Source organism: Pseudomonas sp. LRF_L74, from assembly GCF_965644255.1.
In the GTDB taxonomy this organism is placed as follows: Bacteria; Pseudomonadota; Gammaproteobacteria; order Pseudomonadales; family Pseudomonadaceae; genus Aquipseudomonas.
The window spans coordinates 1-53,363 of the sequence record NZ_CBFFRH010000003.1 but is presented as its reverse complement, the minus strand read 5'-3'; the positions used below and the strand labels follow the sequence as shown (position 1 = coordinate 53,363).

The following is a 53,363-nucleotide window of genomic DNA, read 5'->3' as shown; positions in this document are numbered from 1 at the left end:
CACGACCTGGACGAGATCGCCCGGCTGTGGCGTCGCCAGCAACGCTTCGAGCCGCTGATCGCCGCCACTCATCGGCAATCTTTGTATCGCGGCTGGCAAGACGCCGTGCGCAGGGTACGTACTGGCGAGTGAACTGCTACACCTGTCAGGGGCTGTTGCGATGAACGGATGGCGAGACAAGCCTCTTTCGCTTTCACGGAATAGAGAGTGGTCGTATGGGACGTCACGGGTGTGCTGTGCTGCTGGCGATGGCGCTGCTGGCAATGAATGCTGCACGGGGGGAGACGCTGGTCATCGCGGGCGATACCTGGTGCCCGATCAATTGCGCCTCCGATTCCTCGCGGCCGGGCATCTTCGTCGAGTTGGCCCGGCAGATCTTCGGCGAGTCGGGCATCGACGTACGCTACGACGTGATGAACTGGGCGCGGACCCTGCAGCAGGTGCGAGCGGGGACGCTCAATGCGGCAATCGGTGCGGGCGTCGCCGATGCGCCGGATTTCCTGTTCACCTCTACGCCGGTCGCCCAGTCGCGTTTCTGCTTCTACACCCTCAAGGATTCGACCTGGCGCTTCAAAGGCCTGGGGTCCCTGGCTGGCAAGCGGATTGGGGTGATCAACGACTACAGCTATGGCGACGTGCTCAACGGCTATATCGACCAGAACAAAGGCAACGATGCGCTGGTGCAGAAAGCCGCAGGGTTGATGGCGACCGACCTGAACCTGCTCAAACTGCAGCGTCGTCGGATCGACGCGGCACTGGAGAATGTCTGGGTGATGCGCTGGGCGCTGGCTGAGCACGGCATCAAGCCGTTGATTCGCGAGGCGGGATGCCGCGAGCAGGATCAGCCGATCTACCTGGCATTCTCGCCCGCGCTGGAGTCGAGCAAACGCTACGCCGAACTGTTCGAGAGCGGCCTGCGCCGTTACCGCAAGGATGGCCGACTGCAGCAACTGTTACGCAACTACGGCGTGGCTGACTGAATCTGTTGCGCTGCGATCCGCATCGACTGTGCATGGCGTCGCGCATGGCATTGCCGCATCCTGCGGTTTTTCCGGCAGGAGCCAGCGATGCAACTTGAATTTCATCAGATCGATGCCTTTACCGAGCACGCTTTTCGGGGCAATCCGGCGATGGTCTATCGACTCGACGCGTGGCTGCCCGATGAACTGATGCAGCGCATCGCTGCCGAGCACAACCTGGCGGAAACCGCCTTCGTCGTGCGCGAAGGGGCTGCCTGGCACATTCGCTGGTTCACTCCCGCCGCTGAAGTGCCATTGTGCGGCCATGCCACGCTGGCAAGCGCGTACGTGCTGTTCGAATGCTACGGCGAAACCGCGTCACGACTGGACTTCACCTGCACGTCCGGCGCGTTGGGCGTGACCCGTGAAGGCGAACGACTGGTCCTGGATTTTCCGGCGATCCAGGCCGAGCGGGTCGCGGTGAGCGCATCACTGGAGCAGGCGCTGGGTTGCAAGGTGCTGGAAGCCTGGCAAAGCAAGGAACTGATGGCCGTGCTGGCTTCGGAGCAAGCCGTGCGTGACTGTGCCCCCGACCTCAAGGCCCTGGCCGAGCAGCCCGGGCTGGGCGTGATCGTGACCGCGAGGGGCGAGCGGCATGATTTCGTCTCGCGCTACTTCGCCCCCTTCATCGGCATCGATGAGGACCCGGTGACCGGTTCGACCCATTGCGTGATGGTGCCGTACTGGGCCGAGCGTCTGGGCCGCCAGCAACTGGATGCCGCGCAGCTATCGGCGCGTGGTGGCGAGTTGTTTTGCCGCCTGGAAGGCGAGCGGGTGAAGATCGCTGGCCACGCAGTGAAGGTGGCGCAAGGAACGATCTATCTGTAGAGCATGAGCCTCAAGCCAGTAACTTGCCGCTTGAGGCTGTTTTTCAGAGCGCGCCGCTGTGGCGGCGTACACCCGGTTCGCCCAGGTGCGTCTGGGTCGGTACGCTGCCCTGGGCGGGGAATACCACCAGGTGATCGGCGGCGATGCGGATGCCGACGTTCTGCCCAGGCTGATGGTCGGCATGGCTGGGGAAGATCGCTTCGAGCTGGGCGCCGGTCGGCAGTTGCAGGCGATAGAGGGTTGCCGCGCCGAGGAAGGTCTTGCCGGTGATACGCGCCTGCAGGGTGCTGTCCGGTGCATAGACGATGTCGTCTGGGCGCAGCAGCACGTCGACCGCGCTGCCGTTGGTCAGGCTGTAGGCGCGGTTGCCGCGGATCAGGCCCAGTTCGGTTTGTACCGTGTCCGGGCTCTGCAACTGGCCGCGAATCAGGTAGCCCTGGCCGACGAAGCAGGCGACGAAAGGCGTCTGCGGCTCGTGGTAGAGGTTGTAGGGCGTATCCCATTGCTCCAGTCGACCATCCTTGAACACGCCGACATGGTCGCTGACGGCGAAGGCTTCTTCCTGGTCATGGGTGACCAGGATCGCGCTGGTGCCACGGCTCTTGAGGATGTCCCGCACTTCGTGGCTGAGGCGGCGGCGCAACTCGCCATCGAGGTTGGAGAACGGCTCGTCGAGCAGCAGCAGCTTGGGTTCCGGGGCCAGGGCGCGGGCCAGCGACACGCGTTGCTGCTGGCCGCCCGACAGTTCGTGTGGGTAGCGCTTGCCCAGTTTGTCCAGCTTGACCAGTTCCAGCAGTTCGGCGACGACCTTGGCCTGTTGCGGATGCTTGCGGATGCCGAAGGCGACGTTATCCGCCACGCTCAGGTGAGGGAACAGCGCGTAGTCCTGAAACACCATGCCGATGCGGCGCTTCTCCGGGGCCAGGGTGAATCCCGCCTTGGAGATGACTTCGCCCGCCAGGCTGATCTCGCCCTGGCGCACCGGTTCGAAACCGGCGATGGCACGCAGTGTGGTGGTCTTGCCGCAGCCAGACGGACCGAGCAGGCAACCGATGTCACCGGCATTGAGGTGCAGGTTGATGTGTTGCACCACCAGGTTGTCCTGATAGCCGCAGGCGATGTCGTTGAGGCTCAGGAGCAGGTCGTGGCTCATGGCGTTTCCGTTGGCAGAATGAGGAATTCGAGCAGCGCCTTCTGCGCGTGCAGGCGGTTTTCCGCCTGGTCCCAGGCGAAGGAACGCGGATCGTCGAGCAGGTCTTCGCTGATTTCCTCGCCACGGTGGGCAGGCAGGCAGTGCAGGAAGATCACCGACGGATCGGCGGCATCGAGCAGCGCCCGGTTGACCTGGTAAGGGGCGAACAGCTTCAGGCGCTCGGCGTTTTCCTCTTCCCAGCCCATGGAGGTCCACACGTCGGTGCTGACCAGGTGGGCGCCGGCCACGGCCTCGCGCGGATCGCGAACCACTTCCACGCGCTCGCCGGCCAGGGCGAGCAGGGCGGCGTTCGGCTCATAACCGTGAGGGCAAGCCACGCGCAGATTGAAGTCGAACTGTTGCGCCGCTTCTATATAGGAATTGCACATGTTGTTGCCGTCGCCGATCCAGGCCACGGTCTTGCCCTGGATCGAACCGCGCTGTTCGAGGAAGGTCTGCATGTCGGCCAGCAACTGGCATGGATGCAGGTCGTCGGACAGGCCGTTGATCACCGGCACCCTGGAGTTGGCGGCGAACTCGGTGAGGGTGCTGTGGGCGAAGGTACGGATCATCACCGCGTCGAGCATGCGCGACATCACCCGGGCACTGTCGGCGATGGGTTCGCCACGGCCAAGCTGGGTGTCGCGTGGCGACAGGAAGATGGCCTGGCCGCCAAGCTGGATCATGCCGGCTTCGAACGACAGGCGGGTACGGGTCGAGGCTTTCTCGAAGATCATGCCCAGCACGCGCTGCTTCAGTTGCTCCTGCAGCACACCATGCGCGCGCAGGCCTTTCAGCTCGATGGCTCGACGGAGCAGCGCGCCCAGTTCCTGGGGAGTGCAATCCATCAACGAGAGAAAATGCCTGACGCTCATCTTTAACTACCTGTGTTCGACCGATGCTTGTGTTTCTTGGGAAAAAACGGAGCCCCGTGGGCATGAAGCCACGAGGGGGCGACAAAAGGGAAAGGCGGATCTTATAAGCAAATGTCGCATTCTGCCAACTTGGCCTGGAGAGGCCGTTGGCTGCGCTGTTGTCACACCCTGTTTGCGCGGGTCTCTGTAGGATGGCGGGAACGTGCTTGCCATGGCGGCGGTATTGGGCATGAGCGCAGCGAGGCTGTTGGAGAGTGAGATGAGAGGTGTGCGGCGGTTCGAGCGCAACGTCGAAGGCAGGGATTTTGCCGTGGGCGATGTGCATGGGCATTTTTCCCTGTTGCAGCGGGCTCTCGACCAGGTGGGTTTCGATCCCGTCGTGGACCGCTTGTTCGCCGTCGGCGATTTGCTCGATCGTGGCGCCGAGAGCGCCCGGGTCGTGGAATGGCTGGCGCGGCCATGGTTCTTTTCCGTGCAGGGCAATCACGAGCACATGGTTGTCGCGGGCGATCGCACGCGACATGCGCTGAATGGCGGGCGCTGGTTCTATGCCTTGGCCGAGGATGAGCAGGCGCGGATCGTCGATGCCGTCGCTTCGTTGCCGCTGGCCATCGAAGTGGAAACCGCGGCCGGGCTGATCGGTCTGGTGCATGCCGACGTGCCGCATCCGGCCTGGGCTGCTTTCGTCCGGGCGTTGTCTGATGCAAGCCTGGTCGATGGGCAGGCGGCGGTCTGCCAGTGGTCGCGCCGGCGCCTGAAAAACAGCGACGAACGTGGCGTCGAGGGCGTACGTGCGGTTGTCGCCGGGCATACTCCGCTGCGCCGTCCAGCGCTGCTGGGCAACGTCTATCACATCGATACCGGCGGCTGGCTGCCCGAAGAGCAGGGCTATTTCACGCTGCTCGACCTGGATACCCTGCAGGCTTGGCCGGTGGCGATGGAACGGTTGTATTGGGAAGTGCTTTGAACGCGGTCTGTGGTTGCAAAAAAAACCCTCCGTTCCAGGGAAACGGAGGGCTGACAAGCGCACCCGGAGCATCGGAGGGTGCGAGGGAAGGAGCAGAGCGGTTGGCGCGGGGCTGACTCAGGCGATCCGGGCGACGGCGGCGCGGGCGCTACTCAGGCCTTTTTCCTGGAACTCGGCGCCCATGTTCAGGCCTTCGGCGTGGATGAAGGTCACGTCATGGATGCCGATGAAGGCCAGGGCCTGGCGCAGGTAGGGTTCCTGATGGTCGAGGGCGCTGCCGCTGTAGATACCGCCGCGGGCCGTCAGGACGAAGGCGCGTTTGCCGGTCAACAGCCCCTGCGGGCCGGTTTCGGTGTACTTGAAGGTCACGCCGGCGCGTAGCACATGATCCAGCCAGGCTTTCAGGGTGCTGGGGATGGCGAAGTTGTACATCGGCGCGGCCAGCACCAGCACGTCGGCGGCCAGTAGCTCGCCGGTCAGCTCGTTGGAGCGTGCAGCGGCGGCTTTCTCCGCTTCGCTCTGCTGGTCGGCCGGCTTCATCCAGCCTGCGAGCAGGGCGCCATCCAGATGGGGCACCTGTTCGACAGCGAGGTCGCGGACCTTCACGTTGTCCTGGGGATGAGCCTTCTGCCAGTTGCCGATGAAGTCGGCGGTCAGTTGGCGAGAAACCGAGCCTTCGCTGCGAGCGCTGCTTTCGATAACCAGAACCTGTGACATGGGCATTCTCTCCATCGGCGATGTCGTCATTCGATGGAGGCAGGTTAGTGATAGATGTATCGATAAAAAAGCGCAAAAACATGCTTCTAACTATCGATGGATTTGATTTATCGGTATGGGCAAATTAGAGTCTGCCGACCGATCAGCGGGGGCCTCGAAGCCACCTTCATTGTGTACCAGGCGGATGGCAGGTCACCGACAGGTCACCTGGACGCGCAGGCGGATGACGGCACGGGAGAACTTGGCCGTCAGGTTGACGGTCTGACCGGGCTGCACTTCGGACTTGCGTGTGCGTGGTGCCTCCGGGCCATTGCGAAACGAAGCGGTGCAATGGGCAGCCTTGTTTCCGTAGTTGTAGAGCGTGACCGCGGCGATATCGCGGTCGATGTCCTGGGCGGTCACCGCCAGGTCGGCGCCGTTCAGTTGCTTGTCCACCTCGATGGGATAGGCCGTGGCGGCCAGGGGCAGGGCGGCCAACAGGGCCAGGCAGGTTTTTTTCATGGGGCGGTCTCCTTCGCAGCGCCCAGAGTAGAGAAGAGGAAGCGGCGATGAAAGCGCCCCGCGTGACCCTGGATCAATGGCGTACCTTGCAGGCGGTGGTCGACAGCGGCGGTTTCGCCCAGGCCGCCGAGGCGCTGCATCGCTCGCAGTCTTCGGTGAGTTACACGGTGGCGCGCATGCAGGAGCAACTGGGCGTGCCGCTGCTGCGCATCGACGGGCGCAAGGCGGTACTGACCGAGGCTGGCGACGTGCTGCTGCGGCGTTCGCGGCACCTGGTCAAGCAGGCCAGCCAACTGGAAGACCTGGCCCATCACATGGAGCAGGGCTGGGAGGCCGAGGTGCGCCTGGTGGTGGACGCGGCCTATCCCACGGCGCATATCGTGCGCGTGCTGTCGGCGTTCATGCCGCAGAGCCGGGGGTGCCGGGTGCGCTTGCGCGAGGAAGTCCTGTCGGGGGTCGAGGAAGTGCTGCAGGAAGGCACCGCGGACCTGGCCATCAGCAGCTTCACCATCACCGGCTACCTCGGCATTCAACTGGCGCCGGTGGAGTTCGTCGCCGTGGCCCATCCAGAGCATGCGCTGCATCGTTTGCAGCGTACGGTGACGTTCCAGGATCTCGAAGGCCAGATGCAGGTGGTCATCCGCGACTCGGGACGCCTGCAACCGCGTGATGTCGGCTGGCTCGGCGCCGAGCAGCGCTGGACGGTCGGCAGCCTGCCCACCGCGCGAACCTTCGTCAGCAGCGGCCTGGGCTTCGCCTGGCTGCCGCGCCACCTGATCGCCCGTGAACTCAAGGAAGGCATACTCAAGCCGCTGCCGATGGACCAGGGTGGGGTGCGTATGCCGCCGTTCTACCTGCATACGGACAAGGACAAGGTAATCGGCCCGGCGACCCGGATTCTCATCGAACTGATCAAGAGCTTCGACACCGCGCCGCTGGATGCGCCTTTCGCAGCCCCTGTCTCGGTCTCTTGAAGGATTGCACCCATGGCTTTCTTCACCCACGCTGGCTGCCGCATCCATTATCGGGAGCAAGGTCATGGCGAGCCCCTGTTGCTGGTCCACGGCCTCGGTTCGAGCCTGCGTGACTGGGAGTTTCAGGCGCCTGTCCTGGCCGAGAAATACCGTGTGGTCAGCCTGGACCTGCGTGGTCATGGCGAGTCGGATAAACCTCGCGGGAAATACAGCATCGCTGGTTTCGCCCGTGACGTGGCCGCGTTGATCGAGCACCTGCAACTGCCACCGGTGCATCTGGTGGGGATTTCCATGGGCGGCATGGTCGGCTTTCAACTGGCGGCGGATCGTGCGGAACTGCTCAAAAGCCTGGTCATCGTCAACAGCGGGCCGGAGGTGGTGGCGCATACACCGGGCGAGCACTGGCAGGTCGCCAAGCGCTGGCTGCTGGCGCGCCTGTTGAGCCTGGAGACCATCGCCAAGGGCCTGGGCCGCAACATGTTCCCGCGTCCAGAGCAAGCCGAGCTGCGCGCCCGCATCGAGCAGCGCTGGCCGCAGAACGACAAGCGCGCCTATCTGGCCAGCCTTGATGCGATCATCGGCTGGAGCGTGCGTGAGCGCTTGCCAGGCATTACCTGTCCAGTGCTGGTGATCAGTGCCGACCGCGACTACACCCCGGTAGCCGTGAAGGCGCGTTATGTGAAGGAGATGCCCAATGCCCGCTTGCTGGTGATCGAGCATTCGCGGCATGCAACGCCGATGGACCAGCCAGAGATTTTCAATCAGGCTCTGCTCGAATTCCTCGCCAGTGCCGAAACACCCTGAGAACCACGACCCAAGGACTCAAACCATGTTGAAGAAACTCGCATTTGCTGCCTGTGGCCTGATGTTCAGCAGTGCACTGCTCGCCGCGCCGGTGGCCAGGCCCCACGTTGTGCTGACCACCAGCCTGGGCGAGATCGAGGTCGAGCTGGAGGCCGAGCGCGCGCCTGCCAGCACTCGCAATTTTCTCGGCTACGTCCAGGAAGGCTTCTATAAAGGCACTCAGTTTCATCGGGTGATTCCAGGCTTCATGGTCCAGGGTGGCGGCTTCACCGCTGACCTGGAGGAGAAGGAAACCGCCAAGCCGATTCGCAACGAGTCCGACAACGGCCTGCACAACGTGCGTGGCACCATAGCCATGGCGCGTACCAGCCAGCCCGATTCGGCGACCAGCCAGTTCTACATCAACCTGGCGGACAACCCGAACCTGGACGGCGGTAGCCGGGGCGGTGGCTACGCGGTGTTCGGCACCGTGGTGCGCGGCATGGATGTGATCGACAAGATCGCCCGGGTGCAGACCGGCAGCCGGGGCATGTACCAGAATGTACCGCTGCAGCCGATCCTTATCCTCGACGCGAAAAAGCTCTAAAGCCCACCTGGGGGGCGCTCGTTGGTTTGGTTGAACGACGCGTCCCCGACTGCCCACCGCCTCCAGCGGACGCCCCATCTCCCCGCAAGATCCTTCTCGCCGTTAGCGGGTGGATTCCCATAGCCGCAGGACCTGCCATGTTGTTCCGTTTCTTCGAAGGCCTCATCGATCCGTTCAAACCTCATACCGAAGCACCGCCACCCGATACCATCGGCCGCTTCTACGTCCATTACCTGCGACAGATCTGGCCGATATTCATTGGCGTGCTGGCGACCGGTTTGTGCACGGCGCTGATCGATGTGGCGCTGTTCAACTTCCTCGGGCGCCTGGTCGACCTGGCCCAGGCGAGCACGGCCGGGGCGTTCTTCGTTCAGCATCGCAGCGAGCTGATCTGGATGTTGGTGGTGGTGCTGTTGCTGCGCCCGATTGCGATCTGCCTGCACCATCTGTTGGTGGATCAGGCGATCAACCCCAGTGCCAGCAACCTCATCCGCTGGCAGAACCACCGCCAGGTGCTCAAGCAGAGCCTGAGCTTTTTCCAGAATGATTTCGCCGGGCGCATCGCCAGCCGGGTGATGCAGACCGGTCCTGCCTTGCAAGGCTCGACCATGCAGGTGGTGGACGCGCTGTGGCACGTCTCGGTCTATTCGATCAGTGCCATCTACCTGTTCGCCGAGGCCGACTGGCGCCTGACCTTGCCGCTGCTGATCTGGATCACTGGCTACGTCGCCTGTATCTGCCTGTTCGTACCGCGCATCAAACTGCGTTCGGCCGCTACCGCCGCAGCCCGTGCCAAGCTGACCGGGCGGGTGGTCGATGGCTACACCAATATCCTCACGCTCAAGCTGTTCGCCCACACCCGCGATGAGGAAGAGTACGCCCGCGAGGCGATCACCGAGGTGGTACAACGCAACCGCGAACAGAACCGCCTGGTGACCCTGATGGACGTCACCGTCACCAGCCTGTCGAGCATTCTTATCGTCGGCACCTGCGGCCTGGCGGTCTGGCTGTGGAGCAATGACATGGTCAGCGTCGGCGCCATCGCGCTTTCCACCGGCCTGGTGATCCGCATCAACAGCATGGCCGGTTGGATCATGTGGGTGGTCAGCGGCATCTTCGAAAACGTCGGCCTGGTGCAGGACGGCATGCGTACCATCGTCCAGCCGCGCAGTGTGTCCGACCGGGATGATGCCGAGCCGCTGCGTATCGAGCAGGGCGATGTACGCTTCGAGCACGTGGATTTCCATTACGGCAAGGGCAAGGGGATCATCAGCGGCTTCGACCTGCACGTACGGCCGGGCGAGAAGATCGGCCTGGTCGGTCCGTCCGGGGCCGGCAAGTCGACCCTGGTCAACCTGCTGCTGCGCCTGTATGACCTCGAAGGTGGGCGCATCTTGATCGATGGCCAGGATATCGCCGCTGTAACCCAGGACAGCCTGCGGGCACAGATCGGCATGGTCACCCAGGATACCTCGCTGCTGCATCGCTCGATTCGTGACAACCTGCGCTACGGTCGTCCCGCCGCGAGTGATGCACAGATCCAGGACGCCGTGCACAAGGCGCGTGCCGATGGCTTCATTGCCGGCCTGGCCGACGCCGAAGGCAATACCGGCCTGGATGCCACGGTCGGCGAGCGCGGTGTGAAACTGTCCGGCGGCCAGCGCCAGCGCATCGCCATTGCCCGGGTGCTGCTCAAGGATGCACCGATCCTGATTCTCGACGAAGCGACGTCGGCGCTGGACTCGGAGGTCGAGGCGGCGATTCAGGAAAGCCTTGAGTTCTTGATGCAAGGCAAGACGGTTATCGCCATTGCCCACCGCCTGTCGACCATCGCCCGGATGGACCGCCTGGTGGTGATCGACGAGGGCAGGGTGATCGAGACCGGCACCCATGCCGAGTTGGTAGCCAGGGGCGGCCTTTATGCACGCCTGTGGCAGCACCAGACGGGCGGGTTCGTGGGCGTGGACTGATCACGATAGGCCGAAAACGAAAAAGGCCACTCGATTGAGTGGCCTTTCTGCGTGAATCTGGTTGCGGGAGCAGGATTTGAACCTACGACCTTCGGGTTATGAGCCCGACGAGCTACCAGACTGCTCCATCCCGCGCCGTCAATTCTACTCGTGGAAGGAAGCTTGTCAATCGATTTCTGCTTTTTAATCAATTGCTTAAATCGAACAGGGGAGAAACGAAAAAGGCCACTCGATTGAGTGGCCTTTCTACGTGAATCTGGTTGCGGGAGCAGGATTTGAACCTACGACCTTCGGGTTATGAGCCCGACGAGCTACCAGACTGCTCCATCCCGCGCCGGCAATTCTACTCGTGGAAGAAAGCTTGTCAATAAATTTCTGCTTTTTAATCAAATACTTAAATCGAGCAGAGGAGAAACGAAAAAGGCCACTCGATTGAGTGGCCTTTCTGCGTGAATCTGGTTGCGGGAGCAGGATTTGAACCTACGACCTTCGGGTTATGAGCCCGACGAGCTACCAGACTGCTCCATCCCGCGGCGGCAATTCTACTGCAGAAAGCCTCGCTGTCAACCGGTGGTTTTTAAAAAACTACTGAACGGTCAAACGGTTAGCGCTTGGGCAGTGCTAGACTTCGTGCCTCGGGCCCATGCCATACGGGCCTTTCAGCCTCTTCATCCACATACGCAACGGTGAGCCTTGGGCCAGAGGAAAATCATCCACATTGATCGTGACTAAGGTTTTTTTAGGTTTTTTTGCGTTCGTATGACTCAGGAAAGCCGCTGGCTGCGCGGCTTTTGCGTTCGTGACGGTTCGCCGTCGTGCTGTTCCAGCCATCTAAAAAGCGGGTATTTAAGCGGGGAATTTTTTACCCGCACGGTGATACCCGCTCATGCCCCTAACAGATATCCAGATCCGCCAGGCTAAGCCTGGTGACAAGCCACGCAAGCTCAGCGACGAGCGCGGACTCTTTATCGAGATTCGTCCGACCGGTAATAAGTACTGGAGGTACCGGTACAAGATCGAAGGTAAAGAGAACGTGTTCGCCATCGGTGAATATCCGGAGATCGGTTTGGCTGATGCTCGTGCTGAGAGGGACAAGGCTCGAGCGCTGGTGAAACTGGGCCGGCATCCGGCGCAGGCTCGGCGGACTGAGCGGGACAAGCAATTGGTTGCGAACAAGTCCTCGTTTCGGCTGGTGGCCATGGAGTGGATCGAGAGCAAGAGTGGCATAACGGATGGTTACCGCGCCCAACTGACCAGGGCGTTCACTCAGAACCTATTTCCGTATATCGGTAAGCTCCCCATCCGCGACGTCAAGCCTGCGCTGCTCCTCGAGTGTCTGAGACGTATGGAGAAGCGGGGCGCGACTTACTACGCCATCGCGCTTTGCAACTGGCTATCACAGATGTTTCGTTATGCAATCAGAACACTGAGAGTCGATGCGGATCCGGCAGCGGCTCTGTACGGAGCATTCGTGCGGGAGCCTGTAGAGCACAGCCGGGCCATGACGGTCGATGAGATTGCCAGCTTTCGGCAGAAGCTTGAGGGATATGGGGGCTTTAGGGTGAACACGATAGCCCTGGAGCTGATGCTGCTTTTGTTCCTGCGGACAGTGGAGTTCCGGCGGGGCAGGTGGTGCGATGTTGATCTGGACGCGGCGGTTTGGGATATACCCGCAGAGTTTATGAAGAGGCGTCGGCGGCACCTAGTACCTCTCCCGAAACGTGCAGTTGAGCTTCTGCGGGAGCTTCATAGCATCACAGGAGGGCGAGAGTTGATGTTCCCAGGCCTCAAAAATCCAAGCTTGCCGGTCAATGGTTCAACCTTCAACAAGGCTCTGGAGCGCCTTGGCATGAAGGGCTTTACCTGTCATGACTTTCGCGCCACGGCTTCTACTCATCTCTATGAGTCTGGGCTGTTCCGTGGCGAGGTGATAGAGATGCAATTGGCTCATTCGGAAGATAACAAGACCAAGGCGGCTTACAACCACGCAGTGTACTGGAAGGAGCGGGTTGAGTTGATGGCTTGGTGGGAGCGCTTTTGCTTACTATCTGGCGATCACGGAGTGGGAGGTTAACGCGATGAAGTCTCTGAGGCGTCACCCAGAGCGGCTGCCGGTACTGGGGTGTTGGCCCCAGCAGTCGGGTATGAATGAGAATGTCTGGCACATGTTCGAATTGCAGCTGAAGACAGATGGCAAGCTTGGCTGGTATCTCCGAAGGGATGATGAGGGGCGAGGAGGATTTGGGCCGATCACATATCGTGACTATGAGCCCGCAGTTGCGGAGGCAAGGGCGACAAACATCCAGCTCGCGAACGCGGTAGATGGTTTGGGGCTGCCAGCCCTCCAGCGAGAGTCGTTGCGTTTAAAGGTTCAGAAGGCGCTCTCCGCCGAGGAACGGCGGCTAAGCGAGGAGAGGCTCATGCTGGCCGAGGCAATCAAGCGGCATGCTGGCGATACTCGCCCTCGGCTTGAGGATTTAACCATCATCGGTTACACCGTCGCGGATGTGCGGCCTGAGCTACAGGCCTATCTGCAGCGCTACCCTTATGTGCAGTTTGCGCTTGCGGGTCATTGGGTGTTTCAGCGTGAGGGTGAGCATACTTGGAAAGCGTACACCTCATATACCGGAAAGGCAGGGCTCTACTGTGGCCGCGAGAGGATCGCTCGTGGGTTCGGATTTAGCGGCACGGATCACTGGGGGAAGACCAAGGCTGCAATTAGGGATGAGCTTCTCCCTCGTGCAAACAAGCTACTGCACCTTGCCAGTGTGAAGCGTCTGCTGGCGGATGCTCTTCACCGTGGGCAGCGAGTACTGATAGTTGGAGGGTTCGTCTTTTGGTATGAGGACGGCAAGGTGCCGCAGTGGGTGGTTAAGCAGGTTGGAGCGGCTGGCTCGGCTGCTGATGGCGAAGCGCTCTGGTGGGAAGGGACGATCCTGTCCAAGAACCATGGGCGCATCGTTGTGCTGCCGTACATCAAAGAGAGTGGCGAGAAGGTCCAAGGCCATACGAAGAACGCGCCGCACGATGGAAAGGCGCTACCGCGTCACCCTGACGACTACGTTGAGCTTCCGTTCGAAGTGCTTGATGGCGACCTGATGTATGGGCTGTTTGGAGAGCTGAACTATGAGTGAAAGCCGGCCGGGTCATGCGGCCCGGCTCTGCTTTTGCTGCTCGATCCAGTCCTGCACTTCGATCAGCGACCAGCGTGAGTAGCGGCCTAGCTTGATTGGGGCTGGGAATTCCTCAAGCTGGATCATGTCGTAGACCTTCGTTTTACCAACTCCGATCTGCTGCATGACCTCATCCAGCTTGATGAGGCGATCTAGTGGCTTGCTGGTCATGCTGCCTCCTTGGTCGGCCATGCGCCGAATGCTTCGAATATCCGGCTGGCCTGGGCTTCTTCCAGGGGCGTGCCGTATGGGATTGCGAGCCAGGCTAATTGCACCTGGTGCTGTGGGTTGCAGCCGGCGCGTAGTTCGGTGCAGTAGTCCTCGAGGAGGGGCGCTAGGTGTTCGGCCAGTAGATGCCGTTCAACTGGACCTCCACGCTCTTCATGTAGGTATTGCCTTGCTGCGTTAGGCAGAGGGCTGCGACGTAAATGCACCACGGGTGCGCGATGTCGCATGCTGCGTTGACGATTGCGGTCCGCTTATTGCTGGTGATGGTTGTGGCGTTCTTCCAGTTGATCAGGGTCTGCAACTCGGCCGCCTCGGAGTCGATCACCGCCACATGGTTGCTGCGCAGCATTGCGCGGTAGTAGCGCTCGAGGCGGGCAGAGTGGTTGTAAGGCTTGCGGCGGCTCATGCTTTCGCCGCCGGTTCGTTGATCGAGTAGGCGCGCGCGTTCTCGTCACCCGTGTCCTTGTGTGCGAGATTGCCGCGCTCATTGCAGACAAACATCCCCTTGGGCAGGAACACCCTAGGGAACTGGTCGTGCCATTTGGCTATGTCAGGGTCGCACGCGGAACAAAGCATCCAGGGCTGAGACTGAACGCCACGCCACTGCCCGGTGCTGCGCGACCAGAAATTGCAGGTCGCGGTATTCTCCCGGCAGCCGCATTCGTAGCACTGGAAGAGGCTCATGATTGGTCTCTCTTCTGGCGCATGAAGAAGCTGGTCACGACTTCGGCGAGGAAGCGACAACCTTGCTCGCTGAGTCCATCCGCAAAGGCGGCGGCCGCCCCGGCGCGCCCGGCGTATTCCTGATCAAGCCGTTCCGCCACTGCTGAACAGAACGACCCAATGTCTTCGGCGTCCATTTCTTTCACGACCTTTGCCGCCGAGATGAATACGGTGGTTTCCGTGGTGATGCCCAATGCGTCACTCATGGCTCTGACCTCCCACCTTGTAGGCTGCCAGGGCGTGCTCTGCGTGCCTGCAGGCGTGTACGCGATAATCGACGTGCGATATGTCGGGGTTCGGGTACTGCTTGACGATCATCTCCAGCGCGTCGACCAGCGAGTCAGTGTCAGAGGTGGGTGGGGCGGTGAACAAGGGCGTGACCGGCTTACCTTCCTCGGCCATGACTTTCAGGCCGACAGCCTCGGAATTGGCTGACCAGATACGAATCGATCCGGTATCAGTGAAAACGCAATACGCCACCGGCTTCTGCTCGGCCTGCTGCGGCTTGAATGCTGTCAGGGCTGCGCGGATCAGGCGTTCGCATTCGCCGCGGCGAAGTGGTGGGTGGATGTTTCGCATTTCAACCATTGCCGCGTCTACGGCAGCAGTAAATGAGCTGCCCTTGACCAGGGCGGTGTTGGAAGATGCGTGCGGTGTTGCGTCTGAAGCAGGCGAGTCAGATAGCTCAACAGGCACTTGGACAAAACTGCCGAACTTCTTCGCTACAAGTGCGCGGAGGGTGGCGGTGAGCATGTCGTTGGCGGTGTAGCCGGCACGAATGCCGGCTTCCAGATACGAAGCGCCGTTGCATTGGAAATCCAGGTGCAGGCGTATCCTTCGGCCGTATTTGATCAGCAGGGGCCAGGCTTGAGCAGGGTCTTCCTGCGGATTCCAGCGCACGTCACGCCCGCCGATGGTGGCGAACAGTCGGTGGCCAGTGCCGTATTCGGGCGGCAGAATGAACATGGCCAGCCCCTCGGCCAGCCCGGTGGCGTAGGCCAGCGCGGAGCCTGCGAGGCTCGACGTCTGCATTTCTATGTGCTGGGTCATGCGGCCTCCTGACGGATGCTCATCCACTCGATGGTGTTCTGGTCCATCACTAATGCTGAGTGCTGATAGGTTTCTGCCAGAAGAGTGCTGGCGAGGCTTATAGCTCTGCTGCGTATACGCTCGGGGGAACTGGGGAAGCGCGGGTAGTTGATCAAGCCGACGACATAGCCTGTTTCCTCGCCGCCGGTGTAGATGTAGGTCGTAGGCTCGACAGTCACACAGAGCCCTTCGGCCAGGCACTCGCGGCGTAGAACCTGCTTTGCTTGCTCGATGGGGCCGCTCAGGTAAATCTTGACCCAGTAGGTGGGCGTCAATTCGATACGCATCAGGCAGCCTCCACCAGTTTCACTGGTTCCCAATTGCTTTCGCAGAGTCCGTATGCGCTTGAGCAAGCGCTGGGTTCGTCTTCGATCAGCAGGTCATATTGCAGGCCGCCTCGGGTGGTGCGAGACCACTCAACCGCCTGGCGAATGCTGGCGATTTCCATGACCTCGATGGCTGTCATATCGGCGATGCTTCCTTTCGGGTGTTTCGCGTTCGAGCCAGCAAAGAACGTGGCCGCACCTCGCTTGCTCGCTTGCTGCACCAGCTTTTCCCAGCGATCTATGCGGTCAATTACTTCGGGGAATCGATTTGCGATCTCGCGCAGTTCGTCCTTGCGGCAGTTGATGCATGGCATGCAGCCAACACGGCCCATGCCTTGGCTGTAGAGAGGGTTGGGCTTGATTCCCATGTAGCGGTGGGCTTCGAATACTGCTGGAATGTCCCATTTGAGGATGGGGCGATAGTTGAAAAGCCCTCCACCCACTTCGTCGCACTCAGGCAGGTAGCGGCGATTCAGGGACTCGTCGCGGCGTACGCCTTGCCACGACATGATCATCTCGCTTGATTCCAGGAGTGGCAGGACGACTTGCTCGAGCATTGGGTCGCGCTTCAGTTCCATCGTGCAGAACTGTGCTTTGCGGCTTGGGAATCGCCCCTTCCAGATGCATAGATCAAGGAATGGATTGCCCGTTGGCTGCAGCACCTCAAGGGCTGTTGCAATTACCTCCTGGGCTTCCTCTCTGCTCAAGCCAGGAACGGCCGGCTTTGTTGGTTCCCATACCCAATCGCCGATGGATGTTTTCGAGTAGAGGTCGGCTGGCTTGTTCGGCTGTTCTGCGACCTGTTCGTCGACAGATTCGCTGCAAACCCAATAGCCAGGGCGCTCCGGTTGCTCGGCGGTTAGCTTGCGTTCCCAGTGATTGAGGATGTATGCGCGCTTCCCGGCGATGCGATGAGTGAAATCTGCACGCACGCGCTGGATTTGTATGCCGGTTTTCTGCTCGAGGTAATCGAGGTAGGCGTAGGTCTGTTCGTGCTCATTGCCGGTATCGGCAAACACTGCCTGTAGGTTCTCGGTCTCTAATGCGATGGCGAGCAGTAGGGTGGCGGTTGAGTCTTTGCCACCCGACACGCTGACGATGTTGTGAACAGTCATGCCGCACCCCCAACTACTTTCGTCATCGCCCGATCAACAGCGCGTCCGCGCAACAGCAGGGCCTTGGTCAGCTGGCGGCGGTCTTTCTGGCTGTGGCTTGCTTGGCGTAGCAGCCCGAAGTGGCTGTTCGCTGTTTCGCGCAAACCCTCGGCCGGGGTGTTCGCCGCTGCGCGCAGGGCGTTGTCGACAGTGCGGCGGCGGGTGATACGGCGGTGCGGCAGGATCACCTGGCCTACGAAATCGATACCGCGATCCACGGGCTGGCGGATGGTCTTGCTGGGGTTGAGCCGGGCGTGCAGCCGGGCGGCAAGGAAGGCCTCGATCTGGTCATGCCACTCGTTCAGCTGCTCGGGACTTTCGTGCAGCAACACGATGTCGTCGACGTAGCGAATGTAGTGGCGTGCGCGCAGCTGGTGCTTCACGAACTGGTCAAGGGCGTTGAGGTAGATGTTGGCGTAGAACTGACTGCTCAGGTTGCCGATGGGCAGGCCCAGGTATGCCGGCTGCGAAGTCAGGCGCTTGTGTTGCGGCACGCGGTTGAGCAGGCGCGCGGGGCTGCGCAACTGGTAGTTCTCGCGAGGGTCGTGCCAGAGGATTTGCAGGGCGAGCGCCTGCCAAGGTTGCTCCGGGATCGCCTGGCGCAGTTGTTCGGCCAGCACGCGCTTGTCGATAGTGACGAAAAAATTAGCCAGGTCGCACTTGATATAAGCTGCTGGGCGGCGCCAGTTTTGAGTGATGCTGCGCACCTTTTTTTCCAGCCGCTGTGCGGCGTAGAGCGTGCCTCGGCCCGGGATGCAGGCGCACGAGTCGGCGATGAATGTGCGCTCGATGCGCGGCCCAACGTGGTTGTACAGCAGATGGTGGGCGATGCGGTCGGGGAAGTCGGCGGCCCAGACCTCCCTGTGTTTTGGATGGGTGACGACGAAACAACTAGATGCGCCTGGTCGGTAGGCGCCGGTGTTCAGGTCGTGATGGAGTTGCATGATGTTGCGCTCCAAGTTGAACTCGAATGCAAGCGCCGATGCCCGGGTGCGCTTGTTGCGCCGGCAGTCGTGGTAAGCCTGCATGATTGCCTCTATAGAAAATCCAGCATGGCCGGGTGCAGTACCGTTCGATGCTGCGGACGGCGAAGGCCGGCCTCGCGTTGTCCTTGTGATCGTTGTTCTGGTTGCCATCGTCGAAGTTCTGGATCCACGCGTTGTTCGGGCCGTTCTGCGCCGAGTCGTGCTATCTACGTCGCGCTGCCGAAGGCCGAAGCCGATCAGCTGCGAAACTGCGCAGGGCCTGCCCGGACGTTGCCGGGTGGTTCCCAGGGTGCGCATGGCGGTGGCCTTGTGAGCCAGCGGCACGACCAGAATCAAAATCGCACTGTCTTGAGGGCCGTGACCCTCAAGCCTCTGGCGATGCGTCGGCATTTCGTTTCCATCCCGTAGCCTGCCGGCCTATGTCATCGGTGAGCACAACGGTGCGGCCGTGCTGGCGGGGGCTTAGCAGTCGAAGATCGACCGCCAGGCGCAGCGCCAACTCGATGACTTGAATCCCTTCCAGCGCTTGCTGGATGAAGTCAACCCGCGCGGTGCCGCTGGCGGTGTTCGCGCGGAAAACTAGGAGACTCATGTCGAAGCATTCGTTTAGCACTCGCTCGCCGAGGGTTCGCCCGAATGGGCGGCGCCACCCAGCGCTGAGCTCTGCGACGAGCAGCGCCAGTTCGGCGAGGCGTTTATAGATGGGCAGGTGTTGGGCGATGGCCATGCTGAAAAACTCGCTACCGCGCGCTACGCGCGCGGTTGTTCAAGAGCGTTAAGGGGTGAAGGGACAAGGATTCTGCGGACGGCGAAGGCCGGCCTCGCGTAGTCCTTGTGACCGCCGTGCTGGCTGCCACCGTCGAAGTCCTGGATCCACGCGACGTCCGGGCCGTTCTGCGTGCTGGTGAGCCACCAGCCCTTGTTTTCGAACTGCTCGGGGATGTTGGCCCAGCAGAGGAATGCCTCGGCCTGCGAAGGCAGGTAAAGATCGGCATGGCCCTCGGCGGTCTGCTCCCGCGACCACTGCGCGGCCGGGTGATCGATGTCGGATGCAACCAACGCCAAGGTGTTGGCCAGGCCGTCACGGCGGTGGCCAGCGCCTTCAATACGATGACCGTGGCCGCCGTATGCGATAGATGCGATCTGCGCAGTGCGGGGCGCGACGAGGTAGTAATCGGGCTGGTCGTTCTCGCCGCGCATGACGCCGACATAGGTGCCGCCCTGGCCGTGCCAGTGTTCGCCGATGGCGGGCGGGGCCAGGTACTCGCCGAGGGTGATCAGTTCGCCGGGGATGATGCCGGTTTCGTGTTCAAGCACACTGCGAGCGAGCAGAGCGTCGCGGGTGGTGAGCGTGGTGCTGCGCACGGTCAGGGTGATTTCTGGGTGCATGTTCAGGACCTCAAAAAATTGGAGCCGTCCGCGCGCTGCGCGCGCGGCTGGAGAGCGAAGTGGTTAAGGGGTGACTTTGATTCGGCGGACGGCGAAGGCCGGCCTCGCGCTGCCCTTGTGACCGTCGGTCTGGGGGCCACCGCCGAAGGACTGGATCCACGCGTAGCGCGGGCCGTCCTGCGTACTGGTGTGGTAGTAGGTCGCCTCTAAGGCTTCCTCCCCGCCCTCCTGGAAGGCGGCGAGCGGAGTCTGTGCGGGGTGTTCGGCGGTGTACGGGTAACCTGGCGGCAGGCTGCTGGGGTTGTCGCCGTCGCGGAAGCTGCACCAGTTTTCCTGGGCTGTTGGCTTGAAGGCGCGGTAGATCAGTTCGTTCTCGTCGCGACTGCCGAGATACCAGTCTTCGTAGCCATCAATCGACAGGCTGAGTGCCCAGGTGCCCAGCTCGGAACCTGCCTCGGCCAGGGCTCGGGTATTAGCCAGGCCGTCGACGACGCTGTCGGCGCCGGGGATCAGGATGCCGGCTTCGCCCCAGCGCACGGGGGCATGAAAGCCCTGGGCTTTCGGGGCGCGAATCAAGGCGAAGCGTTCGCCGGCGATCTGGAACTGGCCGGCGAAGAAGCCGACGCCGAGTGCGGCTCCGATGGTCGGGAGTTGGGCGGCGGCGATGGTGGTGATAAGGGTCATGTGCTGTGTCCTATAGTTGGGGTTGAGCCCGGTGGTATCGGGCGGTGGTGCTCTGTGTGCTGGCGGTCAGGCTGCCAGTCGTGAACGGTGCGTGGTGGCCAGCAGTTGCAGCAGGCGGTCGTGGAACTGTTGGCGCACAACATCCATTGGCAGCTTGGATATGTAGCGCTCAAGCGGGGGATGGCCCTGCAAGCATTCCCATTCCGCTGGGTGTGCCGGCAGTAGATCGCGGCGCTCGGTTGCCAGGGCGATCATGTCGGCCCGCTTCACGCTTGCCGGCAGGGTAGGGTCGAGGTCGAAGCGCTCGCAGATGACGCGCCAGATTCGCTGCTCGAGCTGCTGGTAGACGTCCAGCAGCAAGCTCACGCCTTCGGCCTCGGCTGTGTTGAGAATGCGAAGGGCGGCGGCGCGAATGCTCACCACGTTGCGAATGCCGGAATCGCTGGCGTACTGCTCGACTAGGCCAAGCCACACGGACTCGCGCTGTCGGGCGGCTTCGAGGAGCAACAGCTTGAGCGGGCGAGTAAGGTCGCTGATGTACGCCTCGGTGCCGTCGTGCAGCAGGCCGGCCAGCTGTTCCTCGGCAGTGCCGCCTTGCAGGGCGATGATGTCCGCTACAAGAATGCTGTGCTGCGCGACGGAGTAGTGTCGGGCGCAGTGGCCGTTGAAACGGCAGACGTTGCTCAGGGCATGGGCCAGGTCGGTGGTGATGACCTTGCTAGCTTGGGGATTGAGCAGGTCGAAGGCTTGAGCGCTGTTGGTAAGTATCCAACTCATGGCTGCTCTCCTGCTTGGTCGGCAGGGCGATGGGCATGCTGCTGCAGCGCGGCGATCAGTATCCGGGCCTCGTGCCGGGCATCATCCAAGGCGTGGTGCTGAATGCCCTCGAAAACGATGCTGCGTTTGGCTTCCGGATAGAGCGCCGAGATGGTGCGCAGGTCGCGGTCGTTCCAGAATTTCCATGGAGCATCGTCATCGACTGCCTTGAAGGCTTCGCGCAGGATCACGTTGTCGAACGAGCTGCCGTTGCCCCATACAAGGGCTCGGTCGAGGTTGTCGCTGCATCTGCGCATGAACTCGACAACGGCGTCGCGTGCCCAGTGAATACCGGCCGAGGGCTGGCTACCATCGATCTCAGCGCGAGCTTCGGCCGATTGTTTAAGCCACCACTGGACGGTGCTGGCGTCGATTTGGCCGCCGAGGAGGGCCGAGCTTTTCGGGTCGACGCGGATGTAGAGTTCGTCGGCGATGGCCAGGTCGCGAACGCAGACGATGCCTATCGAGGCAATAGCGGCGCGTGGATCAGTGCTCAGTGTTTCGAGGTCGACCACGAAGTGGGTGGCGTTGATCATGCTGCTGCCTCCTGCTTGGCCTTGGCTGCCACCAGGCTCATGGCCTGGTCGAAGGTGAGCACGCGGCGGGTGAAGGGCTGGTGTGGGCCGTCGTGGTTGGTCAGCACCAGCGCTTTGGTGATTGGCACTGGCTCGCCGGGCTGCCAGTCGTCGACGATTTCCGCCAGGCCGAGGGCGGCGGCGATGGCCGGTGCGTTGCGGGTTTTGCCGCAGGCCTGCGGGCCGTAGACCAGCCAGCTTTTACCGTTGGTGATGTGTTCAGCTATCGCGGCGGCAGCCATGACGGCGTCGGCATTGGCGGTCGGTTCTGGCAGATCGCCGGCGAGTTGCTGCTCAATGCGAAGCACTAGCTGCTCAACCTGGCCGGCCACTTCCAGGGCGAAGCGCGCCTGGTCGCTCAGGTTGGCCAGGGTGAATTCGCTGTAGGTGCGGGCGGCTACCAATAGCTGCTTGGCGGTGCGACGTAGCAGAGTGAGATCGTTAGCGTTCCAACTGCGGCTGGCGTAGGTGGCGACACGGCGGTCGGCGTCTTGCATGATCGCGTCGCGATCCAGGCGGTGCGCGGCGCTCTGGTTGACTGCGGCGCGGCGCAGGCGCCCGATCTCTTCCTCCAGCACGGCCACGCGAAGGTCGTGGCCGCGCTTGGCGTCGTCATAGCCAAGGTCGTAGCCCTTGACGTGGGCGCGTTGTGCCGAGCGGTATGCCAGAACACCGAACGCTAGGATGATGCAGAGCACCAGGGCGGTGGCGAGCTGGATGATATGGGTAGTGGTCATGTGCTGTGTCCTCGAAAATGGCGTCTACCGCGCGCTACGCGCGCGGTGGAAAGCGAAGTGGTCAAGGGGTGACTTTGATCCTGCGGACGGCGAAGGCCGGCCTCGCGTTGTCCTTGTGATCGAGGCCCTGGTTGCCATCGTCGAAGTACTGGATCCACGCGGTGTCCGGGCCGTGCTGCGTGCTGCTCCAGTACACGGCGGGGGCAAAGGCTTCGGCGCCACCGGCCTGGAAAGCCTCGATGGGCGTCCGTGCCGGGTTGGTGGCGGTGTACTTTTGGGTGATGGGCACGGCACTGCTGTTCTCACCGTGGCGCCCATAACGCCAGTTCTCATCGGCGGTCGGCTTGAGGTTGCGGTAGCAGATTTCGAGTTCGTCGCGTGCGGGTAGATACCAGTCTGTGAGGCCGGCAATCTTCAGCCCGAGCGCCCATTGGGCGGCGGGGTAGCCGGCAGCGGCCATGGCTTGGGTGTTGGCCAGGCCGTCGTACACGCTGTTGGCGCCTTCGATCTCAATGCCGTACTCGCCCCAGGCGGTATCGGGATAGAAGCCTTCGGCCTTGGGCGCTCTGCTGATGGCGTAGAGTTCGCCATCGGCCTGGATCAGTCCGGCGTAGAAGCCGCCTTGCAGGGGGCTGCCGATGGCAGGCAATTCGTTCTTGCTGATGGTTTGCATGTGCTGTGCCTCTTGGTTGATGGAGCCCGTGGTGGGGCGGGTTATGCCGCGTCTGCGGCGGTCTGGCGGTCTAGCCACTCCGCCAGGTGGTTCAGGTAGATGACCCAGCGGCTGCGCTTGGACGTGGGGTCGATCCGGTTGAGCTTGATGTCGATCTGCCCGAGGCGAATCTTCCGGCGCAGGTAGGGCACGCTGGTGATATGTGGCAGGTGCTCGGCCAGGAACTCTTCGGCGGTGATGTAGCCGGCCGGGTGTTCTTGGCGCAGTCGCTCAAGGAGGCTCATGCGTGGCGCTCCGGCAGTTGCTCGAAGCGTGTGCGGATGAGTTGCACCAGGCCGTCGATGCTTTTGGCCAGTTGGCGCGTGATCACGCTGCCGGCCGCGTCGGTGATCACGGCGCCGTAGGGCACGGTGGTGTCCTGGGTGAGCGTGACGTACGGGATGTGGCCTCGCGGGGTGACGCGTACCAGTTCGGCATACAAGCGGCCCAGGTCATCGCGGTGCGGGTTGGCCGCGTTGAGGCGTTCGATGGCCTCGTCGGCGGCGGCCTGCAGGGTGCGTGCGCTGACGACGCTTGGGTGGTCGACGTGCAGGCGTACCAGCTTGAGCACGCCGAGGGCGTGGGTAAGGGCGCTGGGTGTGCTCATGCTGCGGTGTCCTTGGTCAGAATGCGGGCCAGCCATTCCATGCCTGCCTCGGTGACCATCACGACACCGTATTCGGTGTAAGCGTTGATGCTCGGGTTCCAGCGCGAGCGGCGGGCGGTGTAGAGCCGGCCTTCGGTCTGTGGCGAGGCGATCAGTTCGGCGCCGTGGCTGAGCAGGTTCATGCTGCGCAGCTTGCGGCGCAGAATGCGTGGGCCTATGCCGAGCGCCGATGCAGCGGTATCGAGGTCGCGGTTCATGGCGGTGACCTCAGGCTGCTGGCAGCTGCTGGATATGCTCAGCGAGCGACAGGTAAACGTCCTGCGCGCTGCCGCTGGCCAGGTGCGTGCCTGCGCCGTGCACGGCAATGCCGGTGCGCTTGCCCTGGTGCTCGTTGGCGTGAACGGTGATGGCAATGCCGGTGCTCAGCAGGGTGTGCCCGCCAGCGCGGCAGACTGTGCGCAGGGTGCGTTCGTCGCAGGTGCTGAGCCGGATGGTTTCGCCCGTAGAACCTGGCTCTGCCGTGATGCCGGTTTCGATACGCCCGTTGGCGACATCCTCAATGAGCTGCACCGCCGATTTGAAATAGCCAACGTGACCGGGCGAGAGTTTGATTTCTCCCGTGGTTTCGTCGATGGAGAGGCGCAGCACCACCTGGTGCTCTACGCGCTCGACACGGATATCGGCGATCAGGAACTGGCTGGCATCGCCAGGGCGGGCCAGCTTGATCAGGGCTTCGCCGCCCTGATTCAGCATGTGGCGCAGCAGCTCGAGCGAGGCCATGGTTATGAAGAGGGCGCTCATGCTGCACCCCCTTCGTACCCGCTGAAATCTTCGAAGGCGGGCAGGGTGGTGTTACCCAGTTGTGGGCGGCCACGCACGATCATCACCAGTTGGCCGGTGGCTTTCTGGATGTCGCGGATGGTTGAGGGGTTGGTGGCCGCTGCCGGGTGGATGATCACCGGGCAGCGGTTGGAGGTGTGGTGTGCTGTGTCCATGTCGCGTTCCCTTGGTAAGTGGGTACGCGAGTAAATTAGCAATAGCTAATTCATACTTCAATAGCAATTGCTAAATATTTTCTGCGTTCGCAAAAAGCCCGCATCAAGCAGGAGCGGCTTAAAGCGGCCTACATCTCATATCCCCGTGCCGTTGCGATTAGCGTTTCGCTATGAGAGAAGATGTCATCAAGCCCGCTGATGGGGTGTCGCGTCTCGTTTTTGTCCCGGTCGAACGTGCCAAGATATTTTTGCGGCCTGTTAAAGTGCAGGCGTGCGATGGGCTTGCGGTTGTTGTCGTCAAGCAACACGCCGAAATAGCTAATAGTGTCTCGGCCGATAATGCGCTTCACGTCCACGGCGGTGCGGACAATGGCCTTGATGATGTTGTAGCCCTCAATTTCCTCGGCAGTGGTAACGATCCGATCCTTTTCGTTGGCGGACTCCGTGGGGGAGGCGGACATTTGCGGGGGTGCTTCGGCAGGCGCTTGGCTGATGATTACTGGCTGTGCGCTGCTGGTGATTGCCGATTTGAGTCGGTCGTTTACTTGGTCACTGAGAAATTGCGTCGTGGCCTTGCTTGTAAGCTGGGCGAACTGCTCGCGAACCTTCTGTGTAATTGCTCCGTCGTAGACCCGCGTTGCGATGAACCTTACAAAGTCCTCATCAGGCTGGTGAAAAAGATCAACCAGCACGCGTTTGATCTCTCCGACATATTTCAATTCGCCTGCGGCACTGATGATCGAGTCAACGTCAAACGCCGACTTCGTGAGCTTTTGCAGCTCGGGTACCAGATGGTCATCAATGTCGAGCAGGTCGAACTGCAAGAACGGTTTCTCGTCCATCTTGTTTGGTGCTTCCAGGTCGGTGTAGAACCGATATTCCTGGCCGTTGGTGAGAATGGAGATGCGCGCGGTAGTTACGTGAAAATAGCGGAACAATTGGCTGGCGTGGTTTATGTGCAACGGCTCGCCGATTTTTTTGCTTTCGATGAGTATTTGTATCTCGCCATCTTTCATGATGGCGTAATCTATTTTTTCACCCTTTTTTGTTCCAATGTCGCAGACCAACTCCGGTATTACTTCCAGCGGGTTGAATACGTCATACCCTAGAACATTTTGGATGAAGGGCATTATGAAGGCATTCTTCGTGGCTTCTTCAGTCTGAATGGCTGATTTCTGTTGGCGAACTTTTGCAGCCAGGCTTGCCAATCTCTCTTCGAACTCCATCTCTTCCCTCCATGGGATTCCTGTTGAATCGGGTTGTCTGTGGTTCTATCAGTCGGCTGGTACGAAGCGGTTGGGCTGTAGAATGGCGCTGACCGGATGTATTTTCAGGATGCGAGTACACTCGATACTCATTGGGGAGTGAGTGTCGTTGATGCTAAGAAGTCGTACGAATCCATCGCGCTCATACATGAAGACTTTGATGATCGACTGGACTAGCAGTCCGTCTTGGAACTGCACCAGAACATCGTCGCCGGAGACGTATTGCCGATTGGGCTCGATCATCACGAACTCGCCATTACGGATTCGGGGCTCCATGCTGTCGCCTACAACGCGCAGGGCATAGGCATTGGGATCACTGCTACTGATGAGAACCCATCCTTCACCGAAGCCGGGTGGGTAGTCCGTTGCCTCGAAATATCCACCGGCACCTAGTTTCGCTTTGCCCACCACCGCGACTCTCCCATCCTTGAGTGCAATCGGTTCTCCCTCGACGTTGCTGGTGATTCTGCGCCTATTGTCTAGGTTCTCGAATTGGCCTTCGATAATGCGGAGGTCGGGCCTGGAGAGGGTGCCGGCTGGCACGCCGATCTTGCCCTCCATGTTTCGCGCAGCCTTTTCTCCGAAGCTTCTGGAGCCCGTCAGTATTTGCGAGATGTAAGAGGCGTTCAGGTCGTGCTTTTCGGCGAAGTCAGCCTGGGTGGTATTGCCCATTATCTGGCGCAATGCCTCAACCCGTAATCGATTCATGTCCATAGCCTGATCGTTGCAGGGCGTTAGCATTCTGTAAATTACCATTTGCTATTGATAACATGATTAGCAGTTGCTAATCTGCCGGCGCATGGGGGAGAAAAATGACACTGATCGAGTACATGAAGGCTCTCGATAAAGAAGCGCTGGAGGATTTTGCCAAGCGCTGCGGGACGTCTGTCGGTCAATTCAAGCAAGTGGGCTACGGTCATCGCCGTTGCTCGGCTGGGCTTGCGATAAATATTGAGCGCGAGTCTCTGGGGGCTGTGCCATGCGAATCGTTACGGTCAGACATTGACTGGAATTATCTAAGAGGCCGGCCGGCCAGCAAGCCGGAGGCAGCATGACCGGGTGCGGCAAACCCGTATATGGGCGGGCGTTTCGCTCCAATTCAACCCCGTCGCGGACACAGCACGCGGATTCGTAGCGGCGGGAGCCGGCCCGAGAGCCTCACCAGCGCCATCGGGCCGGCGCCGGGCAGTAGCCCATGAGCAACAAGCCTGCCGCCACGGCGCCAGGCGCAATAGAGGCAGGGAACAGGGCGCCACTCACCAAAAGTATTGCCCTGACCCTGCGGTCCGGTGGATGTGCGGTTACCAGCCGCACAGCACCTCAACAGAGCTCTTCCCCGGGGACACAGCACGTATCAGGGGTCGAGCGGCTGCTGTGGCCATAGAATAGGTCAATGCCTGTCTCTATGGCTATGGTAGTTGCCGGGAGTTACTACCAGTGAGCACAGTCAACCCATTGGCCTGTGGGCCATCTATGCCCCTCGAGGAGGCAATCGACAGTGATTGCCGGGCATTCCGGGGCGGCCATGTGGCCGTTTGCGCGATCCTCGGCGAGGCTTACGGGCCATTTCAGAAGCGCCTTTCCACGGCTTATCCCGACCATCACTTGCACGCCGATGACGCGGCGCGGGTGGTCGAGCTGGTGCGCGGCCCGGCCGTGCTGCGCTGGTTCGAGCAGGTATACGGCGTGGCGAGTTATGGGGTGCAGCCGGTCGAGGCCACCCGCGACACGCTGCTGGCCCTGGGGCGCTACCTGCAGGTTGAGGCTGGGTTTGTCTCCAGCGTTGCCGAGGGGGCCGCTGATGGCGTATGGACGGACGCGGAGTGCGCGGACCTGGAGGCGCACGTCTGGCCGATGATCAGGAAGCTGCTCGGCATCCTGGCGGGCGTGAAGCTGTCGAGGGAGGGCTGCGCCAATGGCTGACCTGCTCGATCTCGCCAGCGAACGCGAGGAAAACCTGCGCCAGGGCGCGCTGCGCCTGCGGCAGACCACGCCGGCCTATACCCTCAGTGCCGAGTTCTGCGAGGACTGTGGCGGACCCATTCCGGGCGCTCGACGCGTCGCGGTGCCGGGGTGCCAGACCTGTATCGACTGCCAGCAGTTGCGGGAGGCGCGGGGATGAGTACGAAACCCGAAATCACTGAGCGCGAGGCGTTCGAAACTTGGTGGAAAGACGACTCGGATGATCGTCGCATCGTAATGCGTAGCTATACGGCGGAACACTGGGCGTGGGAAATATGGCAAGCCCGCTCCGCTCAGCCCGCTAGCGTGGCGGTGCCGGATGACCTTGGCCGAACGCCACAGGACTATGCCATTGAGCACGCTGAGTACATGGCTGTCGCCGCAGAATCCGCCATCTCGAAATATCAGGAGTACTCGAAAGCCTGCATTGATTTCGAGGAGCGTGATGATGGCGACGCATCCGAGGAGGCGTTTGAGGTGGTCAACAACGCCGAGAGCGATCTGACCGATGGGCTTATAAATCTCCAATCCATGATTTACGAGTTCCGCAAGCGTCGCGACCGAGCTGCCGCCGCGCCTGGGCCTGGGCAGCATGAGAGTGTGGCCATCGCCGAGGCGAAAGCCTGGTGCGCGGAGAACGAATCCACGCCCGCCGAATTCCTGAGCTACCAGCTGCTGGTGAAGCGTTCTGATGTGCTGGGGCGCCCACTCACTTGGCGCGAAGCCATTGAGCTGACTGCGCTCACCACAAACATGCCGGACGATGAGCGGGACAGGCTCCTGGCCCTGGACGATGAGTCGGTGCAGCAGACCGAGCAGACAGACGGCTCGTCGCTGGTAGTTTGGCGTGCAATTGCGAGCACCGGAGACGTATGTCACTTCGGGGAAGCAAGCTGCGCACGCGCCTGGGCTGGCAAGAAAGGCAGCATCGAGCGAGTTGAGTTGACGCCAGTGCCTGACCTGCAACTGGTGCCGCCCGTATCCCCCGACATTGGGCTCGTGAGTGTCACTCGGGAGGACGCCAACAACTACTGCCTGATTCTTACTGTGCTGCAAATGGAAGAAGAAGGCGATCCGGTAGCCGAGGTGAAGCGCCTGGTAGGCCAGTCTCAAAACGACACTAGCGCGCTGGTCGAGGCGCTGGACCGCATAGCGCAAATGGCTGAGGGGCAGTTGGAGCTGATCAGCAAACGCGCCCCCGGCAAGTATCTCGACAAAGCACCTATTGTCCGCGTCCTTCGTCGCTATCAGCAGTTGGCCGCTGAAGCCATGACGGCCCACAAGGCGGGAGGTAAGTAATGGACAACGTACCCGCAGCATTCATCCTCTGCTGCCAACTTGCTTCGCTGACCGGTGTGTCGTCAATTCGCGACCTTCCTGGATGCTGGGAGCATCAGGTTGAAGACTGGAATCTGTCGTTTAACGGCCATGACAACGCGGTAGCGAACAGCAACGGCGATCCAGTGCCAGCGCTCTCAGTATGGGTAAGTCACCGGACGCTGATCGTTTGTGGCTGCATTTCACCATTTGACGGAATGATCATCGGCTCCAGCGAAAACGACCTGATCACCGCGCTAGAGAAGGCAATCACCGAGCTTGGTGGAGTCCCGGCCACTCTTGAACAGCAGGAGCCATCAGCATGAGCATCGCCTATCAAGCTGACGTGTTCTGTGATGGGCAGGAAGTGCTCGGCGCCGACGAGAATCCCAGTGGATGCGTGTGGTTCATCGAGCAAGGCGAAGTCCAGCACTACGACGCTAAGGGCTTAGCTGATGGTGCGTGGGGGGGTGGCCAAGGCGAACGGCTGGCAGCGTGTTCTGACGCCCCTGTCGAGAGGCTACAAGCACCTATGTCCAGAGTGCTATGCGGCGTACCTGCAACGATACAAGGCCGGAGGTGCTGCATGAAGCCAGCAGAGTTCCGCGCCGAGTTGAACAAGATCATGCCGGGGTACAAGTGGACGATCCACAAAACCCGTAACCCTGCGCATACGCTGCTCGCCACCGGCATTCAATCCAGCGGATTTAACCGGCTGTCAACGCTTCGCGTCGAGCGTCGTGAGAATTATGCCGGAAGCGGCGTGCCACGGTACGAGGCCGAAAGCGCAGGTTATGGAACCAAGGCACCGTGGGTGCACGCCTGCACCGGGCGGACGCTCGCCCAGGCGCTGCGCAATTTGCAGGACCACTACCAGGCGATGGCCAATAAATATTGCGGGCTGGTGGGCGATCTGAAGGTTGGGCGCGGCAGTGCCGCCCAGGCGCTTGAGGTTCGTCCATGACGGCGTCTGATCAAGTACCTATTTCTCTTTCCGATCTGCCTCTCCTGCTGCGCTTTATCCCGGCCAATGACCGAGAGACTTGGATCACTGTGGGCATGGGCGTCAAGGCCGAGTTCGGGGCCAATGGCTGGGATGCCTGGGATGTGTGGAGCCAGAGCGGCACGGGCTATAACTTGCGCGATGCGAAGTCGGTCTGGAAGTCGTTCCGCAAGAGCGGCACTGGCCTCGGCAGCGTGGTCAAGATGGCTATGGATAATGGCTGGACGCCCGAAAAGAAGGAGTTGACCGCTGAAGAGAAGCGGCGCTTCGCCCGCGAGCATGAGGCGCGGCGGCGTGCGCGTGAGGCTGAGACCCTGGCCGACGAGGCAAAGGCTGCGAAGATGGCTGGCGAGGTGGCTGCGGCGTGCTCGGTGATTCTCGCGCAGCATTGCGCGCCGGCCGAGGGCGGCGGGTATCTGGCGAAGAAGGGGGTGGAGGCGTTTGGTGTCAGTCAGATGCGCCACGCCGTGGTGCTGGAGATCGATGACCAGGCCGAACGCTGCCAGTTGTGGGTCGGCGAGGACGCCCAGCAGTACCTGGCTGGAGTGCCTAACCCGAGGCCTGCGCATCTGTCGATGCTGGTTCTCAGGCGCGGTGACCTGATTGTCCCGCTGCGCGCGGCCGATGGCCAGGTGCAGACGCTGCAGCAGGTCAGCAGTACCGGAAAGAAGCTGTTCCCGAGGTATGGCCGCAAGAGTGGTTGCAGTCATGCGTTAGGTGAGTTGACCGGCGCCGAGGTGATCGGCCTGGCCGAGGGGTACGCGACAGCAGCGAGTTGCCAGATGGCGGTTGGCTGGCCGATGGTGATGGCGGTGGATTCGGGCAACTTGCCGAAGGTGGCCGAGTTGCTGCGGGCCACGTATCCAGCGGCGCGGATCGTGGTGTGCGGGGACGATGATCCGGCCAAGCCGGGCAACCCTGGCCGAACCAAGGCCGAGGCGGCGGCGCGTGCTGTCGGTGGTGTTGCGGTATTCCCGGCCGGCGCCGATGGTAAGGATTGGAATGATCTGCACGCCGCCCAGGGGCTGGATTCGGTACGCGAGCAGTTGCAAGCTGCGTTGCAGATGCTCCCTGCGGTGTATGCGGCGGATGATCTTCCCCCCGCCCCATCTGGCGATGCCACCGAGGCGGCGGCTCCTGCATCCGAGGGGGCGGGGGAGCGGGTGGTCGATCCGGGCACAAGGGTTTTCCAGCGGTTTGCGTTGGTCGAGGGTAAGACCAGCGTCTACGACCAGTACAAACGCTGCATCATCAAGAAGACTGCGTTCGAGGCGCTGGTCACCAAGGCGGTGGCCAAGGCGTGGTATGAGCGAGAGGACAAGAAGTGCATCGCCGAGGATCAGGCAAAGCTGCTTGAGGAAAAGGCGAGGCTGGCGGGCAAGGTCAAGAAGGGCGATCAGGGCGGCATGCTGCCGACAGATCGCTACGTGTACATAGACGGCACGAAAGAGTGCTGGGATGTGCAGAAGCGCCGGCGCATTCACGATGGTGCGCTGAAGATGGCCCTGGGCGATGCCTATGGGCTGTGGGTGAACAGCCCGGATCGGCGCGTCGTCGATGTTGAGCATCTGGTGTTCGACCCGCGCATGGAGAAGGACCCTTCGGTGTATATCAACACTTTCGAAGGGTTGCCGATGACGCCTACTGAGGATTTCAGTAAGTGCAGGGCCATCCTCGAGGTCATTGATTTCCTCTGCAACGGTGATGAGGCTTCGCGCCATTGGCTGCTCTGTTGGCTGGCTCTGCCGTTGCAGCGTGTGGGCTCGAAGATGGCTACTGCGGTGCTTGCTCACTCGACGATGGAGGGTTCGGGAAAGAGCCTGTTGTTTTCCGATGTGATGCGGGAGATATACGGAGCCAACGGCGCGACCGTGGGCCAGGTGCAGCTCGAATCATCCTGGTCGGCCTGGCAGTCGAACATGCTGTGGGGTGTGTTCGAAGAGGTTGTGAGCCGCGATCAGCGCTACAACCAGACCGGCAAGATTAAGCACATGATCACCGGGAAAACGCATCGCATCGAGTCGAAGTTCATGACGGGTTGGGAGGAGTCCAACTACATGAACGCGGCGTTCCTCAGTAATGAGATTCTGCCCTGGCCGATCAGCGCGAACGACCGCCGATTGTTGGTGCTTTGGCCGGAGGGAACCTTGCAGGGCGATCTGCAAACGCGGGTGATCAACGAGATTAACTCGGACGGTATTCCGGCGTTCTATGGTTATTTGCTGCAATACGACGTGGGCGATTTCCACGCTCACACTCGTCCGCCGAGAACACCGGCGAGGCAGCGCTTGGTCGAGTTGTCGATGGCGAGTTGGCAAACATTCATGGCGCAATGGCGGGCTGGGCATCTGGGGCGCTTATGGCGGCCTTGTGCGAGCAGTGACCTGTATGCGCTGTTTCTGGAGTGGTGCTCGCGCAACAAGGAGCACACGTTGAGCCACACGAAGTTCAGTGGCTTCATTTCGACTGAGGTGCCGAAAGCTCAAGGTGTGCCTTGGCGCGATCCCAAGGGCAAGAGGTTGTTTGGCTCTTTCTTTTTCCCGCCTCCACCGCCCACGGCTACCGGGGAGCCATCTTCCCCCGCCCCATCTCTGAAAGCCGACGAACTCGGCAAGGCCATAGCCGTGTGGCGGCAGGCGGCAAAGGATGCTGGGTGGTCTGTTTATAGCTGGGAGCATTTGAAGGATGCGGACAAATGACGCCCGCCTCTGTGTCAGGTGTGTTAGCGGTGTGTCGGGTTGGTTTTGCAAACCTGACACAGGCAGAGGCCCCGGAATCCGTGGCTTTCGCGGGGTCTGTGTCGGGTGTGTCAGGTTCTTGCGGGCGCGCATGTGTGTATGTGCGTGTTGATTGTCATGGCTTGATGCCGGGCTTTTCTTTTTTTCACGCGTGAGAGTAGACCTAACACACCTGACACACCTAACACATAGAGATTAAGATTTTGATTTATATGGTTTTTTTGTGTGTCAGGTGTGTGTCAGGTAGGTCGAAATCTGTGTCAGGTTGTTTTCCAGGGGTGTGGCATGAATGAGATCGTTGAGGCATTGCTGGTTGCATGGGGGGATGAGGTGGCCGATCCGGCGCTGGACGTGAGTATTCGTTCACCGCTGGGCGCCCTGGGCGATGAAGGCGGCTCGGCGCGGGCCGGCTCGCGTTGCCTGATGACCGGTGTGGAGTTCGGCGTGGTGATGTCTGCGGCATCCTGCCTGGTGCAGCAGGCGCTCGATGGTCTGGCCGAGGATGAACCAGCGGGGCTGGCGGCGCTGGGCCGGGTGCTGCGCCGGCTGGCGTGCGTGCGGTATGCCCAGCGGCAGAAGCTGGCAGTACGCGAGCAGTGCCGACTGCTGGCAATTTCCGAACGTACTTACCGTGAGCGGGTGCGTGATCTGCACATCAGCCTGGAGGGGGCGTTGCAGGGGCTGCTGCGAGGCGGTGCTCTGGCTGCCGCGCTTGGTCCCGTCGAGTTGAGTGCGCGCAAGCGCTTGGAGCGCGGTAGGCAGGCTGAGCGGCGGCAGGCGCAGAAGAAGCGGAGGATGATGGTGCAGCGCCGGGTTGCTTCGAGGGCGCTGGCTATTGCTGCTCTGGCGGCGGATGAGTGACCGTTCGTCGGGCAAGGATGACGCGAACCGGGTGTGGTTCGTGTGTGGTTCGCGAATGAATCGGAAATCAATAAATCGGCGGTTGAGCACTTGCATGTTTAGGGGGTACAAGATTGTCAGGTTTGATTGCTGCGCCAGTAACAAACACCCTGCACGTGCTGTGCTCCCAGGCTAGCCCTGCCTAGCCACCGCCCCATACGGGGCACTTATTCAAAAGCCTCGCAATGCGGGGCTTTGTCGTTTCTGGCCCTTGGCCGCCTGGAGGATGTATGAGCGAGCCGAGTGGAGTGGTAGTTGCCGGCGCTGTGGGGTTTTCTCTGACGGGCCTGCTTGCAGGCCTGAACGGTGAAGCCATCACCGGCGCGCTGTTCGGGTCGCTGATCTACTTCACGACGACGCGTGAGCTGCCGGTGTGGCAGCGCATGTTGTTCTTCGTCACGTCGTTTGTGATGGGCTACTTGTTCAGCCCAGCGATTATCGAATTCGAACTGTGGGGCATGCACCCGTTCGCGTACCCAGGCCCGGCAGGGTTCGCCGCTGCGGCGGTGGTAGTGTCCATCACGCTCGCGGCAATCAAGCGCCGAGGCCCGCCCACCGCGAGCCCATCAGGAGGCACCGATGGTTAGTCTCGTGTTGACCCAGGCTACGTTCTGGCTCTGCGGCGCGGCATTCGTGTCGCTGTTCATCTATCGCCGTGGCGAGGCGCAGTTCAAGCGTGGCGTGTCCATCCTGGCAGTGCTGGTCATGGGCTGCTGTGGTACGGCGATGCTGCACATCGTAAAGGGTGATCTGTTGCTGCCCACCGGGGCCTGGCCTCTGGTTGTGCTGTTGGCCGTGTTCGCCTGGTCGCTGATCAGGTCGGGCGGCAATCTCGCCGGGGTTCTCCGGCCCGAAGGGTGGAATGGGCTGGACCGCCGGCGTCGCAATGGTGCGCAGGGTGTGCGGCGGCCATGAGGGGGCGCATCACCGCCGAGGGTTTGGATGATGCGCTGGCGGCGCTCAGCGCGCTTGGCTCTGGCCTTGGTGCGCGAGCACTGGCGGATGCCCTGAATCATACGGCTAATCAGGCGCGGCAAGCGCTGCGCGCTGAGATGAACGATGTGTTCGATAACCCCACGCCGTGGGTGCTGAACTCGATCTACATGCAGAACGCCACGGCTAAGCGGCCGGAAGCGGCGTTGTGGGTGAAGGACGGCAAGCTGGGCGGCAAGGGGCGTGGCTTCGATGAGTGGTTCCAGCCTCAGGTCGATGGTGGTAAGCGGCTGACCAAGGGCTCGGAGAAGATGCTGCGGCAAAAGGGCATCCTGCCTGCCGGGTACTTCATCGTCCCGGCGAGTGGTGCGCGGCTTGACGCCAGTGGCGGGATCAGTCGTGGGCACATGATGCAGATATTGTCAGGGCTAAAGGCTTTCAACAAAGCGGGCTCTGATCACAACGCAACGGACAGTAAACGATCAAGGATGAAGGGGCATGAAGGGGCGTTCTTCGTGATGAAGCGAGGCAAGCGCCCCATCGGCATCGCAGAGCGTCGAGGCAAAGAGCTGTCGATGGTTCTGGTATTCGTTCGCCAGCCTGCGTACCGCACGCGCTTCAAGTTCTATGACGTGGTCCGCAAGATCGCTGAGAACGACATGATCGTCGAGACCAACATCGACAAGGCCATTGCCGATGCACTGAGCGGCAAGCTGCCGCCAGCGCGCCGTCGCAGGTGAGAGTTAGTCCCACGCCCGCCAATTGCCGCCATCTCAGGCGGGGGCCCCTGAGGGAGTCAAGCTCGCAAGGGTAATTCGAACCACGGTTTCGCGTTAGCGGCTGGCTCTGAGAGTTAGTTAACAGGGGTTAATCCGGTTAACCCGCAGGGTTTTCAGGTTAACAGGGTGATTCGATGACCTTCATGAGCAAGTCCGAGTTCGCGGATAGCCGCGGCTGGTCTCGCCCGTACGTGTCGAAGCTGGCCAAGCAAGGCCGACTGGTGCTGACCGACGACGGCAAGATCGATGTCGTAGCCACTGATGCGCTGCTTAACGAGACGGCCGACCCCTCGAAAGCCGGTGTCGCCGACCGCCATCAGCGCGACCGCGTGGAGAAAGGCGTGCATTCCCTTGTCACGCCGACCGCCGCATCGCCCGCGCCCATCCAGGCTGGTGACGGCTATCAGAAAGCCCGGGCGCATCGCGAGCACTACCTGTCGCTGTTGGCCGAAGATGAGTTTCTCAAGGGGCGCGGGGCTCTGGTCCAGCGCGAAGCCGTCGACAACGCTGCGTTCGTCACTGCGCGAACTGTGCGTGACCTGGTGCTGGGGCTGCCGCCGAAGGTCGCCGGCGAGCTGATCGGCATCACCGATGCGTGGGAGATGGAGCAGAAGCTGAACAAGCTGCTGCGCGAAGTGCTGGCCGATGTCGCCAGCCTGATCCAGCTCGACGCTGAGCTGAGCACCGAGGCCAAGGAGCCGAACTGATGGAACACCCGTATGCCGACGGTGCCGCAACGTACCGTGCGGCATACCTGCGAGGCCTTGAGCCTGACCCAGAGCTCTGGATTGACGAATGGGCCGACGAGTACCAGCGCATCCCGCGTGACAGCGGTGCGGCCGAACCTGGCAAGTACCACACCGACCGCACACCGTATGCCCGCGAGCCGCAGCGCTGCTTGTCGCCGACTCACCCGAGCAAGCGCGTGGTGACGATGGTCGCCTCGCAACTGATGAAAACCCAGATCGCGCTTAACTGGCTCGGCGGCTGCATCCACATGGCGCCGGCGAACATCCTCGCGCTGCTGCCAAGCCTGGGCCTGGCCAAGCGGGTCAGCAGCCGGATCAGCAAGAATATCGATGCGGTACCGGAGTTGAAGGCGCGTGTCGCCAAGGCGCGCAGCCGCGATGCCCGCAACACGATGGACACCAAGGAATTCGAGGGCGGCACGCTGTACTGCACCACGGCCGGCTCTGCGGCGAACCTTGCGGAACTGGCCGCCCGCTACATCTACGGCGACGAGATCGACCGCTGGGATGTCGACGTGGGCAGCGAGGGTGACCCCGTCGAGTTGGCCGAAGCGCGTGGCTCAACATTCGGCCGCAAGGCCAAGTTCTACTTCTCCAGCTCGCCGACCATCAAGGGCGCGAGCCGTATTGCTGACCTCTACGAAGCCAGCGATCAACGCCAGTATTTCGTGCCGTGCCCGCACTGTGGCGAGCACCAGGTGCTGGTATGGGAAAGCCTCCAGTGGTTAGCTGACTACACCGGCGTAGGCTACCTCTGCTGCAACTGCGGAGTGCTGATTGAGGAGCACCACAAAACCGAGATGCTCGCCGCCGGCGAGTGGCGGAGTACTGCCTCCGGCGATGGTGAGACAGTCGGCTTCCACCTCAACGCGCTGTATGCGCCGCTGGGCTGGCACAGCTGGACCAGCCTGGCCAAGCAGTACGACAAAGCCAAGCGCGCGTTGGATCGCGGCGATGCTGAGCCGATGCAGGTGTTCTATAACACCCGCCTGGCGCTGGTCTGGGATGCAGCGCAGGAGGCAACCAAGGCGTCCGAGCTCAAGGCTCGCGCCGAGGATTACCGCCTGGGCGACGTGCCCGCCGGCGCGCTGATCCTCGTTGCCTCGGTCGACGTGCAGCACAACCGACTTGAACTGCTGGTGATCGGCTATGGCGAAGGCCTGGAACGCTGGATAGTGGACTTCCAGGTTATCCCCGGCGATCCAGCGGACGAGCGCACCTGGGCACTGCTCGATGAGCAACTCAAACGGCGCTACCGGCACGTCAGCGGAGTTGAGTTGGCTATCTGCGCGACGGCTGTCGACTCCGGAGGCCACCACACCGACGAGGTCTACCAGTTCACTCGCCTGCGCCGTTGGCGCAACGTGATCGCTGTCAAGGGGGCGAGCAAGCCTGGCCGGCCCGTGCTGGCCCAACGGCCATCGAAAGTGGACGTAACCCGGCTGGGTAAGACGGAGAAGCACGGCGCCGAGCTCTGGATCGTCGGAACCGACACCGCGAAAGACTGGATCTACAACCGCTATCCGTTCAACGAAGGCCCGGGCGCGCTGCACTTCTCGCAGGACCTGCCCGACGACTTCTACGACCAGGCCGTCGTTGAGCGCAAGCTCACGCGGTACGTGAAAGGGCACAAGCGGGTCGAGTGGGTGAAAGGCAAGGCTGAACGCAACGAAGCGCTCGACCTGCTTGTGTACAGCCTTGCTGCTGCGCAGTTCCTTGGCCTGCACCGCTACCGCGAAGCGGAGTGGAGCAAGCTACGCGCCCAAGTCAGCCAGGCCAGCCTGTTCGCGGAAAAGCCACCGCATCCAGAGCGGCCCAGTCCGGCCCAGCCTGTAGCCAAGCCAGCCACATCAGCGCCGCAGCCAAAAACAGCACAACCGGCACCGCGCCGCGTATCCCGTAGCGGCTACCTCAGCCGCCGATAGAGAGGTTCCACATGGCCACTGCACAGCAGCGCCTGGACGATGTCCGGACGGCGATCAGCGACATCCTGAAAAAAGGGCAGAGCATCAGCAAGGATGGTCGTCGGCTCGACAGGGCCCAGCTGGGAAGCCTGCAACAACTCGAAGCCCAGTATGTGCTCGACGCAGAACGAGAAGCGCGAGGCGCCCGCCCCCGGCAAGTCCGACTCTACAGCTCCGGCAAGGGGGCGTGATGGCTAAGCGCATTCGCGGCAAGTCGCCGCGCATCAGTGCCAGTTACGAAGGCGCTGGCCAGGGTAGGCGTGCAAAGGGCTGGGATGCCCCCGACGTGGCGTTGAACGCTGTCGCCATTCCCGCACTGCCCACGCTGCGCAAGCGTAGCCGGGCGGCGGTCCGCAACGACCCCTACGCGTTCAGTGCCATCGACCGCCGTGTCAGCAGCCTGATCGGCACAGGGATCACGCCGCGAGCGAGGATCAAAGACGAGGCGATCCGCTCAGCGCTCAATCAGCTCTGGGAGGATTGGGTCGACGAATCCGATGCGGACAATTTGACCGACTTCTACGGTCAGCAAGCAATGATTGCCCGAATGGTGGAGGAGAGCGGCGAGTGCTTTGTCCGGTTGCGGCAGCGCCGCACCGAAGATGGCCTGGCCGTTCCCCTGCAGCTACAGGTTCTCGCCCCGGAGTTCGTGCCGATTGATCGCAACTTCACGACCCGACGCGGCAATCCGGTTCGGGCTGGTATTGAGTTCGGGCCGACTGGACAGCGCGTGGCGTACTGGATGTACAAGACGCACCCCGGAGACTTCCGGGCAGCGGGTGCGGTTTACAACGAACTGCGCCGCATCGATGCCGACCAGGTGCTACACATCTTCGAGCCACTGGAAGGTGGCCAACTGCGCGGTGTTCCACGCTTGGCGCCGGTCCTGCTCCGGCTCAAGTCGCTCGACAGCTACGATGACGCGGTGCTGTTCCGGCAGGAGGTCTCCAACCTCTTTGCCGGCTTCATCACCAAGCCACGCGGCGAAGGACCTCCAGCGCTGGACCCCGTCACCGGCCAGCCCATTGTTGCCGACAGCGATGGGATTCCGTTGGTTGCCCTGGAGCCCGGCACGCTGCAAGAGCTGATGGAGGGCGAAGAGATTGCGTTCTCCGACCCTCCTGACGCCGGCAACACCTACGTCGACTTTATGCGACAGCAACTGCAAGCCGTTGCGGCAGGCGTAGGGCTTCCCTACGAACTGTTGACCGGAGACATGGCCGACATCAGCGACCGCGTTCTGCGCGTGCTGCTGAATGAGTTCCGGCGCCGCATCGAGCAGCTTCAGTTCTCTGTCTACGTGTTCCAGTTGTGCCGCCCGGTTCGATCGGCCTGGCTCGACGCCGCCTGGATGTCTGGAGCCATCAGCCTGCCGGATTACGAAACACGCCGTCGCGATTACCTGCGCACGCGCTGGGTGCCCCAAGGCTGGGCCTACATCCACCCCGTCCAAGACGTGCAAGGCAAGCTGCTGGAAATCGGCGGCGGGTTGGCGAGCCGCAGCGAGCACGTGCTGCGCACCGGCTACGACGCCGAACAGATCGACGAAGAAAACGCCGACGACAACGAGCGGGCCAAGCGCCTTGGCCTCGACTACACCACCGACACCGCCGTCAACACGAGCGGTAAAGAGGAAGAGCAATGATCAAGTACAAACACCTCGCGCTCGCCGTGGCGGTCGCTCTCGGCGCCCAAGGCTTCTGCACAGCCGACCAGCCGCGCATTCTGAACAGGGCAGGCGGTCCAGACCTGCAGGCCGAACACTGGTACAGCATCCGCAGCCTGGGAGAAGGTGAGGGGCGCACCATTGAGGTCTTCGTCTATGGGGAGATCGGCTTCTGGGGCGTCACCAGCGGTGACTTCATCCGAGACCTGGCGGAGCAGGACGACGGCGTGTCGAAAGTGCTCGTGCACTTCGACACCATCGGTGGTGATCTCTTCGACGGCATCGCCATCCACAACACCCTGCGCGCCCTTGGCGAGCGCTGCACGGGCCGCATCGACGGTGCCTGTTTCAGCGCCGGCAGCGTGGCCGTCTGCGGCGCGCATCGCGTGGAAATGGCCGACAACGCATTGCTGATGATCCACAACCCGTGGACCTGGGCGGCGGGCGACAGCGAAGAACTGCGCCGCATGGCCGACATGATGGACAAGGCCTTCGAGGGAATCGTCGCCAGCTACCAGCATCGGGCCCTCGCGGTCGATGACGCAGAACTGCGCCGCATGATCAACGACGAAACCTGGCTCACCCCCGCCGAGGCAAAAGCCAAGGGCTTCGTCGACGAAGTGCTTGGCACTGCCGAGTCCCCCGCGAGCAACGCCGCGCTGGGCAAGGTGCTCAACCGCTACCGGAACACCCCGGAGTCGGCGCGCAAACTGCTCGCCCAGGGTGATCCTGAGCCGACTCCCGATCCTGAGCCAGCCCCCCAGCCAGACCCGGCTCCAGCCCCTCAAGCCCCTGACACCACTGCCCTGGCCGCTCAACTTGCCGCCGACTGTGCCGCTGTCGGCCTGACCGCCAGCCTGCCGTTCCTGATCAAGTCCAGCGGCCTCAAGAGCGCGGAGGCAGTGAAGGAAGAGTTCGAGCGGGCCAAGGCCGTACACAACGCCTGTCTGGTTGCCAAGCTGCCTGACGAGGCGGCGGCGCTGATCGAATCGGGCATCAGCGGCGAGGTAGCCAAGGCCAAGCTCTGGGACAAACTCGCAGCCAAGAGTGGCGAGGTCGAACTCGACAACCGCCCGCCGGTGAGCGACCTGCCGCAGAACACCTCATTCACCCCACCGGCGCCGAGCGAGGTCTACGCCAAGCGCCGTAACAACGCCTCGAAAGGAGGAACAGCATGACCAGAATCAAAACCGAAGGCGTTCACGCCGGGGAATTCCTCCTCTCGGAGGCCAATGGCGGGCGTAGCCGCGAAGCGATCACTGTCAGCGCCGGCTCTGGCCGCCTGGTGGCCGGCACCGTCCTGGCACTGATCACCGCAGCCAACGCACTCACAGCCGCGGCTACTGCTGGCAACACCGGCAACGGCACTATCGGCTCCACTGCCGTGACCAGCCTGGCTGCAAGCGGTACCTACACGTTAACCATCACCGAGGCGGCTGCCAATGGCGGTGAGTTCAAAGTCGTCGGTGCTGACGGCTTTGTGCTGGGTACCGGCACTGTCGGCGAAGCGTTCAGCCAGTCCGGGATCACCTTCACCGTGGCAGACGGCACCACCGATTTCGCCCTGGGCGACTCCTTTACCCTGACCGTCAAGGGCGCGCTGGGCGAATACACCGCCTACGACGATGACGGCACCGACGATGGCCGCCGCACCGCCAGCGCGATCCTGTTCGCGGGTGTGGACGCCACCTACCAGGACGTTCGCGCAACTGTTGTCGTGCGTGATGCCGAGGTCATCGAGCGCTTGCTCACCGGCCTGGACACCGCCGGCGCCGCCGACCTCAAGGCCCTGGGCATCATCATTCGCCCCTGACCGCCACCGCTTCACCAACCCTTCAAGCCCTGCCATTGCGCGGGGCTTCTTATTTTCAGGAGTATGAAATGGCTGAAATCAGCATTTTCGAGGACGAGGCGTTCTCCGTCGAGGCATTGCTCGGCGTGGTCAACCAGGACCATGTCGTGCCGGGGCAGATTTCCAACTCGGGCCTGTTCGAAGAACAAGGCGTGAACACTGGTGTCGTGCAGATCGAGAAGGATGGCATGACCCTGCAACTGGTACCGGCCGCGCCGCGCGGTAGCCAGGGCCTGGCGGTGATCGCGGATAAGCGCTCGCTGGTTCCGTTCAACACCGTACACCTGCCGCAGGTATTCCAGATTCTCGCCGACGAGATTCAGGGCATCCGCGCCGTGGGTAGCGTGACCGAGTTGCAAAACGTCCAGTCCGTTGTTGCGCGGCGTATCGAGAAGGCACGCCGCCAACTGGACGCCACCCACGAGTACCAGCGTATCGGTGCAATCCAGGGCCTGGTGATCGACGCGGATGGCGAAACCGTACTGCTCGACATCTACCAGCGCTTCGGCATCGAACGCCCCGAGGCAATCTCGTTGCAACTGGATGATCCGGATGCCGACGTGAGCGTGATTCTCGCTGACGTTCTGGACATTCAGGAGGATGAGCTGGGCAACATCACCAGTACCGGAGCCAAGGCCTACGTTGGCAAAACCCTATGGGCCAAGCTGATCAGCCACCCGAAGGTACGCGACACCTACCTCAACACCCTCCAGGCGGCATCGCTGCGCGGAGATCGCCGTGTCAACTTCGAGTTCGGCGGCATCGAGTGGGAGCGCTATCGCGGGAAAATGGGTGGCCAGCCATTCGTTGCAGACGACAGCGCCGAGCTGGTGCCGTTGGGCGTGCCGGAGCTGTTCATCAGCGCCTTCGCGCCGGCCGACTACATGGAGACAGTCAACACCGAAGGCCTGCCGTACTACGCCAAGCTCGAGCGCATGCGCTTCGACAAAGGCGTTGAAGGCGAAGCCCAGTCCAACCCGCTGCACCTCTGCACCCGTCCGCGTGCGGTGCTCAAGCTGACCATCTGACATGGCCGGCTTCGGCTCCCTCGTCGACGACATGGACGATGCGGTCATGGATTCCCTGAGCGACGACTGCGCGAACTACTGTTCGCGCACTGGCGTACTGATTGCCGAGGGCATCCCGGTGATAATCGACAAGGACGTCGAACGCGTTGATGAGGTCGCTCAAGCCATCGACCGCGTGCGCACCCACACCGTCCAGAAGCGCTTTCTCGATCCGTTCGACCGCCAGGGCTATTTCGAGGTGGCAGGCAAGGCCTGGCACATCGACGGCATCCAGGCGGACGACGGCCACATGATCACCCTCTACGTGAAACCCTGACATGCCCATAAACGTGCAATCCGCCATCGTCGCGGAGGTCATCGAGCGCCTGTCCACCGGTCAGGCGTTCGGCGCCCTGGTGTTCGAAGACAGCGTCGTGCGTGTGCTCGATAGCGACGACGACACACTGCCGGAGGCCTTCACCGTCATCCAGCTCGGCACCACCGAAGAGCTGGACCGCAGCAAGGGCCAGGCTGGCAGTGCACGCGAACGCGTCACCCTCAGCATCGTGTTGATGACCACCCGCACTGCGTACGGCCCGGCCCTGCGCGATGCACGGCTGGACGTGAAGCTGGCCCTGCAGGGCGAAAGGGGTGGCTTGCTCACACGGGGCGTTCAGGAGCTCACGTTCAGTGGCTCACCAGAAACGCCCGCGCCACCAGCCCAGGGCCGCCGCTTCGCCTGCCACGTCATGCCCCTGCAAATCACCTACGTCCAATCCCTCAAGTGAGGAGGCAGCCATGCCCAAGATCACCATCAAAACCCCATTCAACTACCAGTCCGGTGGCGAGACCACGCACTACAAAAAAGGCGAACAGGAAGTGCCGCAGGCAGTCGCCGATCACGCGCTCGCACGCGGTTTCGCAGCCAACCCATCCACGGTCGATAAGCCGGCCGAGCCGGCCACCAAGGCCTGATAACAACCCCCATCATTCGAGGAAAGCCCAATGGCTCAGATCGACCGTTCATTTATCGGCGAAGGCATCCCGTATGGCCGCGCCTACCAGACGCAAGACCCGCTGCTGGACATGGGCAACTGCGATGCGTTCGGCATCTCGTTTGCCACCGACCGCCAGACCCTGCCCAACTATCGTGGTGGTGGCGGTAACCGTAATGTGCGTGAGCGTGTGACCGACGTCACCAGTACCGTCGGCCTGTACGACCTCACTGACACCAACCTGGCGCGCATCACTCGCTCGACCATTCAAAGCATCGCCGCCGGCGTGGTCACCGATGAGGCGGCTACGGCAGCTGGCGTAGAAGGTGAGCTGATCCCGTTCAAGAACCTGCCCGACCTGACCGCGCCGGTCACTGTGAAGACTGCTGGCGGTGAGGCGCTGGTAGCGGGCACCGACTACCTGCTCACAGCTCACGGCCTGTTGCGCACGTCCGGTTCGGCTATCACCGAGGCAGGCGTCCTGCTCACTTACACCAAGTTGAAGGCATCTGCCCTGCAGATACTCAACGGCAGCCCGGTCGAACTGGAAATCTTCATTGCCGGCCTCAACGATGCGCAGAGCGGCGAGCCGTACAGCCTGCACCTGCGCCGCGTGAAGTTCGGCATGTTGAGCGAGATTCCGGTTTTCGGTCAGGATTATCTGAAACTGGAAGGCCCGGCCGAGTTGCTGGCCGATCCGCTGGTGATCAGCAACGACATCTCGAAGTTCTGCGAGATGGTGATCCTCGATAAGGCGGCGTGATGCTGCCGGGCCAGGGATGGCCGAACCCGGAGCCCGGCCAGAGCTGGGTTTTCGTGCTGGCTATTGGCTGGTACAGTCCGCCCGTTATCTACGGGAGGGAAACCCATGAAGTGCCCAAGTTGTGAACATGAAGCTCCGCAAGCAGCGTTTGGCAACCCTCTGCGATGTCCTGATTGCGGGATTTTTTATGAGAAAGCAGTCGAGCTGATGATGAGGGCTCCTGCAAAAGCACAAATCCCGGCCCCTCAGGTATTCGTTCAGCCTGCTGTAATCAATTACGGAAAAGGGTTTCGTCCTTGCTGGAATTGCAAGGGCCAGATAGGCGACAGGCAATCTGTCTGCCATCACTGCAACTCAAAGAATACAGTTCCAACTTCTACCGTTACGGTAGTTGTGTTGGTACTGGTGATTTTCTTTGTAGTAATGGCATTGATCGGCGGAGTAATTTCCGGCTCGCAAGATTCGACTACTGCCACAACGAAGGCCCCGGCTAAGTTATCCCCGCGACAACAAGCTTTCGAGGATACTTTGATTACGGAGTTTGATTGGGATACAGGGTACGGAGTAATGACGGCGAATTTCGTCATAGTTAATAATGGGAAAATACCTGTCAAAGATATTGAGATTACCTGTAGGCATACCGCTGCTAGCGGGACCGAGATAGATAAGAATGTCAGGACTATCTACGATATAGTTCCGGCAGGTAAATCACGAACTTTCAAGAATTTTAATATGGGATTCATCAACTCTCAGGTTGAGTCCACAAGATGCGGTATTACGAATCTTAAAATCTAATACCCTCTGATACTTAACAAACCCGCCTCGGCGGGTTTTTTGTTCCCTGGAGAAAAGCATGTCCATAAAAGATCGCCTCATTCAGTTCGTCCTGGGCGGGAAGGATGAGCTGTCTCCTGTGGCAAACAAGGCGGCGGCTGCGGTCGAGGAGTTGTCCAGCAAAGCGTCGGAGCTTGGTGCGGCATTGGACTCTGCCAAGGAAGCCCAGGGCCTGGCAAAGGCTCTTGAGTTTGCGCAGCGGGATGCCGAGCAGGCGAAGAAAAACCTGTCGCAGACAGAGAGTCAGGTCTCCGCTCTGCGCGAGGCACTGAACAAGGCGCCGGGTTCTGCCGGCTTGCAGCAGTCGCTCAAGGAGGCAGAGCGCGAAGCAAACAAGGCTCGTCGGCAGCTCAATGCCCTTGAGACCCAGCTTGAAGAGTCCGAGCGCGCTGCCCGTGCTGCTGGAATTGACGTCGACAAGCTGGGCGCCGAGCACGCGCGGCTTAAGCAGGAGGTCGAACGCGCCCGCCAGGCCGTGAAGGACAACGCCGATGCGCTGAAAGAGGCTGAGCGAGCCAGCGCCGCAGCTGGACGTGCCGCAGCTGAGCATGCCTCTCGCCTTGAGTCCGTCAAAGTGGGCGTAGTTGAGGCCACCACCAACTTCGGTAAATGGCTGGTCAGCATCTACCTGGTCGACAAAGCCCTGCAAGGTCTCGCCGCTGGCTTCGGTTACATCAAAGATGGGCTGAACGCTGTTGTGGCGGGCGGCAATGATAGCGAAGAGGCCCTCGCGCAGCTTGAGGCTGCAATCAAATCAACCGGCGGAGCTGCGGGCTATACAGCTGAGCAACTGGTAGAGATGGCCGATGGCTTCGAGAAGTCTTCGCGGCTTACGTCTGAGCAAGTGCAGGCCGGCATGGCGAGGCTGCTTGCGTATACCGATGTAATTGGAGATGAGTTCCCCAGGGCGATGCAGATCGCTGTCGACCAGCAGCAGCGCCTTGGTGTCAGCATTGAGCAATCTGCCGAGACAGTCGGCAAGGCCCTGCAATCCCCAGCAGAAGCAATGGCGGCCCTGGGCCGGCAGGGCTTCAAGCTTGACGCGACCCAAAAGGCGCTGCTCACCAGAATGGTCGCGACCGGCAAAACTGCCGAGGCGCAGGCGATCATCATGGACATGATGGCTGAAGCCTATGGAGGTGCGGCCGCTGCGGCGAAGTACAAGACTTTCGGCGGCTTGATGAAGACGCTGGGCGATCAGATTGGGAACTTTGCAGAGCAGGTCGGCAACAGCGGCGCATTCGATTATATCAGGGGCAAGGTTCAAGAACTGATCGACACTATCGACGAGATGGCATCGGACGGTCGGCTCGATGCCATGGCGCAGAGCTTGTCGGACCTTTTCACGAACAGCGCCAAGTCTGTCGAGAAATACATATTAAGCCTGAAAGAAATCGATGTAGAGGCGCTTGCTGCGAGTGTCGCAAGTACAGCGGCGAACATCGAGCGCACCGTGGCCTCCGTAGTTGGCGGCGTACAGGCCATGACAGCAACGATGAGGACTGTGTGGAATGCATTCTCTATCGGGATCAATTCCGCAATGGCAGTGCTGGCATTCAGCATCGGCAAGATGGGGAAAGCGGTTCTTAAGGTCTGGGCCGAGATTGCGGGCGCTATTGGCAAGGGTGACCTGAAGAAAAAAGCCGAAGAGTTGATGGTTTCCCTCGATGGACTGACCAAGGGCTGGGCAGCAAATGTAAAGGAAGATGTTGGAGATATTCAGGATGCGTGGAGCGGCCTCGGTGACACATGGAAAAAGATGGGGGAGAAACTCGGTGAGGCACTAACAAAGAATGCCAATAAATTAGCCGAAACAAAGAAGGCCGCCCAGGATGCCGCCGAAGCATTCGAAGCCGCCCATTTCAGAATCAACGATCTTGATTTCGGTTTGTTTTCGGTAAAGATTGCGGAAACTGAGAAGCAACTGAACCTAGTCAGGTCTGCCGCCCAGGCCGCTTTGTCGCGTGGAGATATCGACAAGGATGGTTTGGCACAGATTCTGGCAGAGGCAGCCACCCGGTCCGAAGAGTTGCGGATAGCGACCGAGAAAGGGACTCAGGCAACCAATAAGCAGTCAGCGGCAGTTGCTGAATTGATCGCTCAGAGGAAAGCATTGGTCGATCAGCAGCTCCAGAGCAAAGGGCCGCTTGATGAGTTCCAGAAAAAGTACGATGAGCTGACGGAGAAGATAAATCAGCTTTCTGTTGGGGTTGATGGCGCTGCGGTTTCAATCAAGAGCTACGCCGATGCCCAGGCTGCCTTCAACACCGCAGGATCTGTCGCAGAGCTTAAGGCCTTCCAGAAGGCTCTATTCGAAGCATATAGCAGCAAAGAAACAGACATCAGCCTTGAGCGTTTCCAGCAACTGCACAACGATGCATCACAATCGATCAAGCAGCTTGAGATAGCCGCAGGAAAGACGGCACCTGCAGTCAACTCGCTGGCAAAGGAGATGAAGTCCCTCGCGGCGGTTCAGGCTGACATCAGTAGCGCCAAGACTGTTGACGAGCTGGACGCCGCCCGCGATGCACTGACCAAGCTCAAGGATATGGGCCGGATCACTGCGGATGAGTATCTCGATGGTTTGACCAAGGCCCGTGCTCGCCAGCAGGAGCTGACGGACTCCATCCAGCAAACGGGCAACGCAGGGCGGGAAGCCGGCGATAAGCTGGCGAAGTCAGTGCAGATGTACAACGATGCCCTCGAAGATGGAATTCTCACCAGCGAGGAGCTGCGCCGGGTATCCGGCCAGCGTATGGAGGAAGAGCGCAAGGCAAGCGGTGAGGCAATGGAAGCCCGTCGCAAAGGCTCGTCTGAAACGAAGAAGGACATGAGCGCCTTCAGCGATTTCTTCGGCGGCGTGATGTCGGCCGCCCAGCAGCCCCTTGCTGCGATGAGCAATGCCGCGCTCGAAGCCTTCCAGCGCTTGCGCGGCATCAGCACGGCATCGCCAGAGATCGACACCAGCTCCCTGGAATCGACCCGGCGCAGCCTTGCCGGTGTGAGCGATGCCTTGGCGCGTGTCACGGCGGCCCAGCAGGGGCTGGTCACCAGCAGCATCACGAAGTGGCAACTGGAAACCCAGGCGGCCAGCCTGAAAACCCAGGCTGGCTACTTGGGCCAGAAGGCCGCTCTGCAATCGCTGATCGAGAGCTATGAGTCAGGCGCCCTGAGTGCTCGCAAGTTCATCGCGTCCGCCAGCGCTGCGCGGCGTGGTATGGGCCTGCTCGATGACTCGGACCTGAGCCAGCTCGACTCGGCCATCGAGTCGGCAAAGCAGCAGATGGAGCAGCTCAGGGAGTCGTCGCAATCCACGCTCGACAGCATTCAGGATGAGCTGGACCAGCTCGAAGGCAGGCAGGCCGATATCGACCGCCGCCGCTTCAAGAGCCGCCAGCAGGAGCTTCAATCGCAGTTCGCCGAAGCACAGGGAGCAGGCGATGCCCAGGCCATGGCCAACCTGCAAAAAGCCATGTCCACGCTGCGCCAGGTCGAAGCCGTGACTGAGCAGAACCGCCAGGCGGAAGAGCAGAAAGCCCGGCAGGAAGCAGTTGCTGCTGCCGCTCCAACGCCTGCCGCTACGCCTGCTGCAACGCCGGCGAAGGTGATTCGTCTTGAGTCGAAGGGGAAGAGCGTCGACGTGACGGTCAACAGCGACCGCGATGAAACGGGACTGTTGAGCATCCTTGAAGATTACGGCATGAGGTCGTTGTAAATGCAGATCAACCTTGCTGGCATCGAGCTTGATGACCACCATGAATGGACCGACGAATTCGCGTGGAGCGTGGTCGAGCAATCGCAAGAACGCTCGCTCAGCGGAGCGATGATCGTGCAGGAGGGCGTCAAACTGTATGGCCGCCCGATCACGCTCGCGGCGAACGGCGCGGCCTGGACGCCGCTGTCTGTTGTCCGGCAACTGGAAGAGTTGCGGGACCAGGTCGGCCTGGTCATGCCGCTGACCTGGGTCGATGGCCGCGAGTTCTACGTGATCTTCAATCGTGTCGACGGCGACCCGCTCGAAGCAACCCAGGTGTTCCGCGAAGTGAACGCCGCTGACACCGATTACTTGATCACCCTGCGCCTCATAACCGTCGCACCGCCCGCCGAGGTAACCCCATGAAACTGACCGCTTACTACGTCGGCGCCAATGTCGTTGCCGCTCCCGACCCTGACGGTGCTATCGCGGTGATGGAGCGCTGCGAGCCACCTGGCCGCTGGACGCTCGATGACGTGCGAGCGCTCGATGAAGAAGAGCTTTATCAGCCCGTTGACGCCGGCGGCTACAGCACGGTCTACGACCAGCTGAGCACCCCGGCCAGCGCACACCTGATCCGCTGGGACTTCCCTGGCATCTGATCTGCACCCCTGCAAACCCAAGCCCGCCAAGTGCGGGCTTTTTAACGCCCGGAGATTGGCATGACGATCAACGTCACCGATGTGAAGATTTTGAAAAGCCAGCGTCTGACCGACGAAGACGATGGCGGCGGTCGCGCGACCAGCGAGGCTGTGGTCGATGGCGAAGTGAACAACCTGTTCTCCGATATCTCGCGCATGGACCGCACCGTGGGCGACGTGTCGCTGCGCAAAGTCTATGCAGGCCCCGTCACCGATACCGACGACAGCTACCTCGGCGCTCACAGCATCGTCGCGGAAGCTCCGGCCGACCCGCGCGTGTCTGTCTTGCTGTTCAACACTGAAAGCCAGACCGACGAGCGTAGCGATGCCCGCGACGCAATCGAAAGCTACGTCGCGGCTGCATCGTCGGCGCCGTTCGAACTGCTCGGCACCCAGCTTGCCGGCCAGCGGGCTATCGCGTGCGTGCAGCGCGAAGAGCAGCGCGTGCCGGAGATCGGCGAAGTGTTCCAGCTCACCTCGGTCAACGGCTCGCAGTACGTGCGCCTGACTGACGTGCAAACCAGCCTTGAGCAGTTCACCTACGAGATCACCAGCGGCAACTTTCAGACCTTCACCCGGCGCCGGCTCGACCTGTCGATCAGCGCCGCGCTGCTGTACCTGATGCCGGGCGGCCAGGTCACGCCTGCAGGCACCGCCGCGACTGCGCTCAACGGCCAGGCCAAAACCCAGGTGCTGACGACCCAAGTGGCCGATGCCGCTCGCTACTACGGCATCAGCCCCCTGGCCGAGGCGATCAGCGAAGGCGCGCTGACTGTGCGCGTCGAGTCCGTCTATGCGCAGCTCGTGCCCAGCACTACCAAGGAAAGCGCGCTGGTCGACCTGCTGGCCGGTTATCAGCGCGTGATATACCTGCCGGCCGGGCCAACCCGTTCCGCCCTGAGCCTGACCGTAGCGGCCAGCGCGGTCACTGGCACGTCGCGCACCTACCTGGGCACCGGCTGCGCACCTGGCACGCTGTCGCTCACTGTGAACAGCGGCGTATTCGCAGACGACAGCACGGGCGGCCTGCGCTTCGTCAGCGGCAGCAACTGGATCACCGCCGGCACCATCGACTATCAGACCGGCGAGATCACGCTGACCCGAACCGGCACGACGTGGACCGGCACCGCGACCGCCAGCTATCAGCCTGGGGCCGCTGCGACTGGCGAAACCCTGACAGGCGAGATCGGCGTCACCCTCGGCACGCGCGGCTACGTCTACACCCTGAGCCTGCCCGATGCGATCCCGCGTGCCGGCACGCTGTCTGTGTCGTACATGGCTCTCGGCCGCTGGTACGAACTGCGCGACTACGGTGATGGCCTGCTGACTGGCGAGGGCGCAGGCACGATCAATTTCTCGACCGGCTCTGTCTCGATCACGCTCAACGCGCTGCCCGATGTCGACACGTCCCTTGTGTACAACTACATCAGCTCGGCCGATGGCGCGATCACCCAGCGCACCGGCAGCAGCGTCACGCCGAAACTTGAGGTCCGCTACACGCTGCCCGATACCGGCATAGTGCCGAGCAGCTACACGGCTACGTTCCTCGCCGGTACTGTGACGAAGACCCTGACAGACGACGGCAAGGGCAATCTGTCCGGCACCGGCGGCACGGGCACGATCTACTACGCCACTGGCGAAGTGACCATGGTGCTGAGCACAACGCCCAGCGGCGGCATCACCCACGCTTACAAGAACGGCGCTGTGAGCGGCACCGCGCTCGCGCTGTCGAGCGACAGCAGCGGTATTGCCACCTTCACGATTCCCGGCGCGCCGCTCAAAGCGGGCTCGGTGCGCGTGGACTGGATGACCACACGCCGCCAGGCCGCCCCGGCGCTGAATTGGGACGTCATCGACGCCGGCAACTCGTTGCCCGTCTACGACGAATATGCGGACGTGTCGAACAGCGCGAACGACAACGGCGCGGGCGGCTGGGCGTCCGGCCGTGCGGGCTCGATCAACTACACGACCGGCGAATGCACGCTGCAAGTCGCAGCGCTGTACACCTACACGGAGTACGTTTACAGCACTGAGCGCAGTCTGGTCGCTGGGCGCACTGTCAGCGTGCCGGCCCTGGTCACGACCGACACGCAGATTCGCGAAACCTTCGGCGGCACGGCCACGGCGACCGCGCAGGCTGCTGGCGTGACAGAAGAAGACAAGAACGTCGCCCAGGCGCAGCCGCCGCTTACTGTCGAGCTGCTGCCGAGCATCGCCGAGCCGATCCTGCCGGGTAGCCTGCTGTTCAGCTGGAACGGCAGCACCTACGTCGACCGTTCCGGCGTGCTGTACAGCAACATCGCAACGGGAACGAACGGCGGTACGGCGGTCGGCACGGTGAACTACGTCGACCGCACTGCCACGCTGACGAGCTACAGCGGCAACGTGACCGGCGCCGTGACGATCCTCGCGTGCCTGACCACTGCTGTGGGCTTCAGCGTGACCAGTGCGACCTTCCGCACTTCGGGCGCGCCGTTGCGCTCGGCGAGCACGCAGGTCACGGCGGTGCGGGCGGATACGGCGGAGGTCGTCTCGGCCGTGGCCGATGCCAACGGCAATTTTGACAGCGGCATCATCCAGGGCACGGTCGATATCACTACCGGCATCGTGCGGCTGCGCTTCACGACTGATGCTGACGACGAGACCACCGCGAGCGACATCCCGGTGATTCCGCTGCTCACGCGGTACAACGCCGTCGTGCAGACGCAACTGCCCCTCGCCGCCGACCTGCTGGGCCTGGACCCTGTGCGCCTGCCGGCCGATGGCCGCGTGCCGATCTACCGTGACGGCGATGTAGTTGTGATTCACAACACCGTCGAGACCAACGTCGAAAGCCCGGACGCCGGCGGCACGATCCAGTTGCCTCGCCAGCAGCAGGCCGCTATCGAGGTAGTTGACGTGAACGGCACTGCGCTGAGCGCTGACAGCTACAGCGTCGACCGCGAGTTGGGTACGGTCACATGGGCAAACCCTCTCGTCTTGCAAGACGATGAGGCCAACCCGCTGACCCTGCCCCTGGTTATTCGTGATCGTGTCGAGCACATGGCTATGTGCACGGAGGTGCAGATCACTGGCTCGCTGGCGATCAGCTCGCCCGTGCCGTGGGATTTAACCGCTGGCGACACGTTCGTATCGAGCGCCGTGGTGTGGGGCGACATGCAGGCCCGCGTGCATACCTGGTTCACGCAACAGACGTGGAGCACTGGCGCGCCGAACTGGACTGATGAACCTTCGGGTAACACGACGACAGCTCAGTACAACAGCCTGAGCTACCCGCCCGTGATCACCAACGCCGGCGCTATCGACGGCAAGTGGGCAATCATCTTCACGTCCGCGACAGCGTTCCAGGTCGTTGAAGAAAGCCTTGGCGTGATCACCACCGGCACTACCAGCACTGATTGCTCACCGATCAACTCGCTCACCAGCAAGCCCTATTTCTTGATCCGCAAAGAAGGCTGGGGCAGCGGCTGGGCGGCAAGCAACGCCGTGCGTTTCAACACCGACTCGGCCCTAGGCCCGCTGTGGGTCGTGCGCACTGTGATCAGCGGCCAGGGCACCGTCGATGACGATGCGTTCAGACTTCAAATTCGGGGAGATGCAGACTGATGACTGTG

General features: G+C 61.6%; 63 protein-coding genes and 3 tRNA genes (1 of these 66 running past the window's edge). 37 read left to right on the top strand and 29 right to left on the bottom strand.

The genetic code is table 11. The features are described from left to right. From glpK to ACSZPK_RS08820, 3 genes are all read left to right on the top strand, one after another. Positions 1 to 132, top strand: the end of a protein-coding gene (gene glpK / locus ACSZPK_RS08830) for a glycerol kinase GlpK (protein WP_437881082.1). 1,356 nt of this gene lie to the left of the window's left edge; only the last 132 of its 1,488 coding nucleotides appear in the window; the start codon falls outside the window, past its left edge; its stop codon occupies positions 130 to 132. Positions 133 to 215: 83 nt separating this feature from the next. Next, complete coding sequence (locus ACSZPK_RS08825; RefSeq protein WP_437881081.1) at positions 216 to 980, top strand: substrate-binding periplasmic protein; 765 nt, start codon at positions 216 to 218, stop codon at positions 978 to 980. Between the two features lie 87 nt (positions 981 to 1,067). Further along, on the top strand, positions 1,068 to 1,847 hold the full coding sequence (locus tag ACSZPK_RS08820; protein ID WP_437881080.1) for a PhzF family phenazine biosynthesis protein: 780 nt from the start codon (positions 1,068 to 1,070) through the stop codon (positions 1,845 to 1,847). A 43-nt stretch (positions 1,848 to 1,890) separates the two neighbouring features. Here ACSZPK_RS08820 and ACSZPK_RS08815 read toward each other — a convergent pair whose 3' ends face one another. Both ACSZPK_RS08815 and argF read right to left on the bottom strand, forming a co-directional pair. Next, on the bottom strand, positions 1,891 to 3,000 hold the full coding sequence (locus tag ACSZPK_RS08815; protein WP_437881079.1) for an ABC transporter ATP-binding protein: 1,110 nt from the start codon (positions 2,998 to 3,000) through the stop codon (positions 1,891 to 1,893). Further along, positions 2,997 to 3,914, bottom strand: a complete 918-nt coding sequence (gene argF, locus ACSZPK_RS08810; protein ID WP_437881078.1) for an ornithine carbamoyltransferase — start codon at positions 3,912 to 3,914, stop codon at positions 2,997 to 2,999. Before argF ends, ACSZPK_RS08815 begins: the two co-directional genes overlap by 4 nt. A gap of 229 nt (positions 3,915 to 4,143) precedes the next feature. Between argF and ACSZPK_RS08805 the strand changes: the two genes are divergently transcribed. Next, positions 4,144 to 4,881 carry a metallophosphoesterase gene (locus tag ACSZPK_RS08805; protein WP_437881077.1) on the top strand — a complete coding sequence of 246 codons (738 nt, stop codon included), beginning with the start codon at positions 4,144 to 4,146 and terminating at the stop codon, positions 4,879 to 4,881. 117 nt (positions 4,882 to 4,998) lie between these two features. Here the strand turns inward: ACSZPK_RS08805 and ACSZPK_RS08800 are convergent, their stop codons facing one another. Continuing rightward, complete coding sequence (locus tag ACSZPK_RS08800; protein WP_437881076.1) at positions 4,999 to 5,598, bottom strand: FMN-dependent NADH-azoreductase; 600 nt, start codon at positions 5,596 to 5,598, stop codon at positions 4,999 to 5,001. Between the two features lie 192 nt (positions 5,599 to 5,790). After that, the gene (locus ACSZPK_RS08795; protein WP_437881075.1) at positions 5,791 to 6,099 is read right to left on the bottom strand and encodes a 3-phosphoglycerate kinase; all 309 of its coding nucleotides are present in this window, start codon (positions 6,097 to 6,099) and stop codon (positions 5,791 to 5,793) included. Positions 6,100 to 6,146: 47 nt separating this feature from the next. On the opposite strand from ACSZPK_RS08795, the gene ACSZPK_RS08790 reads away from it, so the two are divergent. The 4 genes from ACSZPK_RS08790 to ACSZPK_RS08775 all read left to right on the top strand — a co-directional run bounded on the left by ACSZPK_RS08790 (position 6,147) and on the right by ACSZPK_RS08775 (position 10,433). Next, entirely contained in the window at positions 6,147 to 7,073 is a 927-nt protein-coding gene (locus ACSZPK_RS08790; protein ID WP_437881074.1) for a LysR family transcriptional regulator, read from the top strand. A gap of 12 nt (positions 7,074 to 7,085) precedes the next feature. Next, positions 7,086 to 7,877 (top strand): alpha/beta fold hydrolase, encoded by a 792-nt coding sequence (locus ACSZPK_RS08785; protein WP_437881073.1) that lies wholly within the window; start codon positions 7,086 to 7,088, stop codon positions 7,875 to 7,877. Positions 7,878 to 7,902: 25 nt separating this feature from the next. Further along, positions 7,903 to 8,463, top strand: coding sequence for a peptidylprolyl isomerase (locus tag ACSZPK_RS08780; protein WP_437881072.1), 561 nt, complete (start codon positions 7,903 to 7,905; stop codon positions 8,461 to 8,463). A 137-nt stretch (positions 8,464 to 8,600) separates the two neighbouring features. Beyond that, positions 8,601 to 10,433, top strand: coding sequence for an ABC transporter ATP-binding protein (locus tag ACSZPK_RS08775; RefSeq protein ID WP_437881071.1), 1,833 nt, complete (start codon positions 8,601 to 8,603; stop codon positions 10,431 to 10,433). A 58-nt stretch (positions 10,434 to 10,491) separates the two neighbouring features. On the opposite strand, the gene ACSZPK_RS08770 is transcribed toward ACSZPK_RS08775, so the two are convergent. From ACSZPK_RS08770 to ACSZPK_RS08760, 3 genes are all read right to left on the bottom strand, one after another. Further along, positions 10,492 to 10,568: transfer RNA gene (locus tag ACSZPK_RS08770), tRNA-Met, on the bottom strand. Positions 10,569 to 10,690: 122 nt separating this feature from the next. After that, positions 10,691 to 10,767: transfer RNA gene (locus ACSZPK_RS08765), tRNA-Met, on the bottom strand. Positions 10,768 to 10,889: 122 nt separating this feature from the next. Further along, positions 10,890 to 10,966, bottom strand: a tRNA-Met gene (locus ACSZPK_RS08760). 353 nt (positions 10,967 to 11,319) lie between these two features. Between ACSZPK_RS08760 and ACSZPK_RS08755 the strand changes: the two genes are divergently transcribed. Next, positions 11,320 to 12,507 (top strand): tyrosine-type recombinase/integrase, encoded by a 1,188-nt coding sequence (locus ACSZPK_RS08755; protein WP_437881070.1) that lies wholly within the window; start codon positions 11,320 to 11,322, stop codon positions 12,505 to 12,507. 70 nt (positions 12,508 to 12,577) lie between these two features. Next, positions 12,578 to 13,567, top strand: a complete 990-nt coding sequence (locus ACSZPK_RS08750; protein WP_437881069.1) for a hypothetical protein — start codon at positions 12,578 to 12,580, stop codon at positions 13,565 to 13,567. Between the two features lie 12 nt (positions 13,568 to 13,579). Here the strand turns inward: ACSZPK_RS08750 and ACSZPK_RS08745 are convergent, their stop codons facing one another. The 22 genes from ACSZPK_RS08745 to ACSZPK_RS08640 form a co-directional block, all read right to left on the bottom strand. Beyond that, positions 13,580 to 13,777, bottom strand: a complete 198-nt coding sequence (locus tag ACSZPK_RS08745; protein WP_437881068.1) for a helix-turn-helix transcriptional regulator — start codon at positions 13,775 to 13,777, stop codon at positions 13,580 to 13,582. Positions 13,778 to 13,940: 163 nt separating this feature from the next. Further along, positions 13,941 to 14,240 carry a hypothetical protein gene (locus tag ACSZPK_RS08740; protein ID WP_437881067.1) on the bottom strand — a complete coding sequence of 100 codons (300 nt, stop codon included), beginning with the start codon at positions 14,238 to 14,240 and terminating at the stop codon, positions 13,941 to 13,943. After that, a complete protein-coding gene (locus ACSZPK_RS08735; RefSeq protein WP_437881066.1) occupies positions 14,237 to 14,518 on the bottom strand; it encodes a hypothetical protein in 282 nt (93 codons plus the stop codon). The genes ACSZPK_RS08740 and ACSZPK_RS08735 overlap by 4 nt, the downstream gene beginning before the upstream one ends. Continuing rightward, positions 14,515 to 14,763, bottom strand: a complete 249-nt coding sequence (locus ACSZPK_RS08730; RefSeq protein WP_437881065.1) for a hypothetical protein — start codon at positions 14,761 to 14,763, stop codon at positions 14,515 to 14,517. The genes ACSZPK_RS08735 and ACSZPK_RS08730 overlap by 4 nt, the downstream gene beginning before the upstream one ends. After that, positions 14,756 to 15,607, bottom strand: coding sequence for a phage protein NinX family protein (locus ACSZPK_RS08725; RefSeq protein WP_437881064.1), 852 nt, complete (start codon positions 15,605 to 15,607; stop codon positions 14,756 to 14,758). Before ACSZPK_RS08725 ends, ACSZPK_RS08730 begins: the two co-directional genes overlap by 8 nt. Further along, positions 15,604 to 15,933, bottom strand: coding sequence for a hypothetical protein (locus ACSZPK_RS08720; RefSeq protein WP_437881063.1), 330 nt, complete (start codon positions 15,931 to 15,933; stop codon positions 15,604 to 15,606). The genes ACSZPK_RS08725 and ACSZPK_RS08720 overlap by 4 nt, the downstream gene beginning before the upstream one ends. Continuing rightward, complete coding sequence (locus ACSZPK_RS08715) at positions 15,933 to 17,087, bottom strand: phosphoadenosine phosphosulfate reductase domain-containing protein (protein ID WP_437881062.1); 1,155 nt, start codon at positions 17,085 to 17,087, stop codon at positions 15,933 to 15,935. Before ACSZPK_RS08715 ends, ACSZPK_RS08720 begins: the two co-directional genes overlap by 1 nt. Further along, positions 17,084 to 18,154, bottom strand: a complete 1,071-nt coding sequence (locus ACSZPK_RS08710; protein WP_437881563.1) for an RNA-directed DNA polymerase — start codon at positions 18,152 to 18,154, stop codon at positions 17,084 to 17,086. The genes ACSZPK_RS08715 and ACSZPK_RS08710 overlap by 4 nt, the downstream gene beginning before the upstream one ends. A 322-nt stretch (positions 18,155 to 18,476) precedes the next feature. Continuing rightward, positions 18,477 to 18,839, bottom strand: coding sequence for a four helix bundle protein (locus tag ACSZPK_RS08705; protein WP_437881061.1), 363 nt, complete (start codon positions 18,837 to 18,839; stop codon positions 18,477 to 18,479). 23 nt (positions 18,840 to 18,862) lie between these two features. After that, positions 18,863 to 19,501, bottom strand: a complete 639-nt coding sequence (locus ACSZPK_RS08700) for a DUF1566 domain-containing protein (RefSeq protein ID WP_437881060.1) — start codon at positions 19,499 to 19,501, stop codon at positions 18,863 to 18,865. Positions 19,502 to 19,564: 63 nt separating this feature from the next. Next, complete coding sequence (locus ACSZPK_RS08695; protein ID WP_437881059.1) at positions 19,565 to 20,185, bottom strand: DUF1566 domain-containing protein; 621 nt, start codon at positions 20,183 to 20,185, stop codon at positions 19,565 to 19,567. 66 nt (positions 20,186 to 20,251) lie between these two features. Next, the gene (locus ACSZPK_RS08690) at positions 20,252 to 20,962 is read right to left on the bottom strand and encodes a phosphohydrolase (protein ID WP_437881058.1); all 711 of its coding nucleotides are present in this window, start codon (positions 20,960 to 20,962) and stop codon (positions 20,252 to 20,254) included. Further along, the gene (locus ACSZPK_RS08685) at positions 20,959 to 21,537 is read right to left on the bottom strand and encodes a 3'-5' exonuclease (RefSeq protein ID WP_437881057.1); all 579 of its coding nucleotides are present in this window, start codon (positions 21,535 to 21,537) and stop codon (positions 20,959 to 20,961) included. Before ACSZPK_RS08685 ends, ACSZPK_RS08690 begins: the two co-directional genes overlap by 4 nt. Then, on the bottom strand, positions 21,534 to 22,313 hold the full coding sequence (locus ACSZPK_RS08680) for a hypothetical protein (RefSeq protein ID WP_437881056.1): 780 nt from the start codon (positions 22,311 to 22,313) through the stop codon (positions 21,534 to 21,536). Before ACSZPK_RS08680 ends, ACSZPK_RS08685 begins: the two co-directional genes overlap by 4 nt. Before the next feature lie 61 nt (positions 22,314 to 22,374). Next, the gene (locus tag ACSZPK_RS08675; RefSeq protein ID WP_437881055.1) at positions 22,375 to 22,986 is read right to left on the bottom strand and encodes an Lcl domain-containing protein; all 612 of its coding nucleotides are present in this window, start codon (positions 22,984 to 22,986) and stop codon (positions 22,375 to 22,377) included. A 41-nt stretch (positions 22,987 to 23,027) separates the two neighbouring features. Continuing rightward, positions 23,028 to 23,270, bottom strand: coding sequence for a pyocin activator PrtN family protein (locus ACSZPK_RS08670; RefSeq protein WP_437881054.1), 243 nt, complete (start codon positions 23,268 to 23,270; stop codon positions 23,028 to 23,030). Further along, entirely contained in the window at positions 23,267 to 23,632 is a 366-nt protein-coding gene (locus tag ACSZPK_RS08665; protein ID WP_437881053.1) for a hypothetical protein, read from the bottom strand. The genes ACSZPK_RS08670 and ACSZPK_RS08665 overlap by 4 nt, the downstream gene beginning before the upstream one ends. Then, positions 23,629 to 23,889 carry a hypothetical protein gene (locus ACSZPK_RS08660; protein WP_437881052.1) on the bottom strand — a complete coding sequence of 87 codons (261 nt, stop codon included), beginning with the start codon at positions 23,887 to 23,889 and terminating at the stop codon, positions 23,629 to 23,631. The genes ACSZPK_RS08665 and ACSZPK_RS08660 overlap by 4 nt, the downstream gene beginning before the upstream one ends. Before the next feature lie 10 nt (positions 23,890 to 23,899). Then, positions 23,900 to 24,433 carry a hypothetical protein gene (locus ACSZPK_RS08655; protein ID WP_437881051.1) on the bottom strand — a complete coding sequence of 178 codons (534 nt, stop codon included), beginning with the start codon at positions 24,431 to 24,433 and terminating at the stop codon, positions 23,900 to 23,902. Continuing rightward, positions 24,430 to 24,627, bottom strand: a complete 198-nt coding sequence (locus tag ACSZPK_RS08650) for a hypothetical protein (protein ID WP_437881050.1) — start codon at positions 24,625 to 24,627, stop codon at positions 24,430 to 24,432. Before ACSZPK_RS08650 ends, ACSZPK_RS08655 begins: the two co-directional genes overlap by 4 nt. Before the next feature lie 128 nt (positions 24,628 to 24,755). Further along, positions 24,756 to 25,853 carry a type I restriction endonuclease gene (locus ACSZPK_RS08645; protein ID WP_437881049.1) on the bottom strand — a complete coding sequence of 366 codons (1,098 nt, stop codon included), beginning with the start codon at positions 25,851 to 25,853 and terminating at the stop codon, positions 24,756 to 24,758. A 48-nt stretch (positions 25,854 to 25,901) separates the two neighbouring features. Then, positions 25,902 to 26,606 (bottom strand): LexA family transcriptional regulator, encoded by a 705-nt coding sequence (locus ACSZPK_RS08640; protein ID WP_437881048.1) that lies wholly within the window; start codon positions 26,604 to 26,606, stop codon positions 25,902 to 25,904. 98 nt (positions 26,607 to 26,704) lie between these two features. Here ACSZPK_RS08640 and ACSZPK_RS08635 point away from each other — a divergent pair, with 98 nt between their 5' ends. From ACSZPK_RS08635 to ACSZPK_RS08505, 27 genes are all read left to right on the top strand, one after another. Next, positions 26,705 to 26,947 carry a transcriptional regulator gene (locus tag ACSZPK_RS08635; RefSeq protein WP_437881047.1) on the top strand — a complete coding sequence of 81 codons (243 nt, stop codon included), beginning with the start codon at positions 26,705 to 26,707 and terminating at the stop codon, positions 26,945 to 26,947. 418 nt (positions 26,948 to 27,365) lie between these two features. Beyond that, on the top strand, positions 27,366 to 27,815 hold the full coding sequence (locus ACSZPK_RS08630) for a hypothetical protein (RefSeq protein WP_437881046.1): 450 nt from the start codon (positions 27,366 to 27,368) through the stop codon (positions 27,813 to 27,815). Further along, the gene (locus ACSZPK_RS08625) at positions 27,808 to 28,014 is read left to right on the top strand and encodes a TraR/DksA family transcriptional regulator (protein ID WP_437881045.1); all 207 of its coding nucleotides are present in this window, start codon (positions 27,808 to 27,810) and stop codon (positions 28,012 to 28,014) included. The genes ACSZPK_RS08630 and ACSZPK_RS08625 overlap by 8 nt, the downstream gene beginning before the upstream one ends. After that, positions 28,011 to 29,153: a hypothetical protein gene (locus ACSZPK_RS08620; RefSeq protein ID WP_437881044.1), complete on the top strand. Its 1,143-nt coding sequence runs from the start codon at positions 28,011 to 28,013 to the stop codon at positions 29,151 to 29,153. Before ACSZPK_RS08625 ends, ACSZPK_RS08620 begins: the two co-directional genes overlap by 4 nt. Then, on the top strand, positions 29,153 to 29,497 hold the full coding sequence (locus ACSZPK_RS08615; RefSeq protein WP_437881043.1) for a hypothetical protein: 345 nt from the start codon (positions 29,153 to 29,155) through the stop codon (positions 29,495 to 29,497). The genes ACSZPK_RS08620 and ACSZPK_RS08615 overlap by 1 nt, the downstream gene beginning before the upstream one ends. Beyond that, complete coding sequence (locus ACSZPK_RS08610; protein WP_437881042.1) at positions 29,494 to 30,135, top strand: hypothetical protein; 642 nt, start codon at positions 29,494 to 29,496, stop codon at positions 30,133 to 30,135. Before ACSZPK_RS08615 ends, ACSZPK_RS08610 begins: the two co-directional genes overlap by 4 nt. After that, on the top strand, positions 30,132 to 32,873 hold the full coding sequence (locus ACSZPK_RS08605) for a DUF5906 domain-containing protein (RefSeq protein ID WP_437881041.1): 2,742 nt from the start codon (positions 30,132 to 30,134) through the stop codon (positions 32,871 to 32,873). The genes ACSZPK_RS08610 and ACSZPK_RS08605 overlap by 4 nt, the downstream gene beginning before the upstream one ends. A 324-nt stretch (positions 32,874 to 33,197) precedes the next feature. Continuing rightward, positions 33,198 to 33,773 (top strand): hypothetical protein, encoded by a 576-nt coding sequence (locus ACSZPK_RS08600; protein WP_437881040.1) that lies wholly within the window; start codon positions 33,198 to 33,200, stop codon positions 33,771 to 33,773. A 269-nt stretch (positions 33,774 to 34,042) separates the two neighbouring features. After that, a complete protein-coding gene (locus tag ACSZPK_RS08595; protein WP_437881039.1) occupies positions 34,043 to 34,399 on the top strand; it encodes a putative holin in 357 nt (118 codons plus the stop codon). Next, a complete protein-coding gene (locus ACSZPK_RS08590) occupies positions 34,392 to 34,727 on the top strand; it encodes a phage holin family protein (protein WP_437881038.1) in 336 nt (111 codons plus the stop codon). The genes ACSZPK_RS08595 and ACSZPK_RS08590 overlap by 8 nt, the downstream gene beginning before the upstream one ends. Then, the gene (locus ACSZPK_RS08585; RefSeq protein ID WP_437881037.1) at positions 34,724 to 35,485 is read left to right on the top strand and encodes a hypothetical protein; all 762 of its coding nucleotides are present in this window, start codon (positions 34,724 to 34,726) and stop codon (positions 35,483 to 35,485) included. Before ACSZPK_RS08590 ends, ACSZPK_RS08585 begins: the two co-directional genes overlap by 4 nt. Positions 35,486 to 35,658: 173 nt before the next feature. Next, positions 35,659 to 36,231, top strand: coding sequence for a terminase small subunit (locus ACSZPK_RS08580; protein WP_437881036.1), 573 nt, complete (start codon positions 35,659 to 35,661; stop codon positions 36,229 to 36,231). Continuing rightward, the gene (locus tag ACSZPK_RS08575; RefSeq protein ID WP_437881035.1) at positions 36,231 to 38,198 is read left to right on the top strand and encodes a phage terminase large subunit family protein; all 1,968 of its coding nucleotides are present in this window, start codon (positions 36,231 to 36,233) and stop codon (positions 38,196 to 38,198) included. Before ACSZPK_RS08580 ends, ACSZPK_RS08575 begins: the two co-directional genes overlap by 1 nt. Before the next feature lie 11 nt (positions 38,199 to 38,209). Then, entirely contained in the window at positions 38,210 to 38,428 is a 219-nt protein-coding gene (locus ACSZPK_RS08570) for a hypothetical protein (RefSeq protein ID WP_437881034.1), read from the top strand. After that, the gene (locus ACSZPK_RS08565; protein ID WP_437881033.1) at positions 38,428 to 39,882 is read left to right on the top strand and encodes a phage portal protein; all 1,455 of its coding nucleotides are present in this window, start codon (positions 38,428 to 38,430) and stop codon (positions 39,880 to 39,882) included. The genes ACSZPK_RS08570 and ACSZPK_RS08565 overlap by 1 nt, the downstream gene beginning before the upstream one ends. Continuing rightward, positions 39,879 to 41,081 (top strand): head maturation protease, ClpP-related, encoded by a 1,203-nt coding sequence (locus ACSZPK_RS08560; RefSeq protein ID WP_437881032.1) that lies wholly within the window; start codon positions 39,879 to 39,881, stop codon positions 41,079 to 41,081. The genes ACSZPK_RS08565 and ACSZPK_RS08560 overlap by 4 nt, the downstream gene beginning before the upstream one ends. Next, a complete protein-coding gene (locus tag ACSZPK_RS08555) occupies positions 41,078 to 41,716 on the top strand; it encodes a head decoration protein (protein ID WP_437881031.1) in 639 nt (212 codons plus the stop codon). The genes ACSZPK_RS08560 and ACSZPK_RS08555 overlap by 4 nt, the downstream gene beginning before the upstream one ends. Before the next feature lie 68 nt (positions 41,717 to 41,784). Then, on the top strand, positions 41,785 to 42,783 hold the full coding sequence (locus ACSZPK_RS08550) for a major capsid protein (RefSeq protein ID WP_437881030.1): 999 nt from the start codon (positions 41,785 to 41,787) through the stop codon (positions 42,781 to 42,783). A 1-nt stretch (position 42,784) separates the two neighbouring features. After that, complete coding sequence (locus ACSZPK_RS08545; protein ID WP_437881029.1) at positions 42,785 to 43,099, top strand: hypothetical protein; 315 nt, start codon at positions 42,785 to 42,787, stop codon at positions 43,097 to 43,099. A 1-nt stretch (position 43,100) separates the two neighbouring features. Continuing rightward, entirely contained in the window at positions 43,101 to 43,550 is a 450-nt protein-coding gene (locus ACSZPK_RS08540) for a hypothetical protein (RefSeq protein ID WP_437881028.1), read from the top strand. Positions 43,551 to 43,560: 10 nt separating this feature from the next. After that, on the top strand, positions 43,561 to 43,737 hold the full coding sequence (locus ACSZPK_RS08535; protein WP_437881027.1) for a hypothetical protein: 177 nt from the start codon (positions 43,561 to 43,563) through the stop codon (positions 43,735 to 43,737). Positions 43,738 to 43,767: 30 nt separating this feature from the next. Continuing rightward, entirely contained in the window at positions 43,768 to 44,520 is a 753-nt protein-coding gene (locus tag ACSZPK_RS08530; protein WP_437881026.1) for a hypothetical protein, read from the top strand. A 105-nt stretch (positions 44,521 to 44,625) separates the two neighbouring features. Beyond that, complete coding sequence (locus tag ACSZPK_RS08525; RefSeq protein ID WP_437881025.1) at positions 44,626 to 45,315, top strand: hypothetical protein; 690 nt, start codon at positions 44,626 to 44,628, stop codon at positions 45,313 to 45,315. A gap of 58 nt (positions 45,316 to 45,373) precedes the next feature. Further along, positions 45,374 to 49,069, top strand: a complete 3,696-nt coding sequence (locus ACSZPK_RS08520; RefSeq protein ID WP_437881024.1) for a phage tail length tape measure family protein — start codon at positions 45,374 to 45,376, stop codon at positions 49,067 to 49,069. Continuing rightward, a complete protein-coding gene (locus tag ACSZPK_RS08515) occupies positions 49,070 to 49,474 on the top strand; it encodes a hypothetical protein (protein WP_437881023.1) in 405 nt (134 codons plus the stop codon). After that, the gene (locus tag ACSZPK_RS08510) at positions 49,471 to 49,710 is read left to right on the top strand and encodes a hypothetical protein (RefSeq protein WP_437881022.1); all 240 of its coding nucleotides are present in this window, start codon (positions 49,471 to 49,473) and stop codon (positions 49,708 to 49,710) included. The genes ACSZPK_RS08515 and ACSZPK_RS08510 overlap by 4 nt, the downstream gene beginning before the upstream one ends. A gap of 60 nt (positions 49,711 to 49,770) precedes the next feature. Continuing rightward, entirely contained in the window at positions 49,771 to 53,355 is a 3,585-nt protein-coding gene (locus ACSZPK_RS08505) for a hypothetical protein (RefSeq protein ID WP_437881021.1), read from the top strand. Positions 53,356 to 53,363 lie beyond the last annotated feature (8 nt).

Coding starts and splice junctions, on each gene's coding strand:
- ACSZPK_RS08825 (WP_437881081.1), top strand. CDS start 216: ATGGGACGTCACGGGTGTGCTGTGCTGCTGGCGATGGCGCTGCTGGCA.
- ACSZPK_RS08820 (WP_437881080.1), top strand. CDS start 1,068: ATGCAACTTGAATTTCATCAGATCGATGCCTTTACCGAGCACGCTTTT.
- ACSZPK_RS08815 (WP_437881079.1), bottom strand. CDS start 3,000: ATGAGCCACGACCTGCTCCTGAGCCTCAACGACATCGCCTGCGGCTAT.
- argF (WP_437881078.1), bottom strand. CDS start 3,914: ATGAGCGTCAGGCATTTTCTCTCGTTGATGGATTGCACTCCCCAGGAA.
- ACSZPK_RS08805 (WP_437881077.1), top strand. CDS start 4,144: ATGAGCGCAGCGAGGCTGTTGGAGAGTGAGATGAGAGGTGTGCGGCGG.
- ACSZPK_RS08800 (WP_437881076.1), bottom strand. CDS start 5,598: ATGTCACAGGTTCTGGTTATCGAAAGCAGCGCTCGCAGCGAAGGCTCG.
- ACSZPK_RS08795 (WP_437881075.1), bottom strand. CDS start 6,099: ATGAAAAAAACCTGCCTGGCCCTGTTGGCCGCCCTGCCCCTGGCCGCC.
- ACSZPK_RS08790 (WP_437881074.1), top strand. CDS start 6,147: ATGAAAGCGCCCCGCGTGACCCTGGATCAATGGCGTACCTTGCAGGCG.
- ACSZPK_RS08785 (WP_437881073.1), top strand. CDS start 7,086: ATGGCTTTCTTCACCCACGCTGGCTGCCGCATCCATTATCGGGAGCAA.
- ACSZPK_RS08780 (WP_437881072.1), top strand. CDS start 7,903: ATGTTGAAGAAACTCGCATTTGCTGCCTGTGGCCTGATGTTCAGCAGT.
- ACSZPK_RS08775 (WP_437881071.1), top strand. CDS start 8,601: ATGTTGTTCCGTTTCTTCGAAGGCCTCATCGATCCGTTCAAACCTCAT.
- ACSZPK_RS08755 (WP_437881070.1), top strand. CDS start 11,320: ATGCCCCTAACAGATATCCAGATCCGCCAGGCTAAGCCTGGTGACAAG.
- ACSZPK_RS08750 (WP_437881069.1), top strand. CDS start 12,578: ATGAATGAGAATGTCTGGCACATGTTCGAATTGCAGCTGAAGACAGAT.
- ACSZPK_RS08745 (WP_437881068.1), bottom strand. CDS start 13,777: ATGACCAGCAAGCCACTAGATCGCCTCATCAAGCTGGATGAGGTCATG.
- ACSZPK_RS08740 (WP_437881067.1), bottom strand. CDS start 14,240: ATGAGCCGCCGCAAGCCTTACAACCACTCTGCCCGCCTCGAGCGCTAC.
- ACSZPK_RS08735 (WP_437881066.1), bottom strand. CDS start 14,518: ATGAGCCTCTTCCAGTGCTACGAATGCGGCTGCCGGGAGAATACCGCG.
- ACSZPK_RS08730 (WP_437881065.1), bottom strand. CDS start 14,763: ATGAGTGACGCATTGGGCATCACCACGGAAACCACCGTATTCATCTCG.
- ACSZPK_RS08725 (WP_437881064.1), bottom strand. CDS start 15,607: ATGACCCAGCACATAGAAATGCAGACGTCGAGCCTCGCAGGCTCCGCG.
- ACSZPK_RS08720 (WP_437881063.1), bottom strand. CDS start 15,933: ATGCGTATCGAATTGACGCCCACCTACTGGGTCAAGATTTACCTGAGC.
- ACSZPK_RS08715 (WP_437881062.1), bottom strand. CDS start 17,087: ATGACTGTTCACAACATCGTCAGCGTGTCGGGTGGCAAAGACTCAACC.
- ACSZPK_RS08710 (WP_437881563.1), bottom strand. CDS start 18,154: ATGCAGGCTTACCACGACTGCCGGCGCAACAAGCGCACCCGGGCATCG.
- ACSZPK_RS08705 (WP_437881061.1), bottom strand. CDS start 18,839: ATGGCCATCGCCCAACACCTGCCCATCTATAAACGCCTCGCCGAACTG.
- ACSZPK_RS08700 (WP_437881060.1), bottom strand. CDS start 19,501: ATGCACCCAGAAATCACCCTGACCGTGCGCAGCACCACGCTCACCACC.
- ACSZPK_RS08695 (WP_437881059.1), bottom strand. CDS start 20,185: ATGACCCTTATCACCACCATCGCCGCCGCCCAACTCCCGACCATCGGA.
- ACSZPK_RS08690 (WP_437881058.1), bottom strand. CDS start 20,962: ATGAGTTGGATACTTACCAACAGCGCTCAAGCCTTCGACCTGCTCAAT.
- ACSZPK_RS08685 (WP_437881057.1), bottom strand. CDS start 21,537: ATGATCAACGCCACCCACTTCGTGGTCGACCTCGAAACACTGAGCACT.
- ACSZPK_RS08680 (WP_437881056.1), bottom strand. CDS start 22,313: ATGACCACTACCCATATCATCCAGCTCGCCACCGCCCTGGTGCTCTGC.
- ACSZPK_RS08675 (WP_437881055.1), bottom strand. CDS start 22,986: ATGCAAACCATCAGCAAGAACGAATTGCCTGCCATCGGCAGCCCCCTG.
- ACSZPK_RS08670 (WP_437881054.1), bottom strand. CDS start 23,270: ATGAGCCTCCTTGAGCGACTGCGCCAAGAACACCCGGCCGGCTACATC.
- ACSZPK_RS08665 (WP_437881053.1), bottom strand. CDS start 23,632: ATGAGCACACCCAGCGCCCTTACCCACGCCCTCGGCGTGCTCAAGCTG.
- ACSZPK_RS08660 (WP_437881052.1), bottom strand. CDS start 23,889: ATGAACCGCGACCTCGATACCGCTGCATCGGCGCTCGGCATAGGCCCA.
- ACSZPK_RS08655 (WP_437881051.1), bottom strand. CDS start 24,433: ATGAGCGCCCTCTTCATAACCATGGCCTCGCTCGAGCTGCTGCGCCAC.
- ACSZPK_RS08650 (WP_437881050.1), bottom strand. CDS start 24,627: ATGGACACAGCACACCACACCTCCAACCGCTGCCCGGTGATCATCCAC.
- ACSZPK_RS08645 (WP_437881049.1), bottom strand. CDS start 25,853: ATGGAGTTCGAAGAGAGATTGGCAAGCCTGGCTGCAAAAGTTCGCCAA.
- ACSZPK_RS08640 (WP_437881048.1), bottom strand. CDS start 26,606: ATGGACATGAATCGATTACGGGTTGAGGCATTGCGCCAGATAATGGGC.
- ACSZPK_RS08635 (WP_437881047.1), top strand. CDS start 26,705: ATGACACTGATCGAGTACATGAAGGCTCTCGATAAAGAAGCGCTGGAG.
- ACSZPK_RS08630 (WP_437881046.1), top strand. CDS start 27,366: ATGCCCCTCGAGGAGGCAATCGACAGTGATTGCCGGGCATTCCGGGGC.
- ACSZPK_RS08625 (WP_437881045.1), top strand. CDS start 27,808: ATGGCTGACCTGCTCGATCTCGCCAGCGAACGCGAGGAAAACCTGCGC.
- ACSZPK_RS08620 (WP_437881044.1), top strand. CDS start 28,011: ATGAGTACGAAACCCGAAATCACTGAGCGCGAGGCGTTCGAAACTTGG.
- ACSZPK_RS08615 (WP_437881043.1), top strand. CDS start 29,153: ATGGACAACGTACCCGCAGCATTCATCCTCTGCTGCCAACTTGCTTCG.
- ACSZPK_RS08610 (WP_437881042.1), top strand. CDS start 29,494: ATGAGCATCGCCTATCAAGCTGACGTGTTCTGTGATGGGCAGGAAGTG.
- ACSZPK_RS08605 (WP_437881041.1), top strand. CDS start 30,132: ATGACGGCGTCTGATCAAGTACCTATTTCTCTTTCCGATCTGCCTCTC.
- ACSZPK_RS08600 (WP_437881040.1), top strand. CDS start 33,198: ATGAATGAGATCGTTGAGGCATTGCTGGTTGCATGGGGGGATGAGGTG.
- ACSZPK_RS08595 (WP_437881039.1), top strand. CDS start 34,043: ATGAGCGAGCCGAGTGGAGTGGTAGTTGCCGGCGCTGTGGGGTTTTCT.
- ACSZPK_RS08590 (WP_437881038.1), top strand. CDS start 34,392: ATGGTTAGTCTCGTGTTGACCCAGGCTACGTTCTGGCTCTGCGGCGCG.
- ACSZPK_RS08585 (WP_437881037.1), top strand. CDS start 34,724: ATGAGGGGGCGCATCACCGCCGAGGGTTTGGATGATGCGCTGGCGGCG.
- ACSZPK_RS08580 (WP_437881036.1), top strand. CDS start 35,659: ATGACCTTCATGAGCAAGTCCGAGTTCGCGGATAGCCGCGGCTGGTCT.
- ACSZPK_RS08575 (WP_437881035.1), top strand. CDS start 36,231: ATGGAACACCCGTATGCCGACGGTGCCGCAACGTACCGTGCGGCATAC.
- ACSZPK_RS08570 (WP_437881034.1), top strand. CDS start 38,210: ATGGCCACTGCACAGCAGCGCCTGGACGATGTCCGGACGGCGATCAGC.
- ACSZPK_RS08565 (WP_437881033.1), top strand. CDS start 38,428: ATGGCTAAGCGCATTCGCGGCAAGTCGCCGCGCATCAGTGCCAGTTAC.
- ACSZPK_RS08560 (WP_437881032.1), top strand. CDS start 39,879: ATGATCAAGTACAAACACCTCGCGCTCGCCGTGGCGGTCGCTCTCGGC.
- ACSZPK_RS08555 (WP_437881031.1), top strand. CDS start 41,078: ATGACCAGAATCAAAACCGAAGGCGTTCACGCCGGGGAATTCCTCCTC.
- ACSZPK_RS08550 (WP_437881030.1), top strand. CDS start 41,785: ATGGCTGAAATCAGCATTTTCGAGGACGAGGCGTTCTCCGTCGAGGCA.
- ACSZPK_RS08545 (WP_437881029.1), top strand. CDS start 42,785: ATGGCCGGCTTCGGCTCCCTCGTCGACGACATGGACGATGCGGTCATG.
- ACSZPK_RS08540 (WP_437881028.1), top strand. CDS start 43,101: ATGCCCATAAACGTGCAATCCGCCATCGTCGCGGAGGTCATCGAGCGC.
- ACSZPK_RS08535 (WP_437881027.1), top strand. CDS start 43,561: ATGCCCAAGATCACCATCAAAACCCCATTCAACTACCAGTCCGGTGGC.
- ACSZPK_RS08530 (WP_437881026.1), top strand. CDS start 43,768: ATGGCTCAGATCGACCGTTCATTTATCGGCGAAGGCATCCCGTATGGC.
- ACSZPK_RS08525 (WP_437881025.1), top strand. CDS start 44,626: ATGAAGTGCCCAAGTTGTGAACATGAAGCTCCGCAAGCAGCGTTTGGC.
- ACSZPK_RS08520 (WP_437881024.1), top strand. CDS start 45,374: ATGTCCATAAAAGATCGCCTCATTCAGTTCGTCCTGGGCGGGAAGGAT.
- ACSZPK_RS08515 (WP_437881023.1), top strand. CDS start 49,070: ATGCAGATCAACCTTGCTGGCATCGAGCTTGATGACCACCATGAATGG.
- ACSZPK_RS08510 (WP_437881022.1), top strand. CDS start 49,471: ATGAAACTGACCGCTTACTACGTCGGCGCCAATGTCGTTGCCGCTCCC.
- ACSZPK_RS08505 (WP_437881021.1), top strand. CDS start 49,771: ATGACGATCAACGTCACCGATGTGAAGATTTTGAAAAGCCAGCGTCTG.